Genomic DNA, 57,671 nt, shown 5'->3' with positions numbered 1-57,671 from the left:
GCCGGGATATTAAAAAAATAATAAGAAGGTGAACTATTTGAAAATAATAGTAATAGGTTTAGTGAGAGGTTATCAGAAATTCATTTCTCCTTTATTTCCGCCGACTTGCCGGTTCTATCCAACCTGTTCTACATATTTTATACAAGCTGTTGAAAAATATGGAGTAATGAAGGGCGGTTTTCTTGGAATTAAAAGGATTTTAAAATGTCACCCCTTTCATCCTGGGGGATATGATCCTTTAAAGTAGTGGAGGAAATTAATGCAAGCAATTATTGGTATTATTGCACAGCCTCTGGCATGGTTGTTGAGTTATATATATAGTTTGATTAGCAACTATGGTATAACACTCATTGTCTTTACCGTTTTTGTAAAATTTTGTTTGTATCCGCTCTATGCGGCTCAAGTAAAATCAACTGTCAGAATGGCAGATATACAACCGAAAGTGGCGGCTTTGCAGAAAAAGCACGCAGATGATAAAGAAACAATGAATATAAAGATGATGGAACTTTATAAAGAAGAGAAGTTTAATCCGATGGGCGGTTGTTTACCGATGATAATACAGATGCCTATTATATTTGGACTTTTCGCTTTATTAAGAGATCCAATGCAATATCTTTCAAGTGATTCGATGTTATTGGCTATTCATGAATCTTTCTTTTGGATTAAGGATTTGAGCCAGCCGGATGCATGGATTCTTCCAATTGCATCAGGTATTACAACTTTTATTTCTTTTAATCAGACACAAAGTCAGCAGGGGAGCAATGCTATGAATCCTCAAATGGCTCCTATGATGAATATGATGAAATATTTCTTCCCAATTATGATTGTTTGGATGGGTAGATCATTTCCGGCAGGCTTGGCAATGTACTGGTTCATTGGAACAGTGGTTCAAATCGGATTTAATTTTAGACTAAATTTCCTTAGAAAAAAATTAAAGGGTAAGAATCAAAAGAAATAAAGTTATTGAGGGGAAAAGAATATGAATTACGCAGAAAAATGGGGAAAAGATGTGGACGAAGCCGTCCGACTTGCCCTCATTGATTTAAAATTGACGATAGATCAAGTTGAAGTAATTGTATTGGAAGAATCTTCAAAAGGTTTTTTTGGTATAGGATCTAAACTGGCAAAAGTAAAGGTTATTCAAAAGGACATCGAAAAACCTGCAGAGAAGATCAAACAAAAAGAACCTGTAAAAGAAACTCCAATCGTAGATTCTAAAAATGGCAGCGCTTATAAAGAACAGCCTAAAAAAGAATTTGCAAAAAAAGAAAAAAAGGAATTTAAAGAACCGAAGGAATCGAAGGAACCGAAGTCCAGCAGCAGAAATTTTGAAAGTCTGGAAAGTATGAAGGCCGAAAGACCGGAAGATTTAGTTCCTGTTACCGAATCTCCCGCTTTAGATTTCTTAAAAGAAGTAACAGAAAAGATGGGATTGAATGTCACTGTTACAGCTGAAGAAAATGAAAATAGTATCTATATTGACATTAACGGTAAGGACTCCGGCACTGTAATCGGTAAAAGAGGGCAAACCTTAGATGCCATTCAGTATTTAACACGTTTGGTAGTGAATAAAGATGATGAAAAATATAAACGAGTTGTTGTGGATGCTGAAAATTATAGAGCGAAACGAGAGAAAACCTTAGAACAGCTTGCAGGCAGATTAGCTGAAAAAGTTGTTCGGACAAGGAAGAGTGTGCGTCTTGAACCGATGAATCCGTATGAAAGAAAGATCATCCATGCGACTCTTCAAAGCAACCCTAAAATCACGACAAGAAGTGAGGGTGAAGAACCGTATAGAAGGGTTATAATTGAAATGAAATAGTAAGTGTTTTTCATGGAAATATTTATTATTTAAAATGATTGATGAAGGTAGCCCGAAAGGGCTATCTTCTTTTCTAATACTCTGTTAAAATGTGTAATTATGAAAAGGTGCCCTTTGAATTGATAAAATCAATGAGAGGAGAAAAATATGGATGAAACGATAGCAGCGGTTGCGACAGCTTATGGAGAAGGCGGAATCGGGATCATAAGAATAAGCGGAGAAAAATCCTTGGAAATTTTAGATAAGGTTTTTTTGCCGATTAAAAAAAAGAGTAAAAAGCAGAATAATAAAGAAGGCATTTTTTTACCGGAATCTGTTGGAATGGCTATAGGAGAGTCCATTGTTAATAGACGATTAACTTATGGAAATATCATAGATCCGTTAACCAATCAAATGATTGATGAAGTACTGACTGTCTATATGAAAGCACCTTACACCTATACGACGGAAGATATTGTAGAAATCTATTGCCATGGCAGTATTGTATCTTTAAGGAAAATACTGGAATTGGTTTTAAGGATAGGGGCCCGTTTAGCAGAACCGGGTGAATTTACAAAGAGAGCTTTTTTAAATGGACGGTTGGATTTATCTCAAGCCGAAGCAGTTATCGATCTAATCAAAGCAAAAAGTGATAAATGTTTCGATGTAGCGTTGGGTCAGCTGGATGGAAGTCTGACGAAAGAAATTACAACCATAAGAAATAACCTGATGGATGTCTTGGTGAATATCACGGTTAATTTAGATTATCCGGATGAAGATATAGAAATAATAACGTATGAAAACTTAATAAATAACCTATCGCAGATAAACGATATGATTGGAAAATTAATTGCTACAGCCGATACAGGAAGAATTATTAAGGAAGGTCTTCAAGTGGCGATTATAGGAAAACCAAATGTGGGAAAATCCTCTTTGATGAATGCGCTGCTTAAGGAGTCACGCGCAATCGTGACGGAGATTCCGGGAACGACTCGTGATACCATTGTTGAAGATATGACCATTCGAGCTATTCCGGTGAAATTGATTGATACGGCGGGCATCCGTGAAACGGAAGATATCGTAGAAAAAATCGGCATTGAAAAGAGTAAAGAAAGTTTCAATCATGCGGATTTGATTATTTTAATTTTAGACGGAAGCAAACCTTTATCGGAAGAAGATGACCATATTATCGATATTATCGGAAAAAGAAAAGTACTCGTTTTAATCAATAAGATCGATGTGGCGCAGGTTATTGATGAAGAAGACATTCAGAGACGTTTGGCAAATGCGATTATTATAAAAACAGCAATTAAAGAAGATATAGGAATCAAAGAAATTGAAGATGAGATAGAGAGCTTAGTTTATAACGGTGAAGTGAAGCAGTCCGGCAATATTTTCATAACGAATGTCCGACATAAGAATTTACTTACTTCTGCTAAATCGGCTATTGACGATGCGATAGAAATGGTGGATCGCAGGGAAGCTCTTGAATTTATTGAAATTGATGTGAAACGAAGCTGGGAATTTCTCGGGGAAATCATCGGAGAAACGGTCAGTGAAAGTATTATAGATGAAGTTTTTGCACGATTTTGTCTCGGAAAATAACGAGGACAAAAGATTCCGCCACCTCTTTAGGTGGGGGTGCAATTTAATTTTAAAGGCGGTGGGCATATCCCCCGCCTCGTTGAAACGCACAGAGGTAAGAAAAATTTCTATAGTCGAAATTTTTCTACTTAGGCGTTATAAAGAGGTAGTGAGATGAACTATTTTATCATGGATGAATATGATGTTATTGTAATCGGTGCGGGACATGCCGGCTGTGAAGCAGCTCTTGCTTCTGCTAGAATGGGAAAGAAAACCCTTGTATTTTCTATGAACTTAGAAGCCGTGGCTATGATGGCATGCAATCCTTCTATCGGAGGAACCGGAAAAGGTCATTTGGTCCGGGAAATTGATGCACTCGGCGGAGAAATGGGAATGAATATCGATAAAACATTTATTCAAAGCAAGATGCTGAATACGGCAAAAGGTCCGGCGGTTCATTCTCTTCGAGCCCAAGCAGATAAAGAACGGTATCACGCCGAGATGAAACGAACCATGGAAATACAAGAGAACCTTGATTTAAAGCAGGGAGAAGTGGTTGATATTTTTGTGAAAGACGGAAAAGCATGCGGTGTTATTCTGAAAACAGGTTCTGCCTATAAAGCAACGGCAGTGATATTGGCGACCGGTACTTTTCTGAGAGGTAAAATTTTTATTGGGGAATGGGCTTATGACAGCGGTCCAAATGGACTGGCACCATCTATGGAGCTTGCGGCCAATCTCAGAAAGCATGGATTGGAACTTCGCCGTTTTAAAACAGGAACTCCTGCGAGAGCGCTGGCAAGTAGTTTGGATTTTTCAAAAATGGAGGAGCAGAAGGGCGATGAAAAAATTGTACCATTTTCCTTTATGAACGATGATTTACAGAAGGAACAGGTTTCTTGCTGGTTAACCTATACGAATGAAGAGACCCATACCGTGATTCGAAACAATTTTTCACGATCTGCACTGTTCGGCGGACAAATTGAGGGAATCGGTCCAAGATATTGTCCTTCTATTGAAGATAAAGTGAATCGTTTCAGTGATAAGGAAAGGCACCAGCTGTTTATTGAACCAGAAGGTCTTTCTACAGAGGAAATGTATATCCAGGGAATGTCTTCAAGTTTGCCGGAAGATGTCCAGCGAGCTTTTTATCAAACAATTCCGGGATTGGAGCATTTGAAAATTGTTCGTCCTGCTTATGCGATTGAGTACGACTGTATTGATCCGTTGAATTTGAAGACAAGTTTGGAAAACAGAACCATTGAAAATTTATTTTGTGCCGGTCAATTTAACGGAAGTTCCGGCTACGAGGAAGCGGCAGCACAAGGGTTGATCGCCGGAATTAATGCGGCACTTAAAGTGGATGAGAAGCAGCCTTTCGTATTGGATCGTTCCGAAGCTTATATCGGTGTGCTGATTGATGATCTTGTTACAAAGGGAACCAATGAACCTTATCGAATCATGACTTCGAGAGCAGAATACCGATTGGTACTACGGCAGGATAATGCTGATTTGCGTTTAACGCAGCGGGCGTATGATATCGGTCTAGTTAGTCAAGAACGGTTTCGAAAATTTTTAGAAACGAAAGAGGCGGCAGATAAAGAACTCGAAAGACTTCAAAACACCATTGTTATGCCGAATCAAGTAAATAAATACCTTGAAAGTATTGACAGTTCTGCTTTACAAAACAGGGCTTCCTTGACAGATTTGCTTAAAAGGCCGGAAATCACCTATGAGAATTTGGCTCCGATTGATTTGGAACGAACTGAAAAATTATCCATGCACTCGGTTACGCAGTTGGAAGTGCAAGTGAAGTATGCCGGCTATATCACGAAGCAGTTGCAGCAAATCGAGCGGTTTAAAAAATTGGAGAATAAGAGATTGGATGCGGATTTTGATTACTCACAGGTAGACAGTCTTCGTATTGAAGCGATTCAGAAATTGAATCAGTTTAAACCGATTTCGGTGGGACAGGCATCCAGAATATCCGGCGTTTCTCCGGCAGATATTAACGTTCTTTTGGTACATCTTGAAAAAATAAAAAGAAGCAGAAAGATGCAATCATAAAAAGTATATTGTTAATAAACAATAATGTTTAAATTTCAATGATTTGGCTTTATTAATATGGAGAATTATATGAAACAATTAGAAAAAGCATTGGATACTTTATCGATTCCTTATACGGAGGAAATGATCGATAAATTTGAAAGATATATGCAATTGGTGCTTGAGTGGAACGAGAAAGTGAATCTTACGGCGATCACGGAGCGAGAAGAATTCATTAAAAAACATTTTATCGATTCCGTTCTTTGTTATTCATTTCCTGAGATGAAAAAAGCGCAGACCGTTATTGATGTAGGAACAGGTGCAGGATTTCCCGGAATACCCCTTGCATTGGTATATCCGGAGAAAAAATTTGTATTGATGGACTCTTTAAATAAGAGATTGAAGATTATTGATCAAATTTGCAGCGATTTGGATATCCAAAATGTGAAAACGCTGCACGGACGTGCGGAAGACCTGGGAAAAAGCAAAATGTATCGGGAAAAATATGATATTTGTGTTTCCCGTGCGGTTGCCAATTTAGCCACTTTATCTGAATATTGTCTGCCTTTCATTAAAGTAGGCGGAGCTTTTCTGGCGTATAAAGGAAACAAGGCAGAAGAAGAAATCAAAGAAGCAGAGAAAGCCATTCATCTCTTAGGTGGTAAATTAATGGAGGAACGTCAAGTTAAATTAGATGATTTCGATTTAGACCATCATATACGGGTTATCAGCAAATGTAAAAATACTCCCGCAAAATTTCCAAGAAAAGCGGGAACCCCATCGAAAGAACCCTTGAAATAGCGAATTTTGAGGGTTTTTTGTTTATTATTACTGCCCGCAAAAGGACAAGCTTCTGATACTATTTAACTAGAGATTATTGAGTGATACTTGCGAGTCCTGATGATTGTGCTCGCCGGATAAGGATTGTGAGGAGATACTTAAATGTTTAGTAGAAAGAATATTGAAGTGCCAATTGATATGATTGTCATTAACAGTGAACAACCGAGAAAATTTTTTAAAGAGGAAGAACTAATAGAATTGCGTGATTCTATTATGGAATATGGTGTTCTGCAGCCAATTATTCTTAAAAAGGGTAAGGATGGAGAATATCTGTTGATTGCGGGAGAACGTCGTCTGCGTGCTTCTAAATTAGCAGGACTTTTAAAGATTCCGGCTATTATCAGAGAAGCCGATGCCAAAGATATTGCTTTAATTGCGCTTGTAGAAAATGTTCAGCGTGAGAATTTATCCTACTTGGAAGAAGCTATTGCTTATAAGAAGTTGATGGATGATTTTGGATTGTCACAAGTGGAAATCGCAAAGCGCGTGGGTAAGCAGCAATCTACGATTTCTAACAAGATTCGGCTATTGAGCTTACCGCGGAACATTCAAAATGCGTTGGTAGAAAATCAATTAACGGAACGTCATGCAAGGGCTCTGTTAAAAATAGAAGACGATGATTTAAGAAAAAAAGTCTTGGATCGAATTATTTTAAATAATCTAAATGTCAAGCAGAGTGAGAAATTAATCAGTGATGTGTTAGAAAAACATGCAGAAGAAAAACGTAAAGGACAGAAGATCAGTTTTATCAATCATAAGATTTATTTAAATACCATTCGAAAAACGTTTAACCAAATCAAAGAATCGGAAAGTGATGCGAAGTATTTCCAAGAAGATTTGGGTGCATTTTATGAAATTAAAATCATTATACCGAAAGGAAACAATTGTAATCAAGTCTCTTAGTACATAATATAACCATTTATGTAAATAAAAGTAAAAAGTGATAATCCCTTAACCTTTAACTAGCTATTGTTTATAATATAAGCAATAGCTAGTTATTGTTATGTGCTGAATTTAATCCACAAGATGTTGTTATTTGTGGTTCTTTTAAATGTTATTATTGTATATAATTTATAAGTAAGATTTATTTGTAATGATTTATGAATTTTTTGAAGAAGCATTTGAAACAAATAATAAAAAAGTCATATGTTTCACGTGAAACATATAAAAAAGTGTGGTTATATTTTCAGTTGTGATATATAATGAATTAGTAACTATTAATTCACTATCATTAAAAATTAAATATGAATTTAACCAGCTTATAATCTACAATGGTTCTGTACCATTTGAGTTGAAGATCTAATATAAATGGAGGTATGTTTTGAGTAAAACTATAGCAATATTTAACCAGAAGGGCGGGGTTGGTAAAACAACTACTAATATAAATCTGGCTGCATGTTTAGCATTAAAAGGTAAGAAAATCCTTATACTGGATATTGATCCGCAAGGCAATACTACTAGTGGCGTAGGAATTGCAAAAAAGGGATTAGATAGAACTACATATGAAATTCTAGTGGATGATACAATTGCTCCTGAGGAAGCAATCATGCATACGAATGTAGAAAATCTGGATATCATTCCTGCCAGTGTACAGTTGGCAGGAGCAGAAATTGAATTGGTTCAATTAGAAGGCAGAGAAAAAAGGTTAAAAAAGGCGATCGACAAGATTAAATCAAATTATGATTATATTTTTATTGATTGTCCGCCATCCTTAGGATTATTGACAATTAATTCTTTAACTGCAGTAGATAGTGTTTTGATTCCAATCCAGTGTGAATTTTATGCACTGGAAGGAGTAAGCCAGCTGATGAGTACCATAGAATTGGTAAAAAAGAGCTTGAATCCATCTCTACAGATACAGGGTGTTATCTTAAGTATGTTTGATGGAAGAACGAATCTATCTATCCAAGTTGTAGAAGAAGTAAAGAAATATTTTAGAGAAAAGGTTTATACGACTGTTATCCCAAGAAATGTTCGATTAGCTGAGGCACCAAGTTATGGAATGCCAATTACAGAATATGACCCAAAATCTGCCGGTGCAGCTGCATATTTTGAATTTGCGGAAGAATTTCTTGATTTGGAGGCGAATGAATAATGGCGACACCAAAAAATAGAGGGCTGGGAAGAGGGCTGGAAGAACTTTTTAGTGCAGTTGAGATTAATGCTTCACAGATAAGTGATAATACGCCTAGAGAAAAGAACAGTTCAGATACTTTGGAGGATCGGAAGAATACCATCTTGTATCTAGACATTAATGATATCAAACCGAATATTAATCAACCAAGAAAACGGTTTGATGATGAAAAAATTGATGAACTGGCGACTTCCATCGAAACCTATGGGGTTATTCAGCCAATTGTTATCCGACCTGCTGAAGTTGGTTATGAAATCGTCGCCGGTGAAAGAAGATGGCGTGCTGCAAGAAAAGCGAATTTAAAAGTTGTGCCTTGTATATTGAAAGAATTGACTGAAGAAGAGAACATGGTCATTTCTATTATAGAAAATATGCAGCGTGAAGATTTAAATCCGATAGAAGAAGCAGAAGCCCTGCAGCAAATGGTTGAACGTTTTGGTTTGAGCCAAGAGCAGATATCAAAAAATGTGGGTAAAAGCAGGCCTTATATCACAAATTCTCTTCGTTTGTTAAAATTGCCTATACCGGTAAGGAATTATGTAATAGAGGGTAAACTAACCAATGGACACGCCAGAGCTATCGCAGGTATCGCGGATGAAGATACAAGAATAGCTATTGCTGATAAGGTGGCTGAGGAAGGATTGTCTGTTCGTGAAGTTGAATCGCTGATTAACAGCATTTCTGAACCGAAAACTAAGAAACAAAAGGAAAAAAGAGAAAAAGCACCGGATATTTTAATGGTGGAAGCAGAATTAAAAGAAATCATGGGAACAAAAGTGAATTTGAAACTCTCCGGCAATAACAAAGGCAAAATTGAAATTGAGTACTATAATCGTGAAGAGCTCGAACGATTGATTGAATTTTTAAGGGGTTTAACCGAATAAATTAATACCATCGCATTTACAACTGATTTGTGAATGCGATGTTGTTGTTTTAGCGGGAATATTGTTTTAATTTATTTTGTTCCATCTCATTTATTCGAATATGTTTCACGTGAAACAATCAATACAGATAAGCAGGGGATCGTTTTACATAGAAAAGAATAGATTTATAAAATAAGAATCAAAACTTTAAAGAATGAAAAGAAAAATATAATAAAGATTTTAACAAAACTATTTGAAAGAGGTTCAAGAAAAGTTCAAAAGAGGTATAGGATGAAATATTTTGAGATCATATTAATCGCTTGGAATGTGATAACCTTCAGCATGATGGGAGTTGATAAGTATAAAGCAGAGCATAAAAAATGGAGAATAAGAGAATCTGTATTGCTTATTTCCGCCTTTGCAATGGGAGGAGTAGGAACCATAACAGGATCTAAAGTATTCAGGCATAAAACTCAGAAAACAAAGTTTAAAGTATTGTTACCGTTAGCGGTAATTCTTAATATTATATGCTTCTATTTTATTATGCAGAAAATATCGCTTGCGATATGACGGGGTATTATAAAAAGCGCGAGTGACTGGAGGCTAAAATCACCTCGCAGAGGCTTTTTTTATAATAGTTGAGGCGATAACGTAGAAGATTAAATAAGATCTTCAAAAACAGAAATAGCGCCGCTCATCCCATAACATGGTGTTTGACAAGCGGCGCTATTTCTGTTCGGTTAGCATTTCTGGCGGACTCACCCCTTTCTCTTTGATACAAACATTGAATACTAACTAATCTTGTCCAACAACCTTTGGACATTCTATCATAAAGTTAAAGTATTTTGTTTGGTATCTGTTTTATGACTTTATTATAGCACCTGTAATTTAAATTGCAAGTGTTTTCTGAAAAATCCCACAATTATCTTAAAAAGTTTTTTGTAAGCGCTTTAAATGCTTAAATAATGGATGAATTTGGAAATAAATGTTGATATTTAAATCATAAAGTATAAAGCTTATAGACGATTTATAAAAGACACAGTAGATTGTTAAGAAAGATTTAATAAATGAAAGGCGAAAATTGCGGTATAATTAAAACGTTAAAAGCATGAAATCTGTGGGTTTTATCTTGCTTTTAACGATCATCAAACCTTAATAAAATCAAAAAAATAAGAAGGAAATTTTAAAAGGGGTATTAACAATGAAAGAAAAAATAAAATTTAAGAAAAAGTGGATATTGATTCCTGCCATAATATTTATTGTAATTGTTGTCATTGGAGTCGTTATCGGACCTTTTAAATCGAGTAAGGCCATTGGAACGCCTGTATCTGCAAGCACTGCAGAAACGATGACATTGGAGCAGGCAGTATCTATAAAGGGAACGGTGGAAGGAACGGAGAAGGCGCAGATTCAATCTACGTTAAGTTCCGAAGTAAAAGCCGTATATGTAAAAGAGGGGGATATTGTATCAAAAGGCCAGCAGCTGGCCTTGTTGGACGACGGGAGTACCCAGGAACAATATAACAAAGCGAAGATTGACTTAAGTGAGTTAAAAAGACAATATGATCTGGCAAAGTCCTTATATGAGCAAGGGGCAAAACCTCAAGAAGAGTACTTAAAAGCGAAGGCTGATTATGAATCTGCATCCGCGATGATGTCCTCCTATGATTTGACTAAAAAGAATATAACAAGTCCTATCAACGGTACGGTAACCAGGGTAAATGTTACGGTGGGAAGCAACGCAAACGATACGGAAAATAATGAGCCGATGTTTATTATAGAGGATCTTAAGAACCTTCAACTAAAGGTAAATATAAGTGAATACGATATCAGTAAGATTAAAGTAGGCCAAGAGGTAGGCATTACGGCGGAAATGCTTGGTGATCAATCCGTGAAAGGTGTGGTTTCAAGAATCGCGCCGTCAGGAGAACAAAAAAAAGACGGCACTGAAATGGTGATTCCTGTTGTAATCGCTATTGAGAAAGGAGACAGCAATCTTATCGCCGGTGTTACAGCAAAAGCAAATATATTGATACAAAAGAAAGAAAATGCTTTATCCGTTCCGATTGATGCCGTTTTAGAAGATGTATCAGCAGGTAAAACCTATGTATTCGTCATTAAAAAGAATGTATTGCATAAGGTAGAAGTTAAAACTGGTCTTGAAGGAGACTTCAATATAGAAATTATCTCTGACAAGGTGAAACCCGGGGATCAAGTTGTTCTCGCACCAACCTATTCGTTGACCGATGGAATGCCTGTAACCGTTTCCGGCAATGATGCGGTACAGTAAAGAAAGAAGGTCCGACGATGAGCAATGAAGTAATAAGGGTCTGCGACTTAATAAAGACCTATAAAAATGGGAGCATTGAAGTAACGGCCTTAAGAGGCATCAATTTGGTGATTGAAAAGGGTGAATTTGTCGCGATCATGGGAACCTCAGGATCAGGCAAATCTACTTTAATGAACATTCTTGGGTGTCTGGATAGACCTTCAGAAGGACAGTATTACCTGGAAGATATCTCAATAAGCGATAAAACAGATAATGAATTATCCTATATAAGAAATCAGAAAATCGGTTTTGTGTTTCAGTCATTCAATCTCATACCCAGAACCAGTGCATTAAAAAATGTGGAGCTTCCTATGGTATATGGTAAAAAAAGTGCAGCGGAAAGACGGAAAAGAGCTATATTTCTCTTAGAAAGTGTAGGGCTGGGCGATCGGTATGAACATATGCCGAATGAACTTTCCGGAGGGCAACGGCAACGAGTCGCCATTGCAAGATCGCTGGCAAATGAACCGCCGATTATACTGGCGGATGAGCCGACAGGAAACTTAGATTCCAGATCTTCTATTGAGATCATGGACTTATTCACAAAGCTGAATCGAGAAAATGGAAATACCGTTATCATCGTAACGCACGAACCGGATATTGCAGCCTTTACAGACCGGGTTGTCACTTTTAAAGACGGTCAAATTGTCAGCGACCAATTAACCGAAAAAGGAATAAAAAGTAAAGAGAATAGGACTGCGAAAGAAAATAAAACCGATGACGTACAAGGGAAAGCGGAGGAGGTGGAAGTATGCTGCTAATTGAAAATATTAAGCTGGCTCTTTCCGCAATACGAGTCAATAAAATGAGGTCCTTTCTTACGATGCTTGGAATCATCATTGGAATCAGCTCGGTCATTGCCATCACCTCCATAGGAGACAGTGCGAAAGGCGCGGTAAGTAAAGAGTTTGAAGGCTTCAGCTCCTACGTGTATTTGATGATCAACTGGCAGATGACGGATGGCGGCATAAATGAAAGTGATCTGTTTACGACAGACGATCTGGAAGCTTTAAAAGAACGATTTCCGGAAGATATTCGATACGCCGTACCCACTTCTTCGGCAAATAGTGAAACTAAAATCGGAAGATTAAAGGCGAAGTTAAATATAAGCGGAGTAGGAGCAAACTACAATAACTTTAATACGAGTATCAATTTACTTTACGGAAGGTTCGTCAATAAAACCGATGTGGACGGAAGAAGAGACAGCATCATTATTGATGTAGAGGCCGCACGATATTTATTTAATAAAGAAAACGTGGTAGGAGAAACCTTACCTGTAACAGTACTCGGCGAAAATAAAGATTTAACCGTTGTTGGCGTATATGAAGTTAAAAAATCTATTTTCAGTCAATTAAACAATAGCGGAAGTTATACCTGCTATGCACCGTATAGCACATTGATGCATCCGGGAGAAGGCAGCTCGTATATCGAGATTTATGCAAATGAAAATAAAAATCAAGATGAACAGGCAAAAGCTTTTGCAAACTATATGGTGAAAATCAAAGATAAACAACCTGAATTTTATACCGCAGAGTCGGCACAATCGCAATTGAGTTCTATTAATCAGGTGCTAGGAATTCTATCCCTGGCGATAGGTGCTATCGCAGCAATTTCTTTGTTGGTCGGAGGAATCGGAATCATGAACATCATGCTGGTGTCGGTAACCGAACGTACAAGGGAAATAGGCATAAGAAAATCCTTAGGAGCACGGACAAACGACATCTTAACCCAATTCCTGATTGAGGCAATGATATTGTCGGTCATTGGCGGTATCATAGGCACAGGTTTAGGAATTGGTATAGCAACTATAGGAATGACGGTCGCAGGTATCGATATCGTCATAAACCCTATAGTCATCTTGATGGCCGTCAGCTTTTCAGCTTGCGTAGGGATCTTCTTTGGAATTTTCCCTGCTAGGAAGGCAGCGAAACTAGACCCGATCGAAGCACTGAGATTCGAATAAAAAACGACCTTCTAAATGGAGGTTTCGACGGGTTTTATCGGAAAAACGACACATAGTACCAACGAGGCTCTAATTTGTCTTAAAAAGCAAATTAGAGCCTCGTTTTTTCTTGATATAAAGGATTTTATTCCTGTTCCCCCTATTTGAGCAAAAACCTTCAGAAGCTAAAAAATAAAGTTATAGAATTTTAGGATTTTGCAAAAATTATATTTTGTTGATTCAAAAAATTAATAATAAAAATCCAAAGAATAATTTAGAATTTATTTTTTCATATGCTAGATTATTCCGGAAAATTATAACAATATAAAATTTTAAAAATCTAAAAAAAATATTTATCAAAATTAAAATTATTTTCAAAAATAAATTCTTTATTTAAATTCTTTATCTTAATTTAATTTTAAATTTTTTTGATTCTATTTTTCCATTCTTCTAAAATTTAAATTTTATATCAATATTCTACATGAAAAATTCTCAATTTGGTTTACTTAAAAATCATTCGATTTTTAAAAAATATATAAAATTTCAAAATTAATCAGACAAAAATAATAATTTAAAAATTATATATTGTTCTAAAAATAATACAAAAAGTTCAGATTTATTTTTATTTCAATCCAATTTCACCTCATTCATTTTTATTTTAAAATTTTCTATTTTTATTTACTCAAAGAGGAAGAAGAGCGTTTTTTGTAATATATTGCTGAAACAGCAAGCTGTACTATTTCACGTGAAAATTTCACGGTCAACCTATTTTTTCACATCAACCTTTGGATTATCAGGGATGAAAGTTTACTAAAATAGCAGTTACAGAACAGAGTGGCCTTGGCATCGGAGCAATCCCCCTATAATAAAAGTTTAAAACAAAAGTGAGACTTAAGAAATAGGGATAGTTATTGAAAAAAGAACGGAACAGAGCCTTATATTAAAACAAATATTGTATTAATTAAATAATACAATACTACATAAAAAAACAGGCTTAAAATCAACCGTAAATAAAAATACACCTTGAAAACTCCGAAATTAAGCAATTTTGATGCAAGAATCAGGGGTAAATGTAAATATAAATATTGTATCAGTTAAATAATACAATATTACAATATGCAAATGAAAAAGTCTGAAATAAGCCGGAAAGTAAAAAAATAAAGATAAAATTAGACCAAAATGAACCAGTCCGCTTCTATAGAAATAAGAAAAAAGGCGAATTGTTGAGTAAAAGGCTTTGTAAATCTCCTTTGAGGGGTTATTCAAGCAGGATAACAGCTGAAATCAACACTTGAAAATACAAATTTCATAGACACGTGCTAATGAATAGAACGAAACAAATTGAAAATTTCAGCTAAAGAATCGCATGTACCCGTTCAAATTTCAATAATAGATAAAAGTAAAATTGTACTATTTAAAAAATACAATAATACAAAAGGAAGGAAAGATAGAAAAAGCAGAATTGTATCATTGTAATAGTACAATAAAACAAAGACAAAATTTTTATGTAAAACGTAAGCATTTTTGCAGGCAGAGGTCAGAGATGAATAATAAAAACTTTTATTTTCAAGAAAAAAAGAAGAAATTGAGTTGAACTCAGATCAAAATTTCAGCTTGACTCCATAAAATATGAAATTTCTGCGTAAACATGAAAAATTAAAACAAATCAAAAATTTTAGAGTTTACATTTTATTTAGGAGAAAAAAATTATAGTATAGTATTGAAAAATAAGTATTTATTAAAATTATATCTGCTATATATTGTTCTGTTTAAATAATACAATGCAACAGATTTTTTAGAAAAAATAAATTACTTTTAAATTAAATCGCGAAAAATCAATGTAGTATTGTACTGATTAAATCATACAAACGGCGATTTCTATTAAAGGGAAAAAAATAAAAATGTTGACAAGTAAAATTTACTGTATTATTGTACTATTGAGACAGTACAACTTTTGTGAATAAAAGTCAGGGGGGCATGTAGTAAATGGAAAAAAATAAAAATGAGTCAGAGATAGTACATAATGGCATTTCAGAGAATCTACCGGCCTATATCAAAGTGATGGAAATAATAAGAAGAAATATTATTTCCGGTATGATGCAACCCAATGAAAAAATTCAATCGATAAAAGAGTTAGCGCAAAAGTATAAAGTGAACCCCAATACCGTTCAACGTGCGCTTACGGCTTTAGAGAAGGAAGGGCTTTTGCGCTCTCATCGAACGGCCGGCAGATATGTAACAGAAAATAAGCTGCTGATCAAAAGTATACGAAACATGGAAGCAAGAAAAATAACGGATGAATTTGTAGCACAGCTCCGGAATCTAGCAATAAAGCCGGAAGAACTGGTAGAACTTTTTGCAGGACCGATTAAAACAGAAGCGCAGGAAGAAACGGCATAGAGGGCGAGTGATTAATCGCCGTAAAAAGAGGAGAGACGATCTTGACCAATACAGAAGAAATGAAGTTTAATGAAAGCATGCCGATCTATTTGCAATTAATGGCAAAAATCAAACAGGATATTATATCGGGACAGCTGGAACCGGGAGCAAAGATTAACTCGGTCCGAGAGCTGGCTTCCAAGTTTGGTGTAAACCCCAATACCATGCAAAAAGCATTTGCGGAACTGGAGCGGGAAGAAATCCTGCATGCAGAACGAACTGCGGGGCGCTATGTAACGAAGAATAAATTGTTGATAGAAAGTATACGCTTTAAAGAAGCGAGAAGAATAACCGAAGCTTTCATCAAGCAAATGAAAAGCTTAGGCTATAAAGAAGAAGAAATAATTGAATTTTTACCTTATTCTTTTAAGGAGAGCGAATGAAGCCAACGGAGAAAAAATCTCTTTTGGCTTTAATTTACAATGGCAACAAAAAATAAGGTATAATTTGATCAAAAGAATGAGCGGTCAGGAGTGATAGGAAATGGCAGAAGTATGTCAAACGCCATGGAGTCAAATGGAAATCAACCAATTGTTTGGAGAAGTGTTGGAAGAAGCGGCAGCCTTGGGCATACCGTTTTCAAGAAATATCCATCAAAAGGTTATTATAAATAAAAGGGCTAAAAGCCGATTCGGGTGCTGCAAAAAAATTAAATGCGGTTTGAAAACAGAATTTGAAATAGAGCTTTCTCATCGTTTGCTTTGTTGCGATAAAAAGCTGATTAAACAAACACTTGCCCATGAACTGCTGCATACCTGCCCGAGGTGTGATAATCATGGGAGCATCTGGAAAGCGTACGCGCAAAAATGGAATACTGCATTTGGCTACCAAATAAAAAGAACCGGAAGTGCAGAAGAATTGGGCCTTGAAAAAAATCTTGCCTCCCGTCCGTTAAAAGAAAATTATATCGTTGTTTGCAAAAACTGCGGAGCGAAGATTGCACGGACAAGACTGTCTCCGGTTATTAAATATCCTCACCATTACAGATGTAAATGCGGAGGGAATTTACAAAGAGTAAAATAAATAATAGAGGAGAGGAACAACCTGATGAAAAATTTGTTTTATTATGAAACGATAGTGGGAACAATCGGTATAGCAGAAGAAAATGGGTTTCTTACGGATTTATTTTTCGGTGAAGAGAATGCACCGGAAAACTCCGTACAGAAAGAAAGCCCGTTATTAAAAGAAGCCGTTAGACAGTTAAAGGAGTATTTTACGGGCAGTCGAAAGAATTTTGATCTGCCTTTGGCACCACAAGGAACGGATTTTCAAAAACGCGATTGGAAGGCTCTTCAAGAGATTCCCTATGGAGCTACCGTATCTTATTTAGATATCGCTCAAAAAATAGGGTGTCCGAAAGGCGCAAGAGCAGTTGGCCTAGCCAATAACCGTAATCCGATTTCCATTATTATTCCTTGCCATCGAGTAATCGGCAAAAACGGAAAATTGGTCGGCTATGGCGGCGGAGTGGATAAAAAAATCAAATTACTTGAATTAGAAGGCGCAGCTTTTAAAAAATAAAGGAAGAAAATGAAAAGGGAGTAGGATATGGAGAAAAGCCAAGTAGCACTGGTAGTCTGTAGAACTTATGAACAGGAACAGGTAGATTCGGCACTCGAAAAAGGAATCCGCTTGCTGGGGGGGATAGAGGCCATTTTTTCTAAAGAAGAAAAAATACTATTAAAGCCAAATCTGCTTGCAAAGGCAGCGCCTGAAAAAGCAGTAACCACACATCCGGCCGTATTTAAAGCAGTAGGAAAATTGCTTCAAGAGGCAGGCTATGAAAATTTATATTATGGAGATTCCCCAGGAAATCCCATCGGCGGAGTAGCACGAGTAGCTTCCGGCTGCGGTATCAAAGAAGTAGCGGATGAATTGAAAATAGAATTGGGTGATTTTAATTCGGGACAAGAAATCGTTTATGAAGAAGGATTGACAGAAAAACACTTTATCATTAGCAATGCGATTCTTGACTGCGATGGTATCGTCAATATCTGCAAGATGAAAACACATCAATTGGAGCGGATCACCGGAGCAACTAAAAACATGTTCGGTGCCGTATACGGATTAAATAAAGGGGCCTTCCACGCGAAGTATACCGATGCAGACAGCTTTGCTAAAATGATTGCCGATTTAAATAATTTTGTAAGACCCCGGTTAAATATCATGGATGGTATTATCGCGATGGAAGGGAACGGACCTCAATCGGGAACCCCTATTGCAATGAACATGATGTTGCTATCGAAAGATCCGATTGCGTTGGATACGGTATTCTGCGGATTGGTGGGCCTGAACCCTGAGTTGGTTCCTACCAATAAACGAGGACAGGAGTATGGGGTAGGTACGATGCTTGAAGAAGAGATCGACGTATTGACTGATGAAGGTATATTGACGATAGACGATGTATCGAAGAAATATGGCAATTTTAATTTTGATGTATATAGAGGCGGCGATAGTAAGATGCAGCTTAAAATGTTGAAACCGATGCAGCCATTGCTGGAAAAAAAGCCTGTTATTATCAAAGAGAAATGTGTAAAATGCGGTATTTGCGTGGATAGCTGTCCGCTTACAGAAAAAGCGATTTCTTTGCAGGGATATCCGGCATATAATTATAAGACGTGTATTCGATGTTATTGTTGTCAAGAAATGTGTCCTCAGAAGGCGATTGAAGTAAAAACGCCAAGGCTGGCGAGAATGTTCGATCGAAATTGGAAAATATAGAAAGTATTATGGAGGTAATGAAATGGCAGGTTTGTTCGAAAAATTTGGTGAAGTGGCCAAGACCGCAGCGGATAAAACATCCGATGCAATTGAGCTTGCAAGATTAAACTCAAAAGTAGCAAAAGAAGAACAAAAAATAAAAACTTTGAAGGAAGAGATCGGAGATCATTTTTTAGAATTGTTCAAAGCCGGAGCGTTGGAAGAGACCTTTTTAGCAGAGAAGGCCAGGGCAGTGGAAGAGTGTGAAAAAGAGAAAGCTTCTTATGAAGAAATGATGAAAGGGATTAAAACGAAAATATAAGGAACAACGATGAAACGAGAAGAAGTACGAGAGCGCCTTGAAAATCAGGCGGAGCAAAGCTATAAGGAATTTAATGATAAAATTGTACCCGGCGTAAAAAATGCCATCGGTGTTCGGCTTCCGGCTTTGCGGAAGCTGGCAAAAGAAATGGCAAAGGAAGACTATAAGGAATACTTCGATGAGTTGGAACACACAGAAAAAGCCTCACTCTATCACGAAGAGCTTCTTCTTCAGGGAATTTTAATCGGTATCATAAAGGTAACGCCCAGTGAAAGAATGGAGTACATCAAAAAATTTGTTTTTAAAATCGATAACTGGGCCGTATGCGATACGTTCTGTTCAGGTCTTAAATTTACGAAAGACAATGGGCCATTGATGTGGGAGTTTATTCAGCCCTATTTAACCGATGAGCGGGAATTTTTTGTTCGCTTCGGTGTTGTCATGCTGATGTGCTACTATATTGATGAAGAACATATAGAACGGGATATTGAGATTTTAGAAGGAATTCAACAGGAAGGGTATTATACAAAGATGGCAGTCGCTTGGGCCCTATCCTTATGCTATGTGAAATTTCCGGAAATCACCCGTTCTTTTTTCGAAAAGAGCAATAACAAATTGGATGATTTCGCATATAATAAAGCGATTCAAAAAATAAAAGAATCTTACCGCGTAACGAAAGAAGAGAAAGCGTACTTACATTCGCTAAAAAGAAAATAAAGCAAAGAGTATCAAAATAAAAGAGGTTTCTCCTTTAAGAAGGAGTACCACAGAGACAAGAATGGAATCAAATAAAACATCCCTGTGCCGAGACGGACAGCATTTGCTGTTCGTCTCTTTTTTTATTTGTGTTGTATTTACAACGATAAATTTCCGTCTTATGGTATATACTTCAATTATCAAATCAGTCCATCCTCAAGTGTATGATTTGCATAAAGTTACGGATACTATTAAATTAGCAGTACATTGCAAATAGTCTGCTGAAAATGAGGAAGTCAGAAAAAATTTATTTTATTTATGGAGGGTATAATTATGGCAATTACAAAAGACATGACCATTGGAGAAGTGGTAAGAAATCATAGAGAAGCAGTTGGCGTATTAATGGAGTTTGGTATGGGCTGTGTAGGGTGTCCTTCCGCACAGGCAGAAACCTTGGAGGAAGCAGCATCCGTTCATGGCATTGATCTTGACAAGCTCATCGAAAATTTGAACAAAGCAGTATAAGACCTAATAATGGGGGGAAGAAAGCATGAGTCTATTTTTAGGAAAAATACATTATTGGCTCTATAATAAAATCATATGGGCAGAAAAAGCAGAAGAAGAAATAATTCAATGGGCAAAAACGAATGGATTACCTGTTGAACAGTGGGTACAGCAAGGCATTGAGACATATGGGAAGCCCACAGGAAATGAGGTACTGGAAGAAGTCATCGATACGTCTAATATTCATGGATGGCTGCAAGAACGGATTAAAAGTGCCGAATTAAGGCAAGCCGCTTTGATTACCCATATCATAGCGGAAAAAGAAAACTATAAAGAAGATTTAATTCAAATTTTTAAGGCGCAGGGGAAAGAAGCGGCGCTGGCCTATACGGAACAGCCGGATACACCGGAAGGACTGTACAATGCCGTTCATGATTTCGTTCTGGAAGGGATGCCATGCGATCGGGCAAGTGCCGTTCTATCAAATGATCCGAATGAGATCAGTTGGGAGATTACCACCTGCCTTCATGCACCTTATTGGGAGCAGGTGCAGGGCGATGTTAAAAATTTCTATGATTTGCGTGAGGCGTGGGTGTCTTCCTTTATAGAAACATTGAATTCTCATTTTAAATATAGCAAATCTACCGATGGAACACACCGCATCATAAGAAGCTAGAAAGGAGTGACGCGTATGAATTACATCGAATTGATGGTGGAAGAACACAGAAATATTAAAAGAATGCTTTCTGTGATTCGAAAATACTGTTATAAAGTATTGAAAAATGAAGAGATTGATTATGCAGATTTCTTTATATTGATTGATTTTGTAAGAAATTATGCGGACAAGCATCACCATGGGAAAGAAGAACAATTGCTATTCGACAGGATGCTGAACGAGCTGGGCCCGACTGCAGAAAAGGTTGTCCGTAATGGCATGTTTGTGGAGCATGATCTCGGCAGACTCTATATGCAGGAATTGGAAATCGCGTTAAACAACGTAATCAATGGAGATGACGAGGCTAGGCTGGATGTCATTGCCAATGCCATTTCGTATACGCATTTGCTTTACAGGCATATCGATAAAGAAGATAATGTGGTTTATCAGTTTGCACAGAAAAACTTGTCACCGGAAACACAGGAAAAGCTTGAGCAGGAATGCAACCGGTTTGAAGAAGAAGCAAAAGAAAAAAATACACAAGCAAAGTATATTGACATGATTCGAGAATTTGAAGAAAAAGTAAAATAATGACCCTGCCTATTTTGGCATACTGAAAATATAACATCTGCAAAAAAATTATAAAATTTTTATACTTCATAGCACATAATGGGAAAAAAATGCATATAGTGACTATGGGTAGCTTTCTACCCCTCGTGTAAATTAAATAAAAGTTTGGAGCGGTAAGATGATATATTTAGACAATGGAGCAACGTCGTTCCCTAAAATGCCGGGCATGATAGAAACCATGACAAATTGCATGTCCAACTACTGCGGGAATCCAGGACGTTCAGGACATTATATGTCAATGAAAACAGGGGAAGAAATCTATAAGACCCGAAAAGGTTTGGCTAAGTTATTTAATATTGCAGATCCCGGACGGATTGTTTTTACTTCCAATACGACCACAGCGTTAAACCAAGGAATCAGAGGGATTCTGAAACAGGGAGATCATGTCATCACCACGGCGATGGAGCATAACTCCGTATTACGACCTTTAAAAGCGTTAGAAGAACAGGGCATTGGACATACTATTATTCCCTGTGACAGAGCAGGATTTGTCAATATCAGAGATATAAAAGCCTCTATCAAAGAAAATACGAAGCTGATTGTATGTACGCATGCGTCCAATGTGACGGGCACGATCATGCCTATTAAAGAAATCGGGCAGCTTGCGCGCAGAAATAGTATCTTATTTATGGTCGATGCGGCACAAAGTGCCGGCGTTTTGCCCATCAATGTAGTGGAAATGAATATTGATCTGTTGGCTATGCCGGGGCATAAAGGACTGCTAGGGCCGATGGGTACAGGAGTATTGTATGTAGCGGAAGATATTCAGTTAGATCCGCTTTTCCAAGGAGGAACCGGAACGGCATCCAAGGACAGAAAGCAACCAAAGGATGTCCCGGAAGGGCTTGAATCCGGTACCGGAAATGCACCGGGAATCATAGGCCTTGGATATTCGGTAGAAAAATTGATGCAGATCGGAGTCATTTCGATAAGAAATTATGAAGAAGAATTGACCGCCCTTTTGGACGAAGGCCTTCGGAACATGAAGAGAGTTATTGTCTATGGGCCGGAAGATTGCAGCAAAAAGGCCGGGATTGTTACGTTTAACATCAAAGAAAAAAGCTGTGAACAAGTAGCGGATCAATTAAATGAATATTACGGTATCGCCAGCCGCGGCGGCTTCCATTGCGCGGGTCTTGCCCATAAGACGATAGGAACGTGGGAAACGGGTGCGGTTCGATTAAGTGTAGGCCCTTTTAATACCAAAAAAGAAATAAAAACTGCCATTGAGGCAGTCTTTCGGATTACACAGAAGCTCTGATTTGATCAATGCCTTTATTGGCCAGTGCATCTGCGAGGTTATTCATTTCTGTAATATATTTAAAATCCTCAAAAGAAAAAGAGGAACCGTTCCATTCAATGAACTTTTTATAGAGAGTGTGAAAATCTGTATTTTTACTGTTCAGATTTACGTGCCCTTTTACCCTATAGTAAGAAATATGGTGGTCCTTGACTAACGCTAAGAGGCGTTCCCATAAGTCTCGATTTTCAACGGGTTTTTTACTGGCGTTTTTCCAATCATTTTTCAACCAGCCAAGGTACCACTTTTCCCGAAAACAGTTCATGACATAAGAACTGTCAGAAAATATTTGAATCGTTTGGTTTGGCTTTGTTATGGCCTCCAATGCAGAAATAACGGCAATCAGTTCCATCCGATTGTTGGTTGTATTGGATTCTCCTCCAAATAGTTCTTTTCGATGTTCCCCAAATTCTAAGATACTTCCCCATCCGCCGATATTAATTTCATTTTGATTACCGGAACAAGCTCCGTCTGTATATATTTTTAAAATTGCCATAGTATAATCTCTCCCCATGTAGAATACTACTATTATGCATGAAATAAAGTTGTGGCGCAAGTAAATGTAAAAGCATTTTAAAACGTGTGTAACACGGTTGTAATAATAATGATGTATACTAACAAAGTAGATTGGTGTATTATACCATAAAAATATCAAAAAATAGGAAAGGGGGAGGATTTGTTTTGAAGCGTTGTTTGACTGTGTTTATCTTAATATTGACGTTAATTTTCAGCAGCACAGCGATGAGTTTTGCATCTGTTGATCCGGATGTTGCGATTGTCAATCCGGTATCCTACAGCACGGTTACCTCTACGAATCTCCTTGTTTCCGTTAAATTAACTAAAGCGAAAACGATCAAGGTTACGGTCACCGAAGAACAGAAAAGTATAGATAGTACGGCTTATCCGTTAAGCGAAAGCGATATGAAAGCGATCCAAGACGGCACCTTCACGGGAAAACGTGTTAGTCGTTTAGTACTGGATGGCGATTCTTTTACATCGACCAACAACTTAAGTTTTTATACGAAGAAATTAGAAAAGAATATTACGCCGGGTGTATATCGAATAAGAGTCGATACCATATTCCAGGGGAAAATTACGCACACCGGTGTCAACTATGTACTGGTTAAGAGTAAAGCTGCAGATTCCGCAGATCTCTTTGATTCGTCTTCGTCGGGCACGGCAACTTTTCTACAGAATTTGCTTAAATCAATATTTGGTGGAGATTAAAGGATGCCTTAGGCGGGAAGATAAAATACAATGGAAAGAGTAAGTGTAGATATAATTGAAAAGACAAAAAATATAGCCTTAGTAGTATTGGTTTTTACAACAATACTACTATTATATTTTTTGTGGGGCGATTCGAGCTTGGATGATTTCAATTTTTTGGATGAAAATGCGCCTGTTAAAAAATTGCTGGCTGAAGATGTGATCGTTCCGAAAGAAATTATTATCTCCATGGGAAACGGCAATTACACCGTCGGAAAGGACGAGTTCCCTGAAATCATCAGTACGTTCAAAAAATTTTCCAAGCAGCAGAATCTATTGGTCGATGAAATTCCAAAGGAAAAATACCAAGAGGTTATGGAATATCCTTCTATTCGTGCAGTGTTTAACTATAATATAAATTTCAGCGGTTTTTGCGGCCGGTACGGCATTACGCAGGCATTGGGCTTTAATAATATCAGTACATTGTCCGAATTGGGCTTTTCCAAAGGAAGGCAAGACAGCGTATTTATCTACGACGGCGCGAGTAAAAAGTATTTTAGAATTTGGTGCGATTCGGAAAACAATTTTACTTCCTTTGAGGATATCGCCAGCAATACGGAAAATACAACGTATTATCCGCTGAAAATTTATCTAGGTGAAGAAAGTACAAATGAAACACTGATACCTATTGAACTTCCGACGAGTTTAAAGACGGTGCCTTTTGAACAGGATTTTAATGTAGGTGAAAAGGAAATTATAAATACGTTTGCTCAAACCTTTTTCGGAGAAAGCCTTGACTTTGTCCGAATATTAGAAGAGTCAAACGGCACGGTTATTTTCATGTATGGATATGGGCAGAAAATACTGATCATCAGTCCGGATGGGAGTGCAGAATACAAAGAAGAACAAAAGAACATCGATACGAATCAAGTTTCCTTTTTCGATGCATTGGACACTGCACTGAGTTTCGTCGCTTCACATGGAGGTTTTAAGACAGTAAACGGAAAAGAACTTAAGCCGTATTTAACAGAGGTATCTTCTATATCCGGCGAGAAGAATGATTTCCGATTTGTGTTTAGTTTTACTGTTGACGGAAATAAGCTTTATTATCCGTATAAAGCTCCTCTCACAATAGAAGTAACCAATGGTCAGGTCTCCTATTTTAGAAGAAACTTCATCGCAGTAGACGAAGAGTCCGAGAAGCAAACGCCTCAAACGGAAAAGCAGACGGCCATTAATATGCTGGCTTTGAATTTTGAAAATATAAAAGGAATCTTAATATCGGAAAAAGAGCAGCAAAAGCAAATATCGTTTGAACAGCTTGCAAATGATATTGATGGTCTGTATATTGGTTATTATAGACCGCTGACAGACCGAGAACCCAAAGATCTGATACCGGCGTGGATTGTTGAAATAGACGGTGTACGATTCTTTATGGATTTATATGATGGGGATTGGCTTGGATATTCTTTAGAATAAAAATTGTTTTATCAAATCATAAGAAACGAGATGATGTAATACATGGATTGGTCAAAGGCAAAAAATATTTTAATCATAGCATTAATAGCGACAAACCTTTTTCTACTGTTTACCTATCTGGATAAAAATTATCTGGGGAAGCAGGAGACGGATGAAACTGTTCTTTTTTCCGTGCTTGCAGATAAAAATATTTTTGTAAAAACAAAGCTGCCGACGAAGTATGATAAATTACCGGCAGTAACTGTAGAATATGATAATGACCGGGAAGAACAGATCAAGGCGAATTTATTTCGAACCATTTATAATGTTTCACCTCAGGCAGGGGAAACGGAGTATAAAGAATCCGCCACCCGCTTTTTAGAGGATTGCGGCTTGATGAATGAAAATATCCTGTTAGAAGGGGTATTTAAGCAGGACGGTGAAACCATTGTAAGATTTAAAGCTTGCTATAGGGGTATCCTCATTGAAGACAGTCCCATAGAATGTAAATATGAAGACGGGAACCTGAAAGATGTAACGGAGCATTGGCTAACCCCGATTGAACAAAGTAAGAAAAAGTTAAAAATTATCTCACCGGAGCAAGCGCTGCTCATATTCATCAGTGAGAAAAAGAACAATGATAGAATAATTATTGAAAAGATGACCTTGGTTTTTTGGATCAATGAGTCTAGCTTTAACGGGGAGGCTTTGGTATCCGATACAGCATTCCCGGCATGGCAAATTACGTATAATGACGGTCAAAAGAAATATATTGAAGCCTATGAGACCTAGAGAAAGAAGGAAAGAATATGACATTGAGTTTTTGCTCTTTTTCCAGTGGAAGCAGTGGAAATAGTTATTTAATACGAAGCGAATGCACCGGCATATTGGTAGATGCCGGAATAAGCGGTAAAAAAATAATAGAAGGTTTATCCGCGACCCAGACTCCTGAAGAACAGGTAAAAGCACTCTTGATTACACACGAGCATATTGATCATGTTAAAAGTCTGAAAGTAATTACCAAGAAGCTTTCCGGGATCAAGGCGTATGCCAATGAAAAAACGTGGCAGGCGATAGAAGGAAAAGTAAACCCACTGCAGCAGGAAACCTTCGTAACGGGCGAAGCTTTTATGATTGGCGATATTTTGGTAAAACCGTTTCCGATTTCCCACGATGCGGCAGAGCCGGTTGGATTTTCTTTTTTTGCGGACGAAAAACAAATTACGGTGGTAACCGATACCGGTTATATCACCGAAGAGATTTTTCAAGAGATGAAAACCGCAGATATTTTAGCATTAGAAGCGAATCATGATGAGAATATGCTTAAAATGGGTCGATACCCGTGGAGTGTAAAACAGCGAATCCTCGGGGATAAAGGACATTTATCCAACACGATGGCAGGCAAATGCATTTGCAAGATATTGGATGACTGCAAGCAGGCAAGAGAAAAAAAGCAGCGCAGAATTTTATTGGCGCATTTAAGCAGGGAGAATAATTTTCCGGAGATGGCGTTTCAGACCATCAAGAATGTTTTGGAAGAGTCCGAACATTATTTGGGAAGTAATCTTCAAATACATACGATCATTAAAGATGAAATCAGCTTGGTGTACGAAGTATAAAGAGCAAAGCTATAGAGAGGTCTTATAGAAGCCGGAAGGATAAGCAGGGTATGAATATAACGGTTGTTTGTATAGGCAAACTGAAAGAAAAATATTGGACAAACGCAATAGAAGAGTACAGCAAACGCTTATCCAGATATTGTACATTGTCAATAGACGAATTGAAAGAGGAGAAACTTCCGGACAATGCTTCGGCCGCTGAAGAAGAGGCGGTCAAGGTTGCAGAAGGAAAGAATATATTAAAGCGGATCAAAAAAGAAGCCTATGTGATCACCCTTGAAATCAAAGGTGCACAGGTAAGCTCTGAAAAGCTTGCCGATAAGATGTCGGCACTTGGACTGGAGGGCAAATCCGAAGTGATTTTCGTCATCGGCGGATCGCTGGGCCTGTCGGACGAAGTAAGTCAGCGGGCAGACTTCAAGCTGTCTTTTTCTGCGATGACGTTTCCGCATCAAATGATGCGAGTGATTTTATTGGAACAGGTTTACCGGGCGTTTAAGATTATGAAGAATGAAAACTATCACAAGTGAGGATAAAATCTATAAAATGTCAAGGAATAAAAGCATTCAATCAAAATGGGTGGATGCTTTTTCTTAATTTCATAAGATTATACGCTTAGAATAGGGATGTGAAAAATAATTTGAATAGGAAAGGTGTCTTATTTTTATGTTAAGAAAAAAAATTTGTTCAATAGGGGTAATAGTGTGTATTCTTTCATCCATTGCGATTCCGTCTTATGCGGATGTAGACACGTCACAAAAGTATCTAGGTGTAGCTAGCAGTACTACAGCGATTACAGAGCAAATGGATACAGGTGCGCTAACCGATATTTCCAACCACTGGGCAAAAACTAATATTGAGAAATTAGTTGCTTTGAAAGCTATTAATGGTTATGAAGATGGGACATTTAAACCTGACCAGACGATCACCCGTGCAGAATTTCTGAAAATAGCTATGCTGGCAGTAGATCCTATGATTGATACAACAGCAGAGGAAGGCACTCATTGGTGTAGTGGGATTTTAAACGTAGCCTATGACAAACAGGTGCTTAATGATTATGAAATGCCATCATCTAAAGAAGAATTAGATCAACCAATTACAAGAAATGAAATGGCTAGAATACTAGTGAGAATAAATGGGAAAATGCAAAAAGAACCAGATGTGAGCGTTGCAGGAATCGAAAATGTATTGACGGATTATCAAACCTATTTTCCGAACTCTACAGAATATATATCCTACGTAGCAAAAGCTTACATCAAAGGCTTAATATCCGGATACAGCGATGGTAGCTTTCAAGGAAAGAAACAAGGAACTCGTGCCGAAGCGGCAACAATGATTCTTCGACTGTTAGATAAAAGTTCAAGAGTAGCGGTGGATACCGAGAAGCTTCAAACCTCAACAAGTATCACAAATTCGAAAGGACAAATGGTTCAGACGGAAGTAAAGAAATACTGTTATCAAGCATTTTCACAAACAAAAATTTATAGTCAAGATGGAAAGTACTACGTTTCCGTAAACTTTCCTGATTTACCTAGCGGATTTTTGTGGCACCCCGTTATCATGAGCTCAACAAAAGAAGGAATTCTTATTTATTATTCCGAGTTAGACCCCAATACGGGACTGGCAGACCCTACTGTTTCAGTTGGTGCGACGGATACAAAAATATATGAGGTAAACGGTTTAACTGCAGACCAAGTAAAAGCCGGCGCAGAAATTAGTTTTACTTTAGAAATCGTACAGCCAGATAGTAGAACAGTAACAGCATCTTATAGTGTTGATACATCAAGACCAGGACAAATCTATGAGCTTAGTTTAGAAGTTGGTGGAGATGCGATGGTGGATTATAATACGTCAAATATTTTTAATGATACCGATTGGTAGATTATTAAGAAGTTTGTAGTATAATAAAGATAAAGATTACAAACAGGAAAATGAGAAACATAAATTACGGAGGTATTTTAATGATCAAAGCGTATTTAGCAGGAATTTCATCCTTGTACGAAGGTGAGGATATAGAGGTTCGATACAGTATCTATGAGGATCAAGAGCTGATATCTAAAGAATCTCTTATAATGGAATATAAGAAACCAGCAATCGTAGGAGAAGTTGCATTGTTAACGCTATTAAAGAAATTAGAAAAATTTAAAGGTAAAGAGATAGCCGTTACGGTTAATGATGCGGCTTTGTGTGAATTAATTCGAGGAACATCAACAACAAAAAATAAGGATGTTCAAGATATGGTAAAGAAAGTACAAAAAGAGCTATCCAAGTTTGAAAATGTTGTTATCAAAAATGTTAGTGTAAATCATATAGAATTGGCTAAATGGAATGAAGTACTACAGGGGTAATCGAGAGAAGTACCTTGATGAGGCATGTTTCTGATAATGCCCAAAAAGGTTTTAGGAGTAACACATGGCATGGAGTAAAATAAAACAGAATCTCGAGAGCTTCCTTAGTCCTACACTAGTGGGTAAGGTGGAATACTGTGCAACAGGCTATCGTTATTTACCGGATAAATCAGGGCGGTGTTATATAACCGTAGATAAAATGGAAGTCCTCAATATGAGTGAGGGCAATGCCATGCTTCCGTGGTATAAGACTGAACAGGAAATAAAGAATAATACGGATATACAACTTCCTGTTAATAAGGAAGATCTTGCAATGGTCAGAAAAGATGTGGGCGATTTAGTTCCTGATGAACGACTGGAAGTGATTACAAGAGAGCGCAAAAAATCAGTATATGCGAAGGACTTGATGGCGGCACAGACAGCACTGTGTAAATCTGATTTTTATTCTGCGGCTACACTTTTTTTGTCGGATTCCATAGAAAACAATCTTGAGAGTAAGGATATGTTATTAAATATTTTTGCGTTGATAGACAGACGTATGGGGAAAAAGAAAATTTTAAGTATAGAGGAAAAAATGAAGTTAAAGCACCCGATTGTTCAGTATTTTTACGATCTACGCCGTACACAATATAATTAAAATCCCGCTGCAAATAAGTACGAATAAATAATGGCATTCAATCAAAATGGATTGAATGCTTTTTTATTAGATAGATAGCTTAGTTAATGAAAAATCCACCTTGAAAATATTACCACGCAAAGATACAATGGAGTCGTATTTAACAAGACAATATTAACCATTCTATTATCCATAGGAATCAGCATTGGCAACGGGGTATTAGCTAATTTATGCGACAAGAGGTGAGAATTAATTTGGAACGGAAGTTTATTGATAGCATTTTTCTAAATAAAAATATAGAGGAACATTCTTATCTATATCATTTACCAATAGTGCAGTATCTTATGAAGGACAATGTTATTCGTTTTGAAAATGATGTGACATTTTTTGTAGGTGAAAACGGGACTGGGAAATCAACATTATTAGAAGCGATAGCAGTTGCATACGGCTTTAACCCCGAAGGGGGAACTAAAAATTTTACTTTTTCTACGAACGACACCCATTCCGAATTATGCGATTATCTAACAGTATCTAGATCCAAGTACGCAAAAGATGGCTTTTTTCTGCGAGCAGAAAGTTTTTATAATGTAGCAACTAACATTGAAGAGCTGGATAAAGAAGTACCGTTATTACAAAGTTATGGTGGAATATCATTACATAAACAGTCGCATGGTGAGAGTTTTCTTGCCCTAGTTCAAAATCGTTTTGGAGGAAATGGGCTGTATATTCTTGATGAACCCGAAGCAGCGCTCTCTCCATCAAGGCTATTAACTTTAATTGCAGAAATAGATAATTTGGTAAAAAATAATTCTCAATTTATTATTGCAACGCATTCTCCTATCCTTATAGCCTTTCCAAATGCAAAAATTTATCAACTAACCGAGACTGGAATGGAAGCCGTTTCATATAGGCAGACAGAACACTATCAGTTAACAAGAAGTTTTCTGGAAAATCCCGAAAAAATGTTAAGATATCTGCTGGAAGATTGAAGAGATGGTTGCTTTATTTTTGATTAAAATAGCATTTAAACATTAAATGACAAAAAATAGTCAAAATATCTGTTGACATTCCCCCAAAGGGTAAGGTTTATAATTCAACTATAGAGCTTAAAACGGTAATGCAAAAACACTAAAATAGATACCGTTCTTTATTGATTTTACTTTTTCGCTTAATTTTTTTATTTTGTTATATAATAAAGACATTACATTATAAACAAGTGATCTTAAGTTAAGTTTAGGGTATGATTGATACATAAAAGTGTATTATAAATAAGAGTATTCGTAATAAGGTATTAAAAATTGTGAAAAAAATAGCAATCAAAGCACTTGATATGGTATAATGAACGCAAATATTGAAACGGCGTCGCCGTAAGGCAGCGTTCAATGTAAACAAGGAGGGAGATAATCCATGAGAGAATTTAGTATCAGTACAAACGTCTTCTTTGGAGAAGGATCTTTAAATAGATTAAGTGAAATAAAAAATAAGAAAGTCATGATTGTGTGTGACAAATTCATGGTTACCTCTGGGATGGTAGATAAAATAAAAGAAAAATTGGTAGGCTGTGAGGTTTGCGTATTCAGTGACATCGTGCCGGACCCATCTGTTGAGATTATTGCAGCAGGTATTCAGGCACTTCAAAATTGTAATGCCCAGATTATGATTGCCCTCGGAGGAGGTTCTTCCATTGACGGAGCAAAGGCCATCCGAGAGTTTTCTAAAAATCTTTCAAATATCACGGTTGAAATAGAAGAATGTTATGCGATTCCGACTACGAGCGGGACAGGCTCTGAGGTAACCCAATATTCCGTTATAACCAATAAGGAAGAAGGCTTGAAATATGCAATGGCGAATAAGTCTTTACTGCCGATGGTAGCGATCCTCGATCCGGAGCTAGTTGCTTCTGTGCCTCCGACCATCACGGCAGATACCGGAATGGATGTCCTGACTCATGCGATAGAAGCCTATGTATCATCCGATGCAACAGACTTTTCCGACGCACTGGCAGAAAAGGCAATCACCTTAGTCTTCCGATTCTTACCGGAAGCATTTGCAAATGGGAACAATCTATTAGCCAGAGAAAAGATGCACAACGCATCTTGCTTAGCCGGAATGGCTTTTAATTCCGCAGGGCTTGGCATCACCCACAGCTTGGCACACGGCATCGGCGGGAAGCTTCATATATCACATGGAAGAAGCAATGCCATTATCTTACCTTATATTGTGGAGTTCAATGCCAATATAAAGAACGGTTTCAATAAAGAGTTTGAAAGAGCGGCAAAAAAGTATCAGCGGATTGCGAAGCTGCTGGATTTACACGCAACCACCGTGCCGATTGGAGTCAATAATTTGATTCAAAATATTGTGAGTCTGCAAAAATCATTGACGATTCCTACCGATTTCAAAGAACTTGGAGCAGATATCGCTTTTGCGCAGTCGATGAAGGAAGAGATTCTGGAAGCGGCCATGAATGATATTTGTACAACCACCAATCCGAGACCCGTTTCCAAAGAAGACCTAGCAAGTCTTTTCGATAAGCTGATGGGTCAAAAATAAATGAAATAAAAATTTTGCAAAAGAGGTCTTTTCTAAACGGAAAGCCTCTTTTATTATAGGTATATAGAAAAATAATTGGAGGGATGGAAAATGCACACACTTTTAAGACTTCAAAGTGCACTGCTTAAAGAAATCGATAAATATGAAAAAATTGTGCCGGAAAGAGATCATTTTATTGATTGGGAGAGGGTACATATTTCAAGCTGTGCGAAACTGGGCTATATCCTGGCAGAAGAACGCGGCGTAGATCCCATTATGGCGGCTTGTGCCTGTGCCATTCATGACTATGGACGAATCGTGACCGGCAAACAAGCTGGGCATGCGGAGGCCGGATATCTTCCGGTACAGGAGTTTTTAAGAGGAACCGGTTTGTTCAATGAAGAGCAGATACTGGAATTGGCGATTACCGTTAAAAACCATAGCAATAAAAGTGAAGTCGGATCGCCGTTGGAGGAAATTGTGAAAGATGCGGACGTTCTGGATTTTCATCAATATGGATATACGTTTCCTCGAAAGGAACAACAGGATCGTCTCGCTAGATTATTAAAAAAGGGGTTGTCTCAAAAGTCTGCATTCTAGATAGTCAGTATCTCCGGATACGTTTTCAGAATGAATTTTTTCAGAAATTTATCTCACAGTTTTCAGATAGAAAAGTAAACTCGCTGTGCGCTCAAACAGTACTTTTCTTCGCACTTCGTGCTCGCTGAAAACCTTGTGTGCTAAATTTGAAAAAATGGTCATTCTTCAAAATGATCCGTCGCTACTGGATATCTAGAAATATTCAAGCTGTTTTGAGTCAGGCTTCCGATTTTATGGCGATTATTCAAATTTCTTCGTTGCATCTAAATACTTCATCAGGATGCCGATGTTTGCATAGTAATAAGAAAATTTATCTTTGCTTTGAATTTGAATGAGTTCCGCTTGAACTAATTTTTTTATGTGCTGAGAAATCGTCGCTTGGGAATAATCAAAAGCAGCGACAACATCTTTGTTGCATACGGCAACCCGTTCTCGGTTGCATTTCATGATATGTCTATATATTTTAATCCGGGCAGGGTGTGCGAGAGCATCGGACACTTTTGCGATTAAAAGGATCTCTTCTTCTTGAAGTTCATCTGTTTCTTTTCTAAGTCTCATAGGATTCTCCTTCTTTATTACGTAGGAACTATCGCTTGCGATATGACGGAGTATCATAAAAAGCTACCGTTAAAACGCGAGCGAATGCGAGCTAAAAAGTGCCTCGCAGAGGCTTTTTTTATATAAGTATTGCCTATTAACAATATACAGTTTACACGATTAGAATATGCTTGTCAATATATGTAGAATTTTAGCATGTATTCGCCATAGGTGAAATAGCAGCAAAAATATTTGCACTATTTCGAATATATGTTACTATAGAATTATTAGAATATTTCCTTATTGAAAAATCCATTGGGTTAAGGAGGAAAGATGAACGCAAAACAATTTGAAAAAATCGTTCAGGAATTGGCCGGCATTATCGATGAGGGTATCCATATTGTGAGCGCGGACGGAAAAAGCATTGTATATAATCAAGCGATGGCTACTCTTGAAAAAATGGAACGGGAAGACGTCATCGGGAAGCCTTTTCGCCTTGTATTTTCGCACATTCCGAAGGAGCAAAGCACGCTGCGGAGAGCATTAAAATATGGGGAACCAACGCTGAACAAAACACAGACTTATTTAAATCGATACGGTAAAGAAATCAGTACCGTCAATACAACCATTCCGATTTTAGATGATAACGAGAAGGTCATAGCGGCAGTAGAATTATCGAAGGATATTACAGATATAAAAAAATTGTCCAATACCATCCTAGAACTACAGGCCGAAACTATTCCGAGACATAAGGTTACGGAACCTAAAATTCGAAAATACAGCTTTAAGGATTTGATCGGAGAAAATAAGCGGCTTAAACAGACCCTTTCCATTGCCTGTAAGGCGTCTAAAACCGACGCATCTGTTTTTATTTACGGAGAAACGGGAACAGGCAAGGAATTAATTGCGCAGAGCATTCATTTTAATAGTGCCCGAAAAGAAAAACCGTTTCTTGCTCAAAATTGCGCCGCCTTGCCGGAGAGCTTGTTGGAAGGAATTTTATTTGGCACGACGAAAGGCGGATTCACAGGTGCGGTTGACCGGCCGGGGCTATTTGAACAGGCAACAGGAGGAACGCTGCTGCTAGATGAAATCAGTGCGATGCCTTATGAGCTTCAAAGCAAGCTTCTCCGAGTTTTGCAGGAAGATTACATACGAAGGGTAGGGGGGAATAAGGACATCCCCATCGATGTGCGAATTATTGCGACCGTCAATGAAACACCGGAGGAACTGATGCAAAACGGATGTCTTCGAAAAGACCTGTTTTATCGGCTCAATATCATTAATATCTCTATTCCGCCGCTCAGGGAGCGTAAAGATGATATCCCGATTCTAGTTGATTATTTCCTCGAAAAGCATAATGCTCGATTTGAAAAAGAAGTTTGGATGACTTCGGAAGGCGCTCTTCGGAAGCTTGAAAACTATGACTATCCGGGAAATGTGAGAGAACTTGAAAATTTTATCATGTCGGCTGTTTCACTGGCGGATAAGGAACATGTCTTAACGGAAGATTTGCTTCAGCTGCCGAATTCCCGTAGTTTGGGTATAGGGAAGTCGGAATATGATTATGAAGATATGACAATAGATGAATATTTAGAGCGCACGGAGATCAGCATTATAAAGGAAACGATGGCAGAAATGGGCGGGAATATTTCCAAGGCAGCAGATGCGTTAGGTCTTAAAAGACAGACACTTCAACACAAACTAAAAAAGTATAAAATATAAAATTTCGGGAAATATGCAAAAATATTTGCGTATAAATGCAAAAATATTTGCTATTTTAAATAAAATATCGCTAATTACACTATAAATTTTTCCATAAACGGTTTTTATTTCAATAAGAAGGTTGAAATAGAGCCGTTTTTTTTATTTGGCACAGGATTTGCGTATTACTATTTCATCAAGAAAGAACAACAGAAATTATGGGGCGAATGACAAAATTAAGTTTACATACTTTGTTAGGGTACCCATTCATTATCAAAAATTATTTTATTAAAAAAGGAGAGTATGATATGGAAAATGTAAAAGTAATTATTTGGGGACTAGGCGCAATGGGCGGCGGAATGGCTGATTTACTTCTAAAGAAGAAAGGTGTTGACATCGTTGGAGCTGTAGGCAGAGGTTCTAAGATTGGAAAGTCTATGTATGATTACATAAAGACAGAGAGAGGCGACAGACCTGACGTTATCATCGGATCACCGGAAGACGTGATTAAAAAGGGTGCTGCCGACGTCGTTCTTACTTGCACAGATTCTTTTACTAAAACTGCTTTTGACAGACTTAAGTTTGTTCTTGAACAGGGCATCAATGTCGTTTCTTCCGCAGAAGAAATGGCTTATCCGATGGCACAGGAGCCAGAATTAGCAAAGCAGCTGGATGAAATTGCAAAGGCAAATGGCGTTTCCATCATCGGTACAGGTATTAATCCGGGACTTATCATGGACTTACTGGTTGTGACAATGACCGGATGCTGTGAAGAAGTAGAACATATCGTATCAAGAAGAGTAAACAGCTTATCTCCTTTCGGACCTGCTGTTATGGTAGAGCAGGGAATCGGCATTACAGAACAGGAATTTATTGACGGTGTAAAGAGCGGACATCTTTCAGGTCACGTAGGCTTCCATGAATCCATCAGCATGATCGCAGATGCAATCGGTTGGAAGGTTGAAAAGATTACACAGACAATGGAACCAATTCTTACAGACGTAGACAGAAAATCTCCTTATGGATTTGCTAAAGCTGGAAATGCTGCAGGATGCGCAATGAAGGGCTACGGCTATGTGGACGGAGAATTAAAGATCGAAATGGATCACCCTCAGCAGATCGAACCAGAGCAGGTTGGCGTGCAGACAGGTGACTATGTAATCATCAAGGGAACACCAAACATTAATATGGTAAATTCACCGGAAGTACCGGGAGGAATCGGAACAATCGCTATGTGCGTAAATATGATCCCTCATATCATCAATGCAAGACCAGGTCTCTATACGATGATTGATCTGCCAGTTCCTCGTGTTATCATGGGAGATATGAGAGACTTAATTCACCCTGAAGCAAAAATTGTAAAATAAAGCTCAAGGCATGGGTGTAATAATAATTTGTAGAAATAAAAAACCAAAATAGAATGTTTAATTGACAATGGATTGGGGCACTCTGAATTTGACAGGAGTGTCCTAAACCATATCTGACATAGACTGACGGAGAATAAAAAAGGAGTGCAACATGATAAAGAAAGGCGAATGGGTTAGAATCCATAAAAACATATTGGAACCCTCGGAAAGGGCTCCTCAGGTTCCGGAGGACACAAAGCTTTGTCCGCTGGAAATGTGGGTGAAAGGGTATCTGCTTGCAGATGCAAAGATGGGGGATGAAGTTGAGATCGAAACCGTTACGGGAAGAAAAGAAACCGGAACGTTAATTGAAGTCAACCCTTACTATGATCATGACTTTGGAACGTTCGTCCCTGAGTTATTAGCAATCGACAAGCAGGTTCGAGATATTGTTTTTGGAGGTGATCGATAATGAGCAAGGCCAATGATTATGCATCCGTTATGGCTCGTAAGGCTGAAATCATGTTGAAGTCAGTCGGAATAGATTACTCCAAGTTCGAAAGCGGTTCCATTGCTTTTGACTATGAAAAAATGATGAGAGAAACCGGGTATACGCTGGAAGAGATGCAGAACATTCAATACAGCGTAAACGTTGGGAATACCCCTATCTTAGAATTAAAGAATTTGACGGCACTGGCCAGAGCTTGTGCACCGAAAGGGAAGGGCGCCAGAATCCTTATAAAGGATGAAGCGTGCAATCCATCCGGAAGCTTTAAGGCAAGAAGAGCTGCCAATGCAGTTTATCATGCGAAGAGACTGGGCTATAAAGGCGTTATTTCCGCAACGAGCGGAAACTACGGAGCAGCCGTAGCTTCTCAAGCAGCTATCGCAGGGCTGAAGTGTATTATCGTTCAGGAATGTTATGACTCCAAGGGAGTAGGGCAGCCTGAAATTGTTGAAAAAGCTAGAAAATGTGAAGCGTTAGGTGCGGAAGTGGTTCAACTATCCGTAGGACCTGAATTATTCTACAAGTTCTTATTGTTACTTGAAGAAACAGGGTATTTCAATGCTTCTTTATATACGCCATTCGGTATTGCCGGTGTGGAGACACTGGGCTATGAAATTTCCATGCAGTTTAGAGAAAAGTATGGAAAGGATCCGGATGTGGTTGTTTGCACCAATGCAGGAGGCGGCAATCTGACCGGTACAGCCAGAGGTTTAATCAAAGCCGGAGCGAAGAATACGACCGTAATTGGAGCCTCTGTTGATTTATCCGGACTTCATATGGCATCCGACAAAGCCTTCAATATGAAATCGTTTACAACAGGACACACCGGATTTGGTGTACCATTCTCCTCCTGGCCGGACAGATCGGATGTTCCTAGATCGGCAGCAAGACCGCTTCGATACATGGATCGTTATGTAACCATCACCCAAGGGGATGTATTCTACATGACAGAATGCTTGGCTACCTTGGAAGGGCTTGAAAAAGGGCCGGCTGGTAATACAGCGCTGGCAGCTGCTTTTGCACTGTCACAGGAACTGGATCAGGATCTGACCATTATCGTTCAGGAGACAGAGTACACGGGTGCCGGAAAGCATGTTCAGCCTCAGTTATCCTTTGCAAAAGCAAATGGAATTGAAGTCCGATTCGGCGATCCAAAGGATGAAATACCGGGCAAAAATATTATCCTTCCATCCCATCCATCCTTGTTAAAGGTAACCGATGTGGATTTGGATCATATGAGAAAATCGTTGATTAAGACTGCAATAAACACATATAAGGTGGAGACTCCGTCGGAAGAAGATATCGCATTCCTTGCGGAAGAAACGAAAAGCAGCATCGAGTATGTAAAAAACGTTATCAGCAGTCTATAGCATAAAAAGGAGATTCAAGATGAAATCAGGAATGAGAAGAGAAGATGATTTTCAGGAAAGACGTAAACATATTGCGAATCTTACTGATGAAGAACTTTACGCTCGCTTTTGGGAGCTAACGGAGCAAGTTGTTGCACCGCTTCTGGAATTAGGTAAAAAAAATACCACACCTTCTGTTGAGAGAGCCGTACTATTAAGAATGGGAATCTCCTCCCTTGACACGCAGAAAATTGTGGAAGGCTGCATGGACAGAGGTCTGATGGGCCACGGAACGGGTCACGTCGTATATAAGTTATCCAAGGAAAAAGGAATTTCCATCCGAGAAGCCGGAGAAATGCTGGGAAAAGGCGAAGGATGGGACGAAGCGGCAGCTTTGTTTAAATAAGGGGGGACAGAAAGATGACAGAACTAAAACATAATGAAAAACTAGATGTTAGAAGCATCTTGAAGGACCTTGACAAATATGAACCAAGAAGGAGAGGCTGGACTTGGAGAAAGCCGGCTCCCGGAATTAAAATGGGGCCCTTTGAATACAAGGATTGCTCCGAACCGCTAAAGAACAGCGTAGGACTTCCTCCTGCAAAGTTCTTTGGAGACATTGATCCGCAGCCGCTTCCCGTTATTACAACGGAAATCGCTTCCGGACGGTTTGAAGATGATATCAGAAGAATGAGAATGGCAGCTTGGCATGGCGCGGACCATATCATGGTTATCCGGCATATGGGCCAGTCTCATATTGATGGATTAATGGAAGGTACGCCGCAAGGTATCGGCGGTGTTCCTATTACCAGAAAGCAGGTTCGGGCACAGAGAAAAGCGCTGGATATTATAGAAGACGAAGTGGGTCGTCCAATCAACTACCATTCTTATGTATCCGGTGTTGCAGGTCCTGACGTAGCGGTTATGTTTGCAGAAGAAGGCATTAACGGTGCCCATCAGGATCCTCAGTACAATGTACTTTACAGAGACATTAACTGCGTAAGATCTTTCGTAGATGCTTGTGAATCCAAGAAAGTAATGGCGTGGGCAGGCATGCTTCAAATCGATGGGGCACACAATGCAAACGCAACGGCAAGAGAAGCTTGGAAGATCATGCCCGAGCTGATTGTGCAGCACTCCATTAACTCCCTGTTCTCAGAAAAAGTTGGTATCAGTCCTGATTTAATCAGTTTGTCAACAGTACCTCCTACTGCAACTCCTGCTCCTTGTGTATATATGGATTTACCATACGCAGTTGCACTAAGGGATATTTGCGGCAGATATAAGATGAGAGCGCAGCAAAACACGAAGTATATTTGTTCTTCTGCAAGAGAAGCAACAGTAACTCATGTTTTAAATATGCTGATTTCAAAGCTTACAAGTGCAGATATTCAGTCAACCATTACACCGGATGAAGGAAGAAACGTTCCTTGGCATATCTACAACATAGAAGCTTGTGACAATGCAAAACAGACTTTAGTGGGTCTGGATGGTCTGATGGACATGGTCGAATTAAAGAAAGACGGTCCATTACGGGATATGGCTAGAGAGCTGAAGGAAAGAGCTTGCCTGTTCATGGAAGAAATCATTGAAGTCGGCGGATACTTCCAGGCAGTGCAGGATGGATTCTTTGTGGACTCCGCAAGATATCCTGAAAGAAACGGTGACGGTATCGCAAGAAAAATCGAAGGCGGCGTAGGGTATGGTTACATTTTCGAAAGAGAAGAAGACTATATGGCTCCTGTAACTGCTCATTATGGCTACAATAACGTAGAACAGTATGGCGGCGATCCGAAGAATCCGGCAGCTTTAATCGGCGGCTGTACCTTTGAAGACAGAAGTAAGATTGTATTCATCGACGAATTAGATGAAACAGATAGCGTGAATGTAAGACTTGAAAATGTGAAGAAATATCTAGATGGCGAAGCAATCAAGCCGGAAGTAGAATGGTGTGGAGACGGAACGATCCTTCTTACTATGTGTATTCCTGCAAATAAGCGGGTTGCAGAAGCAACGGCGCTTCAGATTGGTACAAAGCTTGGACTTGAAAATCCTGAAGTAATCAGTAAAGAAGTTCTTCAAGAAGCAGAAGGTACACGAATCGAAATGAAGGGCAAGGTTGCCTTTGATATTGATCCGGCTACTCTTGTTATTCCACCGGAACCACACTATCTAAGCGATGAAGTTCTTTACAAAGAATTCAACGATCATCCGCTAAAGGTTGTTTGCGGTACAGTTGGAGAAGACGAACACTCGGTAGGGCTTCGTGAAATTATCAACATTAAGCACGGCGGTATTGAAAAGTGGGGCATTCAGGTTGAATATCTTGGTACTTCCGTTCCAGTAGAAAAGCTGGTTGATGCAGCAGTGGAATTGAATGCAGATGCAATCCTTGCTTCTACAATCATTTCACATGATAATGTTCACTATAAGAATATGAAGAGAATCAATGAACTGGCTATTGAAAAGGGCATCCGTGATAAGGTTATCATTGCTGCCGGCGGTACACAGGTTATTCCTGAAGAAGCACGTAAGACAGGTATTGATGAAGGTTTTGGAAGAGATTCTCACGGTATCGACGTTGCTACTTTCTTGGCAGAAGAAAGACAAAGAAGAAGAGTATAGAACACCATTTATAATCCTTGTGTAAGACAGGAAAAAGTCTACACATAATAGTCATTAACATAAGAACTATAAATAAATTTTGCTGATTCATTTATAGATAATGAGTCAAAGGCGGGTAATCCCCGCCTTTGGCAAAAAAAGAATTCGAATGCTACACTATTTTAGGAAATACCCTTTGCTGGTATATACATTTGAAAAGGTGAAAGGGGTTTAAGATGAAAATAGAAATCTTAGTTGCCGAAATCGGTTCAACCACAACAGTGGTCAATGCATTTACCGGTATTAATACAGAAAACCCTGTATTTTGGGGACAGGGACAGGCACCTACTTCTGTTTTGGATGGAGACGTAAGAATTGGTCTTCAAGGTGCGATTGATGATATGTGTAAAAAAATGAATATAGATAGTCTGGAGTACGATGAAATGCTTGCTACTTCATCCGCTGCAGGCGGTTTAAAAATGACAGTTCATGGGTTAGTTTATGATATGACAGCGAAAGCAGCAAAAGAGGCTGCACTTGGTGCAGGAGGCATTATCCATTATGTTACTGCAGGAAAGCTTCGCAGAACTGACCTTGCAAAGATAAAAGAAATTAATCCCAATTTAATCCTTATCGCAGGCGGTGTGGATTATGGTGAGCGGGATACCGCACTTGACAATGCAGAAATGATCCGCTCAATGGGCATAAAAACGCCAGTTATATATGCTGGAAATTGTGAAAACCAAGAAGAAATGAAGCTAATTTTCGATGAAGAAAGCGGCATGAAATTATACAATGTAGAAAATGTATACCCGAAGATTGATGATTTAAATGTGGAGCCCTGTCGAAAAGTTATACAGGATGCCTTTGAAGAACACATTACCAATGCCCCCGGCATGGAGCATGTGCGAGATATGGTAAGGGGTCCGATTATACCTACGCCAGGAGCAGTAATGGAATGTACAAAGCTTCTTTATGAATGCATAGGGGATTTAATTGTTATTGACGTAGGGGGAGCAACGACAGACCTCCATTCGGTAGCAACAGAATCGGATCAGGTTGCACGTATTATGATTTCACCGGAACCAAAGGCAAAAAGGACCGTAGAAGGAGACCTTGGTGTTTATGTCAATAGAATGAAGGTCATTGAGTCTATTGGAGAAGAGAAACTTCGGGAAGAATGTGAAAAGATGGGGCTTGACCTTGATAAAACACTGGAAAGCTATATCGCTATTCCAAAGAATGAGGATGAAATCAAACTGGTAGAAAGGCTGACAAAGGAAGCCGTTTTAAAAGCGGTGGAACGCCATGCAGGAAAAATAAGGTACGTTTATGGACCTTCAGGAAGAAGCACTGTTGCGGAGGGAAAGGATTTAACACAAGTAAAATACATTGTGGGGACCGGAGGGGCACTGACAAGATTACCTCATCGAGTGGAGCTCATGCAGGAGATTGCAAAGCATAATGAAACAGGACTGATGCTGTTTCCCGGCGAGCATGCACAAATCCTTGTCGATAACGATTATATTATGGCATCCCTTGGTGTTTTGTCAAAGAGGTATAAAGAAGCGGCTATCCGTCTGCTGGAAAAGAGCTTGAATTTCAAATTCCCTGAGAAAAAGGACACCTCTTATCAGACAAAGTATATTGATGAAATCAGCCGGGTGAATGAAGAAGCTATACGAAAAGAAGAAGAATATAAGAAGCATATCGAAGAATGTGAAGCTCTCGGCTACGATATGAGTGCATATAAAAACGAGGAGCCTATAGGCGGAGCAAACAAGAAGAATACGAGTGTTGCAGAAGTTGCAGGTGACGATGAAAAAGCTGGAATAAGAAACGGAGAAGGGGTGCAGGGAAGATGGGCAGCCGGACAAAATATGGGCGATTGCAATCATGATTGCAAATATTGCACCAGACCGCACTGTTCGTACCGTAAGAATTGCTAAGATTGCTAATCAAACTCTATATAATAAAAAAGGAGAGTAAAAATGTATCCGAAATTAGTCATTGATTTAAAAAAGCTGAAAAACAACCTGGAGGCTGTAGCAAAAATAACTACAGATCAAGGAAATTGTTCATTAATGATTGTGACAAAGGGGCTTTGTGCAGATAAAGAAATGGTGAAGCTTGTAGCAGGGCATCCGACTGTTCGGTATATGGCGGACTCCAGAGTAAAAAACTTGGAGTCTTATGCGGATTTTGTAAGAGAGCAGGGGAAAAAGACAGTTTTACTGAGACTGCCGATGCCTTCAGAAATAGAAAAAGTGGTAACCTATGCGGATATCAGTTTTAATTCAGAAATCAGTACCATTCGCCTGTTAAACGAAGAAGCGGCCAAACAAGGAAAGCGCCATAAGATCGTATTGATGATAGACCTTGGCGATTTGCGGGAAGGGATTTTCTTTGAGAATCATGAGCTGATATGCAGTACCATGGATGAGATCATGAAGATGGAGCATATCGAGCTGTATGGTCTAGGGGCTAATTTGACGTGCTATGGAGCTATCATACCGAAAAAGGAGAACTTATCCATCCTGACCGGATTGGCCTCAGAAATTGAGCAGAAATATGATATTCGTTTAAACATGATATCCGGAGGAAATTCCAGCTCGATATATTTAATCGAAAAAGGCGAATTGCCAAAGGGAATTAATAATCTGAGATTAGGAGAGGCTTTTCTTCTGGGAAATGACACGGCTTACGGGCAAAAACTGCCGGGGACGACAGGAGATGCCATCGTTCTGGAAGCACAGATTATTGAGCTTCAGCAAAAGCCTTCTCTTCCGATTGGGGAAGTTGGTGTGGACGCTTTTGGACAGAAACCCTATTATGAAGACAGAGGCATCATAAAAAGAGCCATTATAGCAATTGGCAAACAGGACACAGATACGGACAGCATGGTATCTCTTGACAAGAAAATGGAGATATTAGGAGCAAGTTCGGATCATCTGATAGTGGATGTAACCAATTCAAATACTACTTATAAAGTCGGCGATATCGTTCGTTTCGAAATAGGATATGGTGGCATGCTCAAACTCGCTACCAGCCCATATGTGGAAAAGCACTATTTGACATAATATTACCTCATTACTCCTACACTTGTCGTCCGTTAAAAATGGCGGACCAAGTGAACTACTTAATCATCAAAACATCAAAGCAAAAAGAATGTCTGAAAAGGCATTCTTTTTGCTTGACGGAGCTTGCCAAGAAAAAGCAATTCCTATATGATAATCTACAATACTGAAGAGGAAAAATGGTAGATCATTTCAGTGGATCACCGGCAAAAAAGTGGCAAAACTAGAGAATGAATCAAAATATATAGGGTATAAGTATATCCTATAGGAAACAATAAAAAGATGGCAGGGTACTTATGGAAAGAAAAAACTTTGTATATATTGTTCAATGCAGGGATCAGTCACTCTATACAGGATGGACGACCGACTTGGAAGAACGCCTTAAAACACACAATGGAGAAAACGGTGGAAGTGCAGCAAAATATACACGGGGAAGAAGACCTGTAGACTTGGTCTACAGCGAAGAATTTGAGACGAAATCGGAAGCCTTGAAGAGAGAATGCGCCATTAAAAGGTTAACCAGAAAGAAAAAATGGGACCTGATTAACAGTAAAAGAGAGCAAGAATAACCCCGATTGTATTTAAATTGCATAGCAGGAAAAAGGCGTTGAAATTTTCCTATAGCGTGATAAAATGGAAATATAAGCACAGAATGTATACGATTTTTTATTTTAATACATTTTTGCCGAATAGAGAATAGGACTTTGGCTATCGGCGAAATATTTATAAAATTACTGGTGAAGCAGACAGCCATGTCCGCTGTGAAATGATCAGGAAGGAATTCAATAAATAGTAAGGAGAATCTACATGGCAAACCAATTAAATACGGCTGAGATGTTAGTAAAATGCTTGGAAAAAGAGGGTGTCGAATATATTTTTGGGATTCCCGGCGAAGAAAATCTCGAATTGATGAACGCACTTTACGAATCCTCCATTAAATTCATTACGACAAGACATGAACAGGGAGCATCTTTCATGGCCGATGTTTATGGAAGACTGACAGGAAAAGCCGGCGTTTGCCTGTCAACGCTTGGACCGGGGGCAACCAACCTTGTTACGGGAGTCGCCGATGCACATGAAGACGGGGCACCGTTAGTAGCAATAACAGGTCAGGTAGGAACGGAGCGAATGCATATCACTTCTCATCAGTCCTTGGACTTGTGCAAATTATTTGAACCGATTACCAAGAGGAGCAAACAGATTGTACGGCCGGATACGGTAAATGAAATCGTGCGAATCGCATTTAAATATGCGGAGAGTGATAAACCGGGAGCCTGCCATATTGATCTGCCGGTTAATATTGCCTCTATGCCGGTAGGGGAAGAAAAGCCCCTTGAAAAAAAGCATCCGTCTCCTGAATTGGCAGATATTGAGAATATTGAAGATGCTGCAGGCGCAATTTTTTCGGCAAAAGCCCCGGTCATTTTAGTAGGAAGCGGTGCAGTAAGAGGCAAATGCAATGATGCGCTGACAAAATTTGCAGAGGCCCTAAAGATACCGGTATTAAATACCATGATGGCAAAGGGAATCATTTCTTATGAAAATAAGTATTCGATGTGGACTATCGGCATTCCGCAGAAAGATTATGCAAATAAAGTATTAGAAAAATCCGATTTAGTAATAGCAGTTGGCTACGATATCGTGGAGTATTCACCAACCAAGTGGAATAAAGAGGGAAAGCACCGAATTATACACGTAGATTCAAGCCCTTCCCATATCAATAAATATTATCAGCCGGAGGTTGAAGTCGTAGGGGACATCGTCAATTCACTGAACCAAATCAGGAGGCGGGTACATCGTAATAACGAACCGGAATATGCGCTCAGGGTAAAAGCCGCTATGGTGGAGGAATACAATTCCTATAAAGACGATTGCAGTTTTCCGATGAAGCCGCAGAAAATTTTGCTGGATGTCCGTAAGGTTCTCGATCAAGACGATATTGTTATCTCTGATGTGGGCGCCCATAAAATGTGGATTGCGCGGCATTATCTTTGTCAGAAACCGAATACTTGTATTATTTCCAACGGATTTGCGACGATGGGTATCGCGGTTCCGGGTGCTGTTGCCGCAAAACTGATTAATCCAAGCAAGAAAGTGCTGGCGATAACAGGAGACGGCGGTTTTATGATGAACTCACAGGAAATTGAAACGGCAATTCGAATCGGAACTCCTTTTGTTACCCTTATCTTTAACGATGGCAGTTATGGACTGATTAAATGGAAACAGATGGATACCTATAATAAGAGCTGCTATGTGGATTTCGGAAACCCGGATTTTGTAAAGTATGCGGAAAGCTTCGGTGCAAAAGGATATCGAATCGAGTCCGCAGAGGACTTGATTCCAACACTGATAGACGCCTTTGCGCAAGATGTGCCTTGCATCATCGACTGTCCGGTGGATTATGAAGAGAATGTAAGATTAACGAACCACTTAAGAGAATTAGGTGAAAAAGAAATCGAGTAACAGAGTTTACCTTCTAATTAGAAAAAGGATGCCTGGCGAAGCAAAACACTTTTCTTCGGGCATCCTTTTTGTTCTTTTTCTTTGTTAAATGGACCTTTGCGATACACTTTTACTATGAAAATGGGTACTCACCTGATTAGGAATACGCCTTGTCAAACGTAATAATGGCAAAGTAAGTCTGATTGATCTCCTTAATTCTTCGGTTAACAATCCCTTTGATTTCCGATTCTTCTATTTTGCATTCCGAAGAAATCACGGCGTCAAAGATAATATTGGTGTGGGTAGTTCCCGGAATAACTCTTAAATCATGCATTCCTATGACCCCGTCTAACGAATCGAGTGCTGCCTCTATAACCGTGTGAAGTTCTGCAATGATCGGGTCATTGGTTTTGACGGGATCCATATGAGCGACTAAATGTATATGAAGGGCGTCACTAAGCTCCTTTTCGATGTTGTCAATCATATCGTGGATTTCCATCAAATCGCCGTCTGCATCCACCTCAATATGAATGGAGGCAAAGGTACGCCCCGGGCCGTAGCTGTGCACGACGAGATCATGAATGCCGAGAACGCCTTCCCTGCTTTTTACGCCCTCGAAAATAGCTTCAACTAACGCTGGATCAGGTGCTTCTCCAAGTAAAGGACTGGCGGTTTCCTGAATCAGTTTGATACCGGACCAGATGATAAATAAAGCGACCCCACATCCCATTATGCCGTCCAAATGCAAGTTGGTGGCCTTTCCAATAAGGATGCCGGCAAGAACTGCAGTGGTTGCAATTACATCATTTCTGCTGTCCGTTCCGGTTGCAATAAGTGCAATAGAGTTGATTTTCTTGCCTGCTGATATATTGAATGCAGCTTGCCATACTTTTATAGCGATTGCAAATACCAGAATTAAGATAGACGTGAGGTTGAATTCCAACACCTCGGGATGCAATACCTTTTCAAAAGAAGTTTTAAGGAGTTGAAACCCGATAAAGATAATAATGATGGAGATCAAGAGCCCTGATAAATATTCGATTCGTGCATGGCCGTATGGATGTTCTTTATCCTCCGGTTTTGCCGCCATTTTGAATCCGATCAGCGTAATAATGGAGGAAGCCGCGTCTGCGAGGTTGTTAATGCCGTCCGCAATGATGGCAATACTGTGAATGATTATACCAATGACAATTTTTGTACTGCATAAGAGCAGATTAGATATAATACCAACTACCCCGGCCAGTTGCCCGTATTTTTTTCGGACGTCCGGGTTCTGAGTATTCTTATAATCTTTAATAAAGGTTCGAATCAGAAAATGAGTCATCGTACTCTCCTTACTGGTTTTATGATATACTATCTTTAATTGTATGCTAAATATTGGGAGGATGCAATGTCAAGAAAAGTAGAAAATTTAAAAAGGTTCGGCGAAACCGTAAACGCCATGGCGCAAGGCCGAGAAATTTTTTGGATAAATCCCAAGGGCAAAGAAAATTGTTTTTCAAAACAGATTACCCAAGAGGATATTGATTTAGCGGAAGCACGGCTTCAGCGTTTTGCGCCTTATATCAGAAAAGTATTCCCCGAAACAGAAAAAAGCGGCGGAATTATTGAATCTCCGCTGCGGGATATTCCCACTATGCAGAAAGCATTATCACAGATGCTCGGCGTGGAGCATACCGGCAGGCTCCTGTTAAAATGTGATAGTCATTTGCCCGTATCAGGCTCCATAAAAGCCCGAGGCGGTATTCATGAAGTTTTAAAATTTGCCGAAGAGGTGGCGATGCATGAAGGTAAAATTTCGTTAGAGGACAACTATGAAGTCTTTGCAGAGGATCACTTTAAAGCGATGTTTGGAAAATACAGTGTAGCAGTAGGCTCTACGGGTAATTTAGGACTATCCATCGGTATCATGAGTGCTCAATTAGGGTTTGATGTGACCGTCCATATGTCCTCTGACGCAAGACAGTGGAAAAAGGAGTTATTGCGTGAAAAAGGCGCGACTGTAATCGAATATCAAGATAGTTATCAGAAAGCAGTGTCGGAAGGGCGGAAAGCCGCGGAAGGAAATCCAACCTGCCACTTTGTGGACGACGAAGGGTCTTTGGATTTATTTCTGGGGTATGCTACGGCAGGAAAACGGCTGGCCGCTCAGTTAATCGAGCAAAGGGTAACCGTGGATGAAGACCATCCGCTATTGATCTATATTCCTTGCGGAGTCGGCGGTGCACCGGGGGGAGTGACCTATGGGATTAAGAAAATATTCGGCGAGCATGCGCATTGCTTTTTTGCTGAACCAACTCACGCACCTTGCATGGCACTGGGCATGATAACGGGCTTGCACGACGAAATCTCCGTAGAGGATATCGGCCTCGACGGCAAAACGGCAGCAGACGGGCTGGCAGTAGGCAGACCTTCCAGATTAGTGGGGAAAACCTTAGAGATGCTCATTGATGGTATATCGACGATAGACGATCATAAGTTATTCCGTTACCTGAAAGCACTGGCAGATTCGGAAAATATATGGATTGAGCCGTCGGCCTGCGCGACGTTTGACACGGTTGCAAGAGTTCTTCAACATAAAGAATATTTGAAGATGTATCACTTGGAAAGCAAAATAAAAAAGGCCACCCATATTTTGTGGGCGACCGGTGGTAGTATGGTTCCGAGCGAAGAAATGCAGCAATACTATGATAAAGCTACTTCGACTTTTCTTCGATAGCTTCTAATAAAGCTTTGGCCAATTGATCCGGACATGATGTAGATTTATGACCGCAGTGAAGACCTTCCAGTTTTTTTATAACTTGATCCACGGGCATATCCTCGATAAGACAGGCAATGCCTTTTAGGTTTCCGTTGCAGCCGCCATAGAATTCAACATTTTTAACTTTGTCGTCTTCAATTTCAAAGGATAGATTTTGGGCACATACACCGCGGGGTTTATAATTGTATAGCATGAAATAAATTCCTTTCTCTAAAGTCTGTCATCTACTAATATTGTATCATGGGTCCGTGAATTTGACACTAAGAAATCAAAACAAAAATGGAGTACAAAGGTGTACTCTGTTTTTTTTATTTATTTGTATTACAGAATAGTAAAAGGCTCTCATATCATAGATAAAAAGCAGTATTGTATATATTAAAATAAATAGAATTGAGTATTTTAATATAATCAGTTATTTTGTATAATGGAAAAACAGGTAAACTATTACAACAAAAGGAGAACGAAATTATGAGTACAAATACTGCAGAAGTTTCAAGAAATGCAACGAAAATGTTGGTCATCAATGCACTATTTATCGCGTTAACCCTGGCGGCTACCATGTTTATTAATATAAGGCTGCCGTTTATGGGCAATGGCGGTCTTATCCATCTGGGGAATGTACCGCTGTTTATCGCTGCAATGGTCTATGGAAAAAAGACAGGAGCCATCGCAGGAGCGTTTGGAATGGGCATGTTCGATGTGATTTCCGGATGGACCGCGTGGGCACCGTTTACGTTCGTTATAGTAGGAACAATGGGCTTCCTAGTCGGATTAATCACGGAAAAAGTTCCTTGGAAACCGATTGTTGTCAATACAATCGCTATTATTGCTGCGCTTATCATAAAAATTGTCGGCTATTATTTTACAGAAGTGATTTTATACGGCAATTGGGTTGCTCCGTTCGGTTCTATACCGGGCAATGTGATGCAGGTCGTGATTGCCGCTATTATTGTATTGCCGATTGCGGAGCGGCTTAAAAAGTTGGCTAAAATATAGAAAAAGGAGTGCGGAGTAATGTATAAGATCATGACACCGGGCCCGACAAGGGTAAAAGAGAATGTTCGTTTAGCAAGAAGTTTGGAGTGCACCAATCCCGACATAGATCCTGCATTTTGTGAGTTTTATAAAGAAACCTGTGACCTTTTGGCGCAGCTGATGCATACGAAAAATGAAGTCTACATCTTAGGAGGGGAAGGAATTTTGGGATTGGAAGCAGCTTGTGCCTCATTAACCGAGCCGAATGACCGTGTATTGGTAATAGACAATGGGATTTTCGGAAGAGGTTTTGCTGATTTTGTAACGATGTACGGAGGCAAAGCGGTTTCCTTTGTATCCGACTATCAGCAGCCTGTGGATGCGGAAGAACTGAGAAGCTTTCTGGAAAAAGATTCAGATTTTAAGTATGCGACTGTCGTGCATTGTGATACACCGAGCGGGGTTTTAAATGATATCCATGCTATCTGCAATTTACTTGCGGAATACAACATCCTAACCGTGGTGGATTCTGTGGCGGCGATGTTCGGTGAAGTTGTCAATGTGGATGAAAGTAAAATCGATATTCTATGCGGCGGCTCTCAAAAAGCACTGTCTGCGCCTCCGGGATTGACCATGCTATGGGTGAGTGAGAAAGCGATAGCTGCTATGGAAAACCGAAAAACTCCGATTGCGGCATTCTATGCAAATATTTTAACCTTCAAAAATTATTATGCAGAAAAATGGTTCCCATACACCATGCCGATCAGTGATATCTACGGATTGAGGGCAGCCATTGACAATGTGATTCAAGACAAAGAGATTTTAAGCAGACACGAAAAAGTGGCCAGAGCTACAAGAAAAGCCGTTCTGGCAGCGGGTCTTCAGCTGTATCTGAAGGAAGGGTATGCCAACACCGTTACGGTTATTCAAGTGCCTGAAGGTTATACCGATAAACAAATCCTGGATGTAATGAAAGAAACGTATCAAGTGATGATCGCCGGATGCTTTGATATCCTTGCCGGAAAAGTCATTCGAATCGGGCATATGGGGGAAAATGCGTATCCGGAAAACTTGGTAGAAGTGATGGATGCCATGACCAAAACCTTGAAAGGATTAGGGTTTCCTATCCAATGCGATATGACCGAAGTATTTTTGGCAGAATGTAATCAATAAGAAATAAATTCAAAACCCGTTCAATGAACTCCAATCATCATTGAGCGGGTTTTATTCATTCAGTTCCTTTTCAGTACTAAATTTTGTCAAGTTAAGCGAAAATTTAGGCGTTAATCCCATGCATAAGATACCGTCTGTTAGACATACCTTATTACTATATTTGTGTATTTTAATGAAGAGGAGAAACAACATGAGAAAATTTAAAGTGATGGCAATTACGCTGGTAATATCCCTATTACTAAGCACGGTCAGTACATTTGCTTGTACCGCTGTTTATGTCGGAAAAGAGGTAAGCACGGATGGGAGTACCATTATTGCTAGAAGTGAAGATCAAGGAACCGGTGCCTACAACAAGCTGTTTGTTGTAGTGGACAGGGTTGAAAATGTTCCGGGGCGCACAATGGATGATGTCAATGGATTTTCCTATCCGCTTCCGGCAACAACCTATCAGTATACAATGGTTCCGGATTATTCCGAAGCTGGAGACGGCCCATATCCGGGCGCATGTACAAACGAATATGGCCTAAGCATCAGTGCAACGGTGTCTGCATCGCCAAGACCGGAAGTGGAAGAGGCTGACCCATTTGTAGAAGGAAGTTTAAGAGAAGCCGTTCTTACAGGCATTGTGGCTGCCACGTGTAAAACAGCCGAAGAAGGAGTAGACCTTCTAGCAGAAACTATTGAAACCTATGGATCTGAAGAGGGGAACGTGATCCTGCTTGCCGATCAAAAAGAAGCATGGATTTTTGAAGTATACAGCGGACATCTATGGGCCGCACAAAAAATGCCCGCGGATAAGGTCGCCGTATTTGGCAATCAATTTATGATCGATGCCGTTGATCCTGCGGATACTCATAACTTTAAGTATCAAAAGGATTTATTTACTACTGCGGATAAGAATGGTTGGACGAAGAAAGAGAACAATTTAGTAAATTTAGCGGCAACCTTCGGTGAAGCAAGAGAAGACTATTCCAATATGCGTACTTGGATGGGACACAAGCTGTTATCTCCATCATCCGTTGGAGACTATGCAACGAATGCTTATTATCCGTTGTTTTATAAACCGGATGCAAAGGTCTCTGCATTGCAGGTAATGGATGTTTTGCGAAATCGATATGAAGGAACAAAGTTTGATGCATCCCTTCCAGGGAATGAAGAGTTAAGAGTAATTGGAGTGGAACGCCAGTCACAGATTCACGTGATACAGATTCGAGAGGATTATCCTCAAGAAATTTCTGCGTTACAGTGGCTTGCTATGGGGAATGCAGAGCATTCCGTCTTTTTACCGAACTTCAGCGGGATTACAGATACCTACGAAGCTTATAAGGTGGATGGCGAATTTTACAATGAGAATGGTGCATATTGGAAGTTTAAGAGAATCTGTACCTTAGCGGAGCAAAATAGAAGTTTCTACGGTCAAGGAGTAAGAGATTATTGGAATTTCTATGAAGAACAGCTTTATGCGCAAATGCAAAACGCTGAAAAAGAGATGGTAACGTTATATAAGAAAGATCCGCAGCAAGCGAAAAAATATGTGACGGATTTACATAGGAGCATTGCACAAAAAGCATGTAAGGATGCAGATCATTTATACGATCAACTATTGTTCTTTGTAATGGATCGATATGGGCGTACAGCGGCGAAGCTGGGCAATCCGTTTGTTGCAGACATCTCTTTGCGTGATGCAGCAGCGGCAAAAGGATATACGGTAAAATGGGCTGGAAATGGAACGCCGATAAAAATAACAAAGGGTAATACCGTATACAGTTTGACAATTGGGGAAGACCTGTGTATCGTCACTAAAAACGGAAAGAGCACAGAGATTAAACTGGAATATGTCCCAACGGTAAAAGATGGAGTAACGTATATACCCCTTAATTTTGTGATGACTATATAACAAACTAACCCAAAAAATAAACGAGGGTGACTCAAAAGAATTTCTTTGAGACACTCTCGTTTTAATGCTGCGGTATTAAAGGAGGCTTTTTTTATGCTTCGCCACTTGTGCCATCATACTGATTAGTGTCAATGCGGCGAGCCGTACTGTGATGCCGGTAGGATCATATTGCGGAGCGACTTCTACCAAATCAATAGCAACGATTTCGCCCATTTGACAGATTCCTTCAAAGATATCAATCACTTGATCGTAAAACAGCCCTCCGGGATAAGGGGAGGCAACGCCCGGTGCGATAGACATATCATAACCGTCAATGTCTACGGTAACAAAATACTTCTCTGCTTTAGGAATTTTCTTTAAAACTCCTTCCACTCCGATTTTATGTACTTCACGTGCAGAGATAAGCTGGCTGCCGTAGGCCTTCGCCTCCATAAAATCGGATTCTTTGCTGCTTCCGATGCCCCGCAGGCCAATCTGCGCCATCTTATCAATGTGTTCCATCTCGGACAGTCGCCGCATAGGGCTGCCGTTTCCGTAAATTTGAGGCCCTACGTGATCCGTCCAATCTAAATGTGCATCAAATTGAACCACACTGACGTTATCGTGAATACTTTCCAAGGCTCTCCCCACCGGAATGGAAATCGAGTGATCGCCGCCTATGACAATGGGAATCGCGCCTTTTTCAATGATTTTTCGTACGGCATACTCAATTTGTTCAAAAGAATAATTCAAATCACCTTGTAAAATGTCGGCATCGCCGCAATCCATTATCTTGATAGGAGCTGCCAATAGCTGTTCGTCTGTTTCGAAGTTATAGAAACCGGCCTCTCCGCGAGCGTACTGAGTAGAGGCTTCTCTGATTCGGCGTGGAGCTAGTCTTGAGCCGCTTAGAAAACCTACACCTAAGTCATAGGGAACCCCCAGAATGGCCATATCTGCATCCAGCTGGTCTAAATCGGTGCAGATCGGGTATTTGGCAAAGGAACAAATTCCTGTAATCGGTTGATTGATTCTATCCATTTTATAATGCCTCCTAGTTTTCGGTCTGTGTTATATAATCGGGCAAGCTATGACAGACGCTTGCAACGATTGCCCATTGTAAACCCGCAAAATTTCAATCTCAACATTTACGCATAATCAAGTATAGTATTAATTTTAAATTGTGTACATAAGAGAAAAAATTTGTTATACTGAAAAATATTAATATTATTAAGTTTATGAGGCGGCCCGCTTAATTAAATTAAGCATAGAACAGGGAGGCATTTTGTCAAAGGATAAGACTATGGATAATACGGATTATAACATCATCAATATTTTGCAAAAGGACGGGAGAAGCACCATCAAGGAGATCGGACAGCAGGTGAGCTTAACCTCGCCGGCTGTAGCGGAACGAATCCGAAGACTTGAAAGTGCCGGCATTATAAAAGGGTATACGGCTGAAATCGATATAATGAAGCTCGGAAAAGGCATTTCGGCATATATCAACGTAGATGTATATCCTAAGAAATATGAGTTGTTCTGCAAATTTTGTGAGAATACAGAAGCGATCATGGAACATCATCACATTGTAGGCGTTCATAATTCCCTTTTAAAAATATTCGTCGATGATTCGGAAGCACTGGAAGCCTTGCTCGGACAAATTAAAATATACGGAACATCACAGACTTCTGTACTGCTGAAATCGTATTTTACCAAAAAGGAGATTATTGGTAAAAAGGAAAAATAAAAGGCAAAAACTTGTGTCAAACAACATAAAATGTTATAATTTTTTGGCCGAAAAAAATAAATTCATTTGCAAATCACACCAAATAAGATTCAATTCAGGTGGATCCCACTGGATTCAAGCATATGTATCAATTAAAATACAAAGTTAATTCCGTTTTATTTTTATACTTTGATATGTAGTAAAATTGGAGTATAGTTATTATATAAAAGTAGAGGTTATAGGAGGATGGACATGAAAGCGATCATGACAGGAAATGAAGCAGTCGCACGAGGAGCATATGAAGGTGGACTTGTATTTGCTTCAGCATATCCGGGAACACCAAGTACAGAAATCCTGGAAAATATAGTGAACTATAAAGAAGATATTTATTGTGAATGGGCGCCAAATGAAAAAGTTGCTCTTGAGGCAGCAATAGGAGCTTCCGTTGCAGGAGTACGATCCATGGCAGCGATGAAGCATGTAGGAGTAAATGTAGCGGCAGACCCATTGTTTACATTCGCATATACAGGCGTAACCGGAGGCTGCGTATTGGTTTCTGCAGATGATCCGGGGATGCATAGCTCACAGAATGAGCAGGATAACAGAAATTATGCCACAGCTGCTAGACTATTGATGCTGGAGCCTTCCGACAGTCAAGAAGCAAAAGACTTCATGAAGCTTGGCCTTGAACTTTCAGAGCGATTCGATACACCGGTTCTGCTTCGTATGACCACAAGAGTCTGTCACAGCAAAAGTCTTGTGGAACTGGGCGAGCGGGTGGAAAAACCCATCGTAAAATATGAAAAGAATATTTCAAAGTTTGTTGCGACTCCGGCAAACGGAAAAATAATGCGAAGAAATCTGGTAGGCAGGCTGAAAGCAATGGAAGAATATGCTGTTACAGCTGAAATCAATAAGCCGGAATACAATGGAGACGAAATCGGCGTTATCAGCTCCGGAATCGCTTATCAGTATGCAAGAGAAGTATTCGGTGAACAGGTATCTTATCTAAAATTAGGAATGACGTTCCCTATGCCGATGGCTCTTATCAAAGAGTTTGCAAGTAAGGTGAAAAAACTTTACGTTATTGAAGAGATGGACCCATACATAGAAAATCATCTAAAGATGGCAGGAATCAGCTGTATCGGAAAAGAAGTGATCCCGGAATACGATGAATTAAATACGGATATCGTACGTCAAGCTGTTTTCGGTGAAAAGAATGAAGGCATTAAAGTGACCAAAGAAGCGGTTATGAGACCGCCTACACTTTGTGCAGGATGCCCTCACAGAGGCTTCTACTATGGTCTAAGCAAGAAAAAGAACTTGATTATCACAGGAGACATCGGTTGCTACACCCTTGGCTCTGCACCTCCGCTTTCCGCTATGGACACTTGTTTCTGCATGGGCGGCAGTATCAGTGCAGGACATGGTGCTGCTCAGGCGCTGAAGAAGGCAGGAAATCAGGACTTAAAGGTCGTTTCTGTGATCGGTGATTCAACCTTCTTCCATTCCGGTATTACCAGTTTGATTGATGCCGTTTACAATAAGAGTAACTGTGTTTCCGTCATCTTGGATAATAGAATAACCGGCATGACCGGACATCAGGAAAATCCCGGAACAGGATATACGTTGATGGGAGAAGAAACCGTAGAGGTGGATATCGAAAAGCTTTGCCTTGCAATCGGTATTAAGCAGGAAAATATGTATGTCATCAATCCAAATAAGCTGGATGAAGTAAACAAAGCGCTTGACGACGCATTGGCAAAAGAAGAGCCGACGGTCATCATTACAAAGTGGCCTTGTATTTTAAAGAAATTCAGCGCACAGGATAAAAAGGATTTTGATCTATCGCCTAAGAAATGTGCAATCAATCAGGAACAATGCAAAAAGTGCAGAATTTGCGTCGGTGTCGGTTGTCCGGCTATTCATTCCGGTAAAATTATTGAAATCGAGCAAACATCTTGTACCGGCTGCGCAGTATGTGCACAGGCTTGTCCGTTTGATGCAATTGAGGAGGTATAGTCATGAGTGACGTTAAAAATATATTATTAGTAGGTGTTGGCGGTCAGGGCACCATTCTTGCCAGCAAAATTTTGACGGAAGGTCTGGTAGAAGCCGGATATGAAGTGAAGATGTCCGAAATTCACGGCATGTCGCAGCGAGGCGGAAATGTCAGCACCCAGATACGATACGGAAAGCAAGTGTTTTCACCGATTGTCGGAAAAGGGGAAGCAGACGTTATTGTCGCATTCGAAAAGATGGAAGCGTTAAGATGGGTGGAATACCTAAGACCGGAAGGAAAGATGGTCATTAATGATTTTGAAATCCCATCCGTTCCTATTTTAATGGGCAAGGTTGAATATCCGCAGGGCATTCTAGAAGAATTATCCGAAAAAGTTTCCGTGATTGTGATAAAAGCAGCAGAAATT

58 protein-coding genes (2 of these 58 cut by a window edge) are annotated in these 57,671 nt (G+C 39.3%); 53 read left to right on the top strand and 5 right to left on the bottom strand.

Translation table 11 applies throughout. From position 1 onward, the window contains the following. From rnpA to JYB65_RS08040, 25 genes are all read left to right on the top strand, one after another. Positions 1–21 carry the final stretch of a ribonuclease P protein component gene (gene rnpA / locus JYB65_RS08160; RefSeq protein WP_206582153.1) on the top strand. It extends 318 nt beyond the left edge of the window, so the window shows 21 of its 339 coding nt (coding positions 319–339); the start codon falls outside the window, past its left edge; it ends in the stop codon at positions 19–21. 16 nt (positions 22–37) lie between these two features. Then, the gene (gene yidD, locus JYB65_RS08155; RefSeq protein ID WP_206582152.1) at positions 38–247 is read left to right on the top strand and encodes a membrane protein insertion efficiency factor YidD; all 210 of its coding nucleotides are present in this window, start codon (positions 38–40) and stop codon (positions 245–247) included. Between the two features lie 12 nt (positions 248–259). Further along, a complete protein-coding gene (locus tag JYB65_RS08150) occupies positions 260–958 on the top strand; it encodes a YidC/Oxa1 family membrane protein insertase (protein WP_206582151.1) in 699 nt (232 codons plus the stop codon). A 21-nt stretch (positions 959–979) separates the two neighbouring features. Then, positions 980–1,822 (top strand): RNA-binding cell elongation regulator Jag/EloR, encoded by an 843-nt coding sequence (jag, locus tag JYB65_RS08145; protein ID WP_206582150.1) that lies wholly within the window; start codon positions 980–982, stop codon positions 1,820–1,822. A gap of 147 nt (positions 1,823–1,969) precedes the next feature. Further along, on the top strand, positions 1,970–3,406 hold the full coding sequence (mnmE, locus tag JYB65_RS08140) for a tRNA uridine-5-carboxymethylaminomethyl(34) synthesis GTPase MnmE (RefSeq protein ID WP_206582149.1): 1,437 nt from the start codon (positions 1,970–1,972) through the stop codon (positions 3,404–3,406). A gap of 153 nt (positions 3,407–3,559) precedes the next feature. Then, on the top strand, positions 3,560–5,452 hold the full coding sequence (gene mnmG, locus JYB65_RS08135) for a tRNA uridine-5-carboxymethylaminomethyl(34) synthesis enzyme MnmG (RefSeq protein ID WP_206582148.1): 1,893 nt from the start codon (positions 3,560–3,562) through the stop codon (positions 5,450–5,452). Between the two features lie 69 nt (positions 5,453–5,521). Then, entirely contained in the window at positions 5,522–6,232 is a 711-nt protein-coding gene (gene rsmG / locus JYB65_RS08130; protein WP_245156625.1) for a 16S rRNA (guanine(527)-N(7))-methyltransferase RsmG, read from the top strand. A gap of 141 nt (positions 6,233–6,373) precedes the next feature. After that, the gene (locus JYB65_RS08125) at positions 6,374–7,174 is read left to right on the top strand and encodes a ParB/RepB/Spo0J family partition protein (RefSeq protein ID WP_206582146.1); all 801 of its coding nucleotides are present in this window, start codon (positions 6,374–6,376) and stop codon (positions 7,172–7,174) included. A 418-nt stretch (positions 7,175–7,592) separates the two neighbouring features. Continuing rightward, positions 7,593–8,366 carry a ParA family protein gene (locus JYB65_RS08120; RefSeq protein ID WP_206582145.1) on the top strand — a complete coding sequence of 258 codons (774 nt, stop codon included), beginning with the start codon at positions 7,593–7,595 and terminating at the stop codon, positions 8,364–8,366. Beyond that, positions 8,366–9,289: a ParB/RepB/Spo0J family partition protein gene (locus tag JYB65_RS08115; protein WP_206582144.1), complete on the top strand. Its 924-nt coding sequence runs from the start codon at positions 8,366–8,368 to the stop codon at positions 9,287–9,289. Before JYB65_RS08120 ends, JYB65_RS08115 begins: the two co-directional genes overlap by 1 nt. Before the next feature lie 270 nt (positions 9,290–9,559). Further along, entirely contained in the window at positions 9,560–9,838 is a 279-nt protein-coding gene (locus tag JYB65_RS08110) for a DUF1294 domain-containing protein (RefSeq protein ID WP_206582143.1), read from the top strand. Between the two features lie 631 nt (positions 9,839–10,469). Next, complete coding sequence (locus JYB65_RS08105; RefSeq protein WP_206582142.1) at positions 10,470–11,558, top strand: efflux RND transporter periplasmic adaptor subunit; 1,089 nt, start codon at positions 10,470–10,472, stop codon at positions 11,556–11,558. A 17-nt stretch (positions 11,559–11,575) separates the two neighbouring features. After that, positions 11,576–12,358 (top strand): ABC transporter ATP-binding protein, encoded by a 783-nt coding sequence (locus JYB65_RS08100; RefSeq protein WP_206582141.1) that lies wholly within the window; start codon positions 11,576–11,578, stop codon positions 12,356–12,358. Continuing rightward, the gene (locus tag JYB65_RS08095) at positions 12,349–13,560 is read left to right on the top strand and encodes an ABC transporter permease (protein WP_206582140.1); all 1,212 of its coding nucleotides are present in this window, start codon (positions 12,349–12,351) and stop codon (positions 13,558–13,560) included. The genes JYB65_RS08100 and JYB65_RS08095 overlap by 10 nt, the downstream gene beginning before the upstream one ends. Before the next feature lie 1,965 nt (positions 13,561–15,525). Next, complete coding sequence (locus JYB65_RS08090; protein WP_206582139.1) at positions 15,526–15,939, top strand: GntR family transcriptional regulator; 414 nt, start codon at positions 15,526–15,528, stop codon at positions 15,937–15,939. 41 nt (positions 15,940–15,980) lie between these two features. Next, a complete protein-coding gene (locus JYB65_RS08085; protein ID WP_245156624.1) occupies positions 15,981–16,361 on the top strand; it encodes a GntR family transcriptional regulator in 381 nt (126 codons plus the stop codon). 100 nt (positions 16,362–16,461) lie between these two features. After that, positions 16,462–17,001, top strand: a complete 540-nt coding sequence (locus JYB65_RS08080; protein WP_245156623.1) for a SprT-like domain-containing protein — start codon at positions 16,462–16,464, stop codon at positions 16,999–17,001. Positions 17,002–17,025: 24 nt separating this feature from the next. Beyond that, complete coding sequence (locus JYB65_RS08075) at positions 17,026–17,499, top strand: methylated-DNA--[protein]-cysteine S-methyltransferase (RefSeq protein ID WP_206582138.1); 474 nt, start codon at positions 17,026–17,028, stop codon at positions 17,497–17,499. Positions 17,500–17,526: 27 nt separating this feature from the next. Further along, positions 17,527–18,699, top strand: coding sequence for a DUF362 domain-containing protein (locus JYB65_RS08070; protein WP_206582137.1), 1,173 nt, complete (start codon positions 17,527–17,529; stop codon positions 18,697–18,699). 22 nt (positions 18,700–18,721) lie between these two features. Next, a complete protein-coding gene (locus tag JYB65_RS08065) occupies positions 18,722–19,000 on the top strand; it encodes a hypothetical protein (protein WP_206582136.1) in 279 nt (92 codons plus the stop codon). A 9-nt stretch (positions 19,001–19,009) separates the two neighbouring features. Then, positions 19,010–19,717: a DNA alkylation repair protein gene (locus JYB65_RS08060; RefSeq protein ID WP_206582135.1), complete on the top strand. Its 708-nt coding sequence runs from the start codon at positions 19,010–19,012 to the stop codon at positions 19,715–19,717. Between the two features lie 312 nt (positions 19,718–20,029). Next, complete coding sequence (locus tag JYB65_RS08055) at positions 20,030–20,221, top strand: DUF1858 domain-containing protein (RefSeq protein WP_206582134.1); 192 nt, start codon at positions 20,030–20,032, stop codon at positions 20,219–20,221. A gap of 25 nt (positions 20,222–20,246) precedes the next feature. Further along, the gene (locus JYB65_RS08050; protein ID WP_206582133.1) at positions 20,247–20,876 is read left to right on the top strand and encodes a hypothetical protein; all 630 of its coding nucleotides are present in this window, start codon (positions 20,247–20,249) and stop codon (positions 20,874–20,876) included. Between the two features lie 15 nt (positions 20,877–20,891). Then, positions 20,892–21,446 (top strand): hemerythrin domain-containing protein, encoded by a 555-nt coding sequence (locus tag JYB65_RS08045; protein WP_206582132.1) that lies wholly within the window; start codon positions 20,892–20,894, stop codon positions 21,444–21,446. Between the two features lie 157 nt (positions 21,447–21,603). Continuing rightward, a complete protein-coding gene (locus JYB65_RS08040) occupies positions 21,604–22,746 on the top strand; it encodes an aminotransferase class V-fold PLP-dependent enzyme (RefSeq protein WP_206582131.1) in 1,143 nt (380 codons plus the stop codon). Here JYB65_RS08040 and JYB65_RS08035 read toward each other — a convergent pair. Continuing rightward, complete coding sequence (locus JYB65_RS08035) at positions 22,730–23,281, bottom strand: ribonuclease H family protein (protein WP_206582130.1); 552 nt, start codon at positions 23,279–23,281, stop codon at positions 22,730–22,732. The genes JYB65_RS08040 and JYB65_RS08035 overlap by 17 nt on opposite strands. A 185-nt stretch (positions 23,282–23,466) precedes the next feature. Between JYB65_RS08035 and JYB65_RS08030 the strand changes: the two genes are divergently transcribed. The 11 genes from JYB65_RS08030 (at position 23,467) to JYB65_RS07980 (ending at position 33,164) form a co-directional block, all read left to right on the top strand. Beyond that, entirely contained in the window at positions 23,467–24,012 is a 546-nt protein-coding gene (locus JYB65_RS08030; protein WP_206582129.1) for a hypothetical protein, read from the top strand. A 30-nt stretch (positions 24,013–24,042) separates the two neighbouring features. Continuing rightward, positions 24,043–25,470 carry a two-component system activity regulator YycH gene (gene yycH, locus JYB65_RS08025; protein ID WP_206582128.1) on the top strand — a complete coding sequence of 476 codons (1,428 nt, stop codon included), beginning with the start codon at positions 24,043–24,045 and terminating at the stop codon, positions 25,468–25,470. A gap of 42 nt (positions 25,471–25,512) precedes the next feature. Continuing rightward, positions 25,513–26,241, top strand: a complete 729-nt coding sequence (yycI, locus tag JYB65_RS08020) for a two-component system regulatory protein YycI (protein WP_206582127.1) — start codon at positions 25,513–25,515, stop codon at positions 26,239–26,241. Positions 26,242–26,258: 17 nt separating this feature from the next. After that, a complete protein-coding gene (locus JYB65_RS08015; RefSeq protein WP_206582126.1) occupies positions 26,259–27,068 on the top strand; it encodes an MBL fold metallo-hydrolase in 810 nt (269 codons plus the stop codon). Positions 27,069–27,118: 50 nt separating this feature from the next. After that, positions 27,119–27,598, top strand: coding sequence for a 23S rRNA (pseudouridine(1915)-N(3))-methyltransferase RlmH (gene rlmH, locus JYB65_RS08010; RefSeq protein ID WP_206582125.1), 480 nt, complete (start codon positions 27,119–27,121; stop codon positions 27,596–27,598). A gap of 136 nt (positions 27,599–27,734) precedes the next feature. Beyond that, positions 27,735–28,949, top strand: a complete 1,215-nt coding sequence (locus tag JYB65_RS08005) for an S-layer homology domain-containing protein (protein WP_206582124.1) — start codon at positions 27,735–27,737, stop codon at positions 28,947–28,949. An 80-nt stretch (positions 28,950–29,029) separates the two neighbouring features. Next, the gene (locus JYB65_RS08000) at positions 29,030–29,416 is read left to right on the top strand and encodes a reverse transcriptase-like protein (protein WP_206582123.1); all 387 of its coding nucleotides are present in this window, start codon (positions 29,030–29,032) and stop codon (positions 29,414–29,416) included. 64 nt (positions 29,417–29,480) lie between these two features. Next, entirely contained in the window at positions 29,481–30,053 is a 573-nt protein-coding gene (locus JYB65_RS07995; RefSeq protein ID WP_206582122.1) for an SF0329 family protein, read from the top strand. 209 nt (positions 30,054–30,262) lie between these two features. Further along, the gene (locus tag JYB65_RS07990) at positions 30,263–31,021 is read left to right on the top strand and encodes an AAA family ATPase (RefSeq protein WP_206582121.1); all 759 of its coding nucleotides are present in this window, start codon (positions 30,263–30,265) and stop codon (positions 31,019–31,021) included. A gap of 418 nt (positions 31,022–31,439) precedes the next feature. Then, the gene (locus tag JYB65_RS07985) at positions 31,440–32,585 is read left to right on the top strand and encodes a 1-propanol dehydrogenase PduQ (protein WP_206582120.1); all 1,146 of its coding nucleotides are present in this window, start codon (positions 31,440–31,442) and stop codon (positions 32,583–32,585) included. A 90-nt stretch (positions 32,586–32,675) separates the two neighbouring features. After that, the gene (locus tag JYB65_RS07980) at positions 32,676–33,164 is read left to right on the top strand and encodes an HD domain-containing protein (RefSeq protein ID WP_206582119.1); all 489 of its coding nucleotides are present in this window, start codon (positions 32,676–32,678) and stop codon (positions 33,162–33,164) included. A gap of 240 nt (positions 33,165–33,404) precedes the next feature. On the opposite strand, the gene JYB65_RS07975 is transcribed toward JYB65_RS07980, so the two are convergent. Then, positions 33,405–33,722: an ArsR/SmtB family transcription factor gene (locus JYB65_RS07975; protein WP_206582118.1), complete on the bottom strand. Its 318-nt coding sequence runs from the start codon at positions 33,720–33,722 to the stop codon at positions 33,405–33,407. 312 nt (positions 33,723–34,034) lie between these two features. Between JYB65_RS07975 and JYB65_RS07970 the strand changes: the two genes are divergently transcribed. From JYB65_RS07970 to JYB65_RS07925, 10 genes are all read left to right on the top strand, one after another. Continuing rightward, entirely contained in the window at positions 34,035–35,426 is a 1,392-nt protein-coding gene (locus JYB65_RS07970; RefSeq protein ID WP_206582117.1) for a sigma-54 interaction domain-containing protein, read from the top strand. A 287-nt stretch (positions 35,427–35,713) separates the two neighbouring features. After that, positions 35,714–36,772 (top strand): 2,4-diaminopentanoate dehydrogenase, encoded by a 1,059-nt coding sequence (ord, locus tag JYB65_RS07965; protein WP_206582116.1) that lies wholly within the window; start codon positions 35,714–35,716, stop codon positions 36,770–36,772. A 151-nt stretch (positions 36,773–36,923) separates the two neighbouring features. Beyond that, positions 36,924–37,223, top strand: coding sequence for a 2-amino-4-oxopentanoate thiolase subunit OrtA (ortA, locus tag JYB65_RS07960; protein ID WP_206582115.1), 300 nt, complete (start codon positions 36,924–36,926; stop codon positions 37,221–37,223). Continuing rightward, positions 37,223–38,629, top strand: a complete 1,407-nt coding sequence (gene ortB / locus JYB65_RS07955; protein WP_206582114.1) for a 2-amino-4-oxopentanoate thiolase subunit OrtB — start codon at positions 37,223–37,225, stop codon at positions 38,627–38,629. The genes ortA and ortB overlap by 1 nt, the downstream gene beginning before the upstream one ends. A 19-nt stretch (positions 38,630–38,648) precedes the next feature. Further along, positions 38,649–39,014: an ornithine aminomutase subunit alpha gene (locus JYB65_RS07950; RefSeq protein ID WP_342366641.1), complete on the top strand. Its 366-nt coding sequence runs from the start codon at positions 38,649–38,651 to the stop codon at positions 39,012–39,014. A gap of 14 nt (positions 39,015–39,028) precedes the next feature. Then, positions 39,029–41,233 (top strand): D-ornithine 4,5-aminomutase subunit OraE, encoded by a 2,205-nt coding sequence (gene oraE, locus JYB65_RS07945; protein ID WP_206582113.1) that lies wholly within the window; start codon positions 39,029–39,031, stop codon positions 41,231–41,233. 215 nt (positions 41,234–41,448) lie between these two features. Beyond that, on the top strand, positions 41,449–43,161 hold the full coding sequence (locus JYB65_RS07940; RefSeq protein ID WP_342366640.1) for a GlmL-related ornithine degradation protein: 1,713 nt from the start codon (positions 41,449–41,451) through the stop codon (positions 43,159–43,161). Between the two features lie 42 nt (positions 43,162–43,203). Beyond that, positions 43,204–44,292, top strand: coding sequence for an ornithine racemase Orr (orr, locus tag JYB65_RS07935; protein ID WP_206582112.1), 1,089 nt, complete (start codon positions 43,204–43,206; stop codon positions 44,290–44,292). Between the two features lie 293 nt (positions 44,293–44,585). Beyond that, positions 44,586–44,858 carry a GIY-YIG nuclease family protein gene (locus tag JYB65_RS07930; protein ID WP_206582111.1) on the top strand — a complete coding sequence of 91 codons (273 nt, stop codon included), beginning with the start codon at positions 44,586–44,588 and terminating at the stop codon, positions 44,856–44,858. 238 nt (positions 44,859–45,096) lie between these two features. Beyond that, positions 45,097–46,752: an acetolactate synthase large subunit gene (locus JYB65_RS07925; protein ID WP_206582110.1), complete on the top strand. Its 1,656-nt coding sequence runs from the start codon at positions 45,097–45,099 to the stop codon at positions 46,750–46,752. A 136-nt stretch (positions 46,753–46,888) separates the two neighbouring features. Here the strand turns inward: JYB65_RS07925 and JYB65_RS07920 are convergent, their stop codons facing one another. Next, positions 46,889–48,055 carry a cation diffusion facilitator family transporter gene (locus tag JYB65_RS07920; RefSeq protein WP_206582109.1) on the bottom strand — a complete coding sequence of 389 codons (1,167 nt, stop codon included), beginning with the start codon at positions 48,053–48,055 and terminating at the stop codon, positions 46,889–46,891. Between the two features lie 66 nt (positions 48,056–48,121). Between JYB65_RS07920 and JYB65_RS07915 the strand changes: the two genes are divergently transcribed. Continuing rightward, complete coding sequence (locus JYB65_RS07915; protein ID WP_206582108.1) at positions 48,122–49,450, top strand: D-serine ammonia-lyase; 1,329 nt, start codon at positions 48,122–48,124, stop codon at positions 49,448–49,450. Here the strand turns inward: JYB65_RS07915 and JYB65_RS07910 are convergent. After that, complete coding sequence (locus tag JYB65_RS07910; protein WP_206582107.1) at positions 49,428–49,685, bottom strand: TIGR03905 family TSCPD domain-containing protein; 258 nt, start codon at positions 49,683–49,685, stop codon at positions 49,428–49,430. The genes JYB65_RS07915 and JYB65_RS07910 overlap by 23 nt on opposite strands. A gap of 275 nt (positions 49,686–49,960) precedes the next feature. Here JYB65_RS07910 and JYB65_RS07905 point away from each other — a divergent pair, with 275 nt between their 5' ends. The 3 genes from JYB65_RS07905 to JYB65_RS07895 all read left to right on the top strand — a co-directional run bounded on the left by JYB65_RS07905 (position 49,961) and on the right by JYB65_RS07895 (position 53,537). Beyond that, positions 49,961–50,488: an ECF transporter S component gene (locus tag JYB65_RS07905; protein WP_206582106.1), complete on the top strand. Its 528-nt coding sequence runs from the start codon at positions 49,961–49,963 to the stop codon at positions 50,486–50,488. A gap of 18 nt (positions 50,489–50,506) precedes the next feature. Then, positions 50,507–51,640 carry a pyridoxal-phosphate-dependent aminotransferase family protein gene (locus JYB65_RS07900; RefSeq protein ID WP_206582105.1) on the top strand — a complete coding sequence of 378 codons (1,134 nt, stop codon included), beginning with the start codon at positions 50,507–50,509 and terminating at the stop codon, positions 51,638–51,640. A 190-nt stretch (positions 51,641–51,830) separates the two neighbouring features. Then, complete coding sequence (locus JYB65_RS07895) at positions 51,831–53,537, top strand: C69 family dipeptidase (protein ID WP_206582104.1); 1,707 nt, start codon at positions 51,831–51,833, stop codon at positions 53,535–53,537. Positions 53,538–53,612: 75 nt separating this feature from the next. Here the strand turns inward: JYB65_RS07895 and speB are convergent, their stop codons facing one another. Continuing rightward, on the bottom strand, positions 53,613–54,557 hold the full coding sequence (speB, locus tag JYB65_RS07890; protein WP_206582103.1) for an agmatinase: 945 nt from the start codon (positions 54,555–54,557) through the stop codon (positions 53,613–53,615). Positions 54,558–54,801: 244 nt separating this feature from the next. Between speB and JYB65_RS07885 the strand changes: the two genes are divergently transcribed. From JYB65_RS07885 to JYB65_RS07875, 3 genes are all read left to right on the top strand, one after another. Beyond that, the gene (locus JYB65_RS07885) at positions 54,802–55,263 is read left to right on the top strand and encodes an Lrp/AsnC family transcriptional regulator (protein WP_245156622.1); all 462 of its coding nucleotides are present in this window, start codon (positions 54,802–54,804) and stop codon (positions 55,261–55,263) included. Positions 55,264–55,494: 231 nt separating this feature from the next. Continuing rightward, positions 55,495–57,264 (top strand): indolepyruvate ferredoxin oxidoreductase subunit alpha, encoded by a 1,770-nt coding sequence (iorA, locus tag JYB65_RS07880; RefSeq protein WP_206582102.1) that lies wholly within the window; start codon positions 55,495–55,497, stop codon positions 57,262–57,264. Between the two features lie 2 nt (positions 57,265–57,266). Further along, positions 57,267–57,671, top strand: the 5' portion of a protein-coding gene (locus JYB65_RS07875) for an indolepyruvate oxidoreductase subunit beta (RefSeq protein WP_206582101.1). Its footprint extends 168 nt past the window's final position; only the first 405 of its 573 coding nucleotides appear in the window; it begins with the start codon at positions 57,267–57,269; its stop codon lies off the right edge, out of view.

Source organism: Clostridium aminobutyricum, from assembly GCF_017255415.1.
In the GTDB taxonomy this organism is placed as follows: Bacteria; Bacillota; Clostridia; order Peptostreptococcales; family Anaerovoracaceae; genus Aminipila; species Aminipila aminobutyrica.
This window is presented reverse-complemented; position numbering and strand designations above follow the sequence as displayed.

Bases quoted from the DNA above. Each gene is read 5' to 3' on its own strand.
- JYB65_RS08150 (WP_206582151.1), top strand. From the start codon at position 260: ATGCAAGCAATTATTGGTATTATTGCACAGCCTCTGGCATGGTTGTTG.
- jag (WP_206582150.1), top strand. From the start codon at position 980: ATGAATTACGCAGAAAAATGGGGAAAAGATGTGGACGAAGCCGTCCGA.
- mnmE (WP_206582149.1), top strand. From the start codon at position 1,970: ATGGATGAAACGATAGCAGCGGTTGCGACAGCTTATGGAGAAGGCGGA.
- mnmG (WP_206582148.1), top strand. From the start codon at position 3,560: ATGAACTATTTTATCATGGATGAATATGATGTTATTGTAATCGGTGCG.
- rsmG (WP_245156625.1), top strand. From the start codon at position 5,522: ATGAAACAATTAGAAAAAGCATTGGATACTTTATCGATTCCTTATACG.
- JYB65_RS08125 (WP_206582146.1), top strand. From the start codon at position 6,374: ATGTTTAGTAGAAAGAATATTGAAGTGCCAATTGATATGATTGTCATT.
- JYB65_RS08115 (WP_206582144.1), top strand. From the start codon at position 8,366: ATGGCGACACCAAAAAATAGAGGGCTGGGAAGAGGGCTGGAAGAACTT.
- JYB65_RS08110 (WP_206582143.1), top strand. From the start codon at position 9,560: ATGAAATATTTTGAGATCATATTAATCGCTTGGAATGTGATAACCTTC.
- JYB65_RS08105 (WP_206582142.1), top strand. From the start codon at position 10,470: ATGAAAGAAAAAATAAAATTTAAGAAAAAGTGGATATTGATTCCTGCC.
- JYB65_RS08100 (WP_206582141.1), top strand. From the start codon at position 11,576: ATGAGCAATGAAGTAATAAGGGTCTGCGACTTAATAAAGACCTATAAA.
- JYB65_RS08095 (WP_206582140.1), top strand. From the start codon at position 12,349: ATGCTGCTAATTGAAAATATTAAGCTGGCTCTTTCCGCAATACGAGTC.
- JYB65_RS08090 (WP_206582139.1), top strand. From the start codon at position 15,526: ATGGAAAAAAATAAAAATGAGTCAGAGATAGTACATAATGGCATTTCA.
- JYB65_RS08080 (WP_245156623.1), top strand. From the start codon at position 16,462: ATGGCAGAAGTATGTCAAACGCCATGGAGTCAAATGGAAATCAACCAA.
- JYB65_RS08075 (WP_206582138.1), top strand. From the start codon at position 17,026: ATGAAAAATTTGTTTTATTATGAAACGATAGTGGGAACAATCGGTATA.
- JYB65_RS08070 (WP_206582137.1), top strand. From the start codon at position 17,527: ATGGAGAAAAGCCAAGTAGCACTGGTAGTCTGTAGAACTTATGAACAG.
- JYB65_RS08065 (WP_206582136.1), top strand. From the start codon at position 18,722: ATGGCAGGTTTGTTCGAAAAATTTGGTGAAGTGGCCAAGACCGCAGCG.
- JYB65_RS08060 (WP_206582135.1), top strand. From the start codon at position 19,010: ATGAAACGAGAAGAAGTACGAGAGCGCCTTGAAAATCAGGCGGAGCAA.
- JYB65_RS08055 (WP_206582134.1), top strand. From the start codon at position 20,030: ATGGCAATTACAAAAGACATGACCATTGGAGAAGTGGTAAGAAATCAT.
- JYB65_RS08050 (WP_206582133.1), top strand. From the start codon at position 20,247: ATGAGTCTATTTTTAGGAAAAATACATTATTGGCTCTATAATAAAATC.
- JYB65_RS08045 (WP_206582132.1), top strand. From the start codon at position 20,892: ATGAATTACATCGAATTGATGGTGGAAGAACACAGAAATATTAAAAGA.
- JYB65_RS08040 (WP_206582131.1), top strand. From the start codon at position 21,604: ATGATATATTTAGACAATGGAGCAACGTCGTTCCCTAAAATGCCGGGC.
- JYB65_RS08035 (WP_206582130.1), bottom strand. From the start codon at position 23,281: ATGGCAATTTTAAAAATATATACAGACGGAGCTTGTTCCGGTAATCAA.
- yycH (WP_206582128.1), top strand. From the start codon at position 24,043: ATGGAAAGAGTAAGTGTAGATATAATTGAAAAGACAAAAAATATAGCC.
- yycI (WP_206582127.1), top strand. From the start codon at position 25,513: ATGGATTGGTCAAAGGCAAAAAATATTTTAATCATAGCATTAATAGCG.
- JYB65_RS08015 (WP_206582126.1), top strand. From the start codon at position 26,259: ATGACATTGAGTTTTTGCTCTTTTTCCAGTGGAAGCAGTGGAAATAGT.
- rlmH (WP_206582125.1), top strand. From the start codon at position 27,119: ATGAATATAACGGTTGTTTGTATAGGCAAACTGAAAGAAAAATATTGG.
- JYB65_RS08005 (WP_206582124.1), top strand. From the start codon at position 27,735: ATGTTAAGAAAAAAAATTTGTTCAATAGGGGTAATAGTGTGTATTCTT.
- JYB65_RS08000 (WP_206582123.1), top strand. From the start codon at position 29,030: ATGATCAAAGCGTATTTAGCAGGAATTTCATCCTTGTACGAAGGTGAG.
- JYB65_RS07995 (WP_206582122.1), top strand. From the start codon at position 29,481: ATGGCATGGAGTAAAATAAAACAGAATCTCGAGAGCTTCCTTAGTCCT.
- JYB65_RS07990 (WP_206582121.1), top strand. From the start codon at position 30,263: ATGCGACAAGAGGTGAGAATTAATTTGGAACGGAAGTTTATTGATAGC.
- JYB65_RS07985 (WP_206582120.1), top strand. From the start codon at position 31,440: ATGAGAGAATTTAGTATCAGTACAAACGTCTTCTTTGGAGAAGGATCT.
- JYB65_RS07980 (WP_206582119.1), top strand. From the start codon at position 32,676: ATGCACACACTTTTAAGACTTCAAAGTGCACTGCTTAAAGAAATCGAT.
- JYB65_RS07975 (WP_206582118.1), bottom strand. From the start codon at position 33,722: ATGAGACTTAGAAAAGAAACAGATGAACTTCAAGAAGAAGAGATCCTT.
- JYB65_RS07970 (WP_206582117.1), top strand. From the start codon at position 34,035: ATGAACGCAAAACAATTTGAAAAAATCGTTCAGGAATTGGCCGGCATT.
- ord (WP_206582116.1), top strand. From the start codon at position 35,714: ATGGAAAATGTAAAAGTAATTATTTGGGGACTAGGCGCAATGGGCGGC.
- ortA (WP_206582115.1), top strand. From the start codon at position 36,924: ATGATAAAGAAAGGCGAATGGGTTAGAATCCATAAAAACATATTGGAA.
- ortB (WP_206582114.1), top strand. From the start codon at position 37,223: ATGAGCAAGGCCAATGATTATGCATCCGTTATGGCTCGTAAGGCTGAA.
- JYB65_RS07950 (WP_342366641.1), top strand. From the start codon at position 38,649: ATGAAATCAGGAATGAGAAGAGAAGATGATTTTCAGGAAAGACGTAAA.
- oraE (WP_206582113.1), top strand. From the start codon at position 39,029: ATGACAGAACTAAAACATAATGAAAAACTAGATGTTAGAAGCATCTTG.
- JYB65_RS07940 (WP_342366640.1), top strand. From the start codon at position 41,449: ATGAAAATAGAAATCTTAGTTGCCGAAATCGGTTCAACCACAACAGTG.
- orr (WP_206582112.1), top strand. From the start codon at position 43,204: ATGTATCCGAAATTAGTCATTGATTTAAAAAAGCTGAAAAACAACCTG.
- JYB65_RS07930 (WP_206582111.1), top strand. From the start codon at position 44,586: ATGGAAAGAAAAAACTTTGTATATATTGTTCAATGCAGGGATCAGTCA.
- JYB65_RS07925 (WP_206582110.1), top strand. From the start codon at position 45,097: ATGGCAAACCAATTAAATACGGCTGAGATGTTAGTAAAATGCTTGGAA.
- JYB65_RS07920 (WP_206582109.1), bottom strand. From the start codon at position 48,055: ATGACTCATTTTCTGATTCGAACCTTTATTAAAGATTATAAGAATACT.
- JYB65_RS07915 (WP_206582108.1), top strand. From the start codon at position 48,122: ATGTCAAGAAAAGTAGAAAATTTAAAAAGGTTCGGCGAAACCGTAAAC.
- JYB65_RS07910 (WP_206582107.1), bottom strand. From the start codon at position 49,685: ATGCTATACAATTATAAACCCCGCGGTGTATGTGCCCAAAATCTATCC.
- JYB65_RS07905 (WP_206582106.1), top strand. From the start codon at position 49,961: ATGAGTACAAATACTGCAGAAGTTTCAAGAAATGCAACGAAAATGTTG.
- JYB65_RS07900 (WP_206582105.1), top strand. From the start codon at position 50,507: ATGTATAAGATCATGACACCGGGCCCGACAAGGGTAAAAGAGAATGTT.
- JYB65_RS07895 (WP_206582104.1), top strand. From the start codon at position 51,831: ATGAGAAAATTTAAAGTGATGGCAATTACGCTGGTAATATCCCTATTA.
- speB (WP_206582103.1), bottom strand. From the start codon at position 54,557: ATGGATAGAATCAATCAACCGATTACAGGAATTTGTTCCTTTGCCAAA.
- iorA (WP_206582102.1), top strand. From the start codon at position 55,495: ATGAAAGCGATCATGACAGGAAATGAAGCAGTCGCACGAGGAGCATAT.